This window comes from Uliginosibacterium sp. sgz301328, from assembly GCF_041807905.1.
GTDB lineage: Bacteria > Pseudomonadota > Gammaproteobacteria > Burkholderiales > Rhodocyclaceae > JBGVSA01.
In genome coordinates, this window is sequence record NZ_JBGVSA010000020.1 from 1 (window position 1) to 55,882 (window position 55,882).

Below are 55,882 nucleotides of genomic sequence, written 5' to 3' on the forward strand. Positions count from 1 at the left end.
CGTTTCGAGACCATTCAGCATGCCAGCCGCGTGATCGGCGACTGGATACGTTTTTACAACCACCAGCGTCCACACCAGGCGCTGGGAATGAAGACCCCGGCTGAAGCATTTGCATTAGCCGCATAACCTGAGCAGATTTCGCTGGGTCAATACAGAGTTGTTGAATAAACTTCAGTAGTCCAACACTAACGAAAAGGCTGAAGGGTCTCTCGGTGTCAACGATGGTGGCTCGGCCCAAGGTACCAATTCTGCATATCAACAGATCGCCAGCTTGTGGACTACAGCGCTTGTTGATCTCTGTGTGCTCTTCTTCTGAAATATATCTGCAGTCGTCAAACGACACTCTTTTGCCGTCAATATCTTTCACGGAAATGAAAGGAATTCCGGACTCGATGTAGCTTGGTGTGTGATGGGTTCCGTCTGTGATTTGAGTCGCTAAATTCCCGAGCTGCTCAAACAGCCAGTTGGTAGGTAGCGCAAACTTTTCCTTTTCAGCCGGAATTTTCTCAAGTGGCTTGTCCTTCTTGATCTTCCCTTCTTTCACCAGCTTCGCCTTTTCGGCGGCGATTTTCTTGAGGAGTTCGCTGGCAGGTTCGTCCTTGGGGTCTTGGGGGACGAGCTTGCCCATCACGGCGAGTTGCAGGATGGTTTGCTTGAGCTGGTCGATGCTCTCTTCGGTGATGAAGAGAGTGTCGAAGTGCTCGGCGATGCGCTGCCAGCTGCTGGCGAACTGCGCGTGGTCGGCGGCGCTGGTCAGGGCGTTCAACAAGGTTTCCACCAGCGTCTGATGAGCGCCGAGGCTGGCTTCGGTCTGTTGCTCCAGCTGGTCACACAGCGCCATCAGCTCGTCGACTTTAGCGACGATGCGGTGTTGTTCGGCGAGTGGTGGAAGCGGAACTGCTAACGACTGGATTTGAAGTCGAGAGACGTTCTTCATTGAGCTGCTGGTTCCGCCAGCAACCTGAAGGTAGTACCTGCGCGCACCAGAGCTGTTATTGAATAGCGACAGATATGGCGCACACACTTCTTGGCTGAATTTGAAGCGGATGATCTTGTCGCTCATCATCAACTTAGCCGGGGCGTCATCCTGAACAACGACTGAGCGCGCGACTAACTCGGCCGTATTTGCGCGGGAGATCAGGAAGTCTCCTGGTTTCACTTCGTATTCCGGAACCGGATCAAGATTGGCTGGCAGCGCCTTGTTCTCCGCCGCATTGAATACCCCCCAAGTTACGGCGCTTACTTTCAGCACGCCCCAATCGTTACCGACTCTGGGCACCTCTTCGCACTTTGGACTCCAGCCTGCTTCAGATTGAAGTGATACGTTGTCCAGACGGCACCACGCCCACCCAGAAGGCGACGGGAACACGGCTTCATCGTTGCCAACGGAGGGTATTGGCTTGTCCTTCTTGATCTTTCCCGCCTTCACCAGCTTCGCCTTCTCAGCTGCGATCTTCTTGAGCAGTTCGCTGGCGGGTTCGTCCGAGGGGTCTTGCGGCACCAGAAGGCCGCGCACGGCTAGCTCCAGAATCAGCTCGCGCAACTTCTTGATGCCGTAGAGCTCGACCTTGCTGGATGAGCCCCGGCCTGCAGTGGAGCGGCGCTTGATGGCGGCGGTCCACAGGTCGAGGTGCCGGGTGATGAGCCCTTCGACAGGCTCAGGGCGAACGGCAGTCTTCGACATCAGTGCCTCTCCGTCAGCGCAGCGGAGAGGATGCCCTTGAGCTGGTCGCGCAGGGACTGGATGTCTTGCTGCTGGGCTTGGTATTGCGCGAGCAGTTCAGCGGGATCGTGGCTGATCTGTTCGCCGACGTGGGGGTTCTTGATGTCGAGGTTGTAGTTGCGTGCGGCGATGTCTTCAAGGCTGACCTTCCAGGCCTGCGGCGTTTCCTTGCGGGCCTTGAAGCCATCGGCCTCATCGCCCCACCAGGCGCATTCGGTGGCGAACTCTTCGACCTGCATGGGGCGGGTCTTGTTGTAGCTGGTGACGCCCTCGGGGTAGGGGTGCTCGTAGAACCAGACTTCCCTGGTCGCGGGCCATTCGGCCTCGGGCTTCTTGGTGAAGAAGAGGATGTTGGTCTTGATGCCGGTGTAGGGGTTGAAGACGCCATTGGGCAGCCGCACGATGGTGTGCAGGTGGCATTGCTCCAGCAGCATCTGCTTGAGGCGGGTCTTCATGCCTTCGCCGAAGAGGAAGCCATCGGGCAGCACGACGGCGGCGCGGCCGTGGCTCTTGAGCAGCTTGACGACCAAGGCCATGAAAAGATCGGCTGTTTCGCGGGTGCGCAGGGTGGCGGGGAACTGGTTTTCGACGCCGTCTTCTTCCATGCCGCCGAAGGGCGGGTTGGTGATGATGACGTGCACGCGGTCGGCGTCGCCGTAGTCCTTGTAGGCACGACGGCTGAGCATGTTGTCGTGCTCGATCTGGGTGGGGGTGTCGATGCCGTGCAGGATCATGTTGGTGGTGCACAGCATGTGCGGCAGGGCTTTCTTCTCGACGCCGTGGATGCTGGCGACGAGCAGGGCTTCGTCGGCCGCGTTCTTCACGTACTTCTTCTTGTGATCGATGCTGCAGGCGAGGAAGCCGCCGGTGCCGCAGGCGGGGTCGAGCACGCTTTCGTCGAGCTTGGGGTCGACGCGGTCGACGATGAACTTGGTGACGGCGCGCGGGGTGTAGAACTCGCCGGCGTTGCCGGCGCTTTGCAGGTCTTTGAGGATCTGCTCGTAAATGCTGCCGAAGGTGTGGCGGTCTTGGGTGTTGTTGAAGTTGATCTCGCAGATCTTGTTGATGACCTGCCGCATGAGGGTGCCGGACTTCATGTAGTTATAGGCATCCTCAAACACGTTGCGGATGACCAGGGCGCGCTTGCCTTGGGGCCCGCTCACGGCGAGCTTGTACTTCAGCGTGTCGAAGAGCTCACTGACGAACTTGCTGAGTTCATCGCCCGTCATGCCCTCAGGATCGGCCGCCCAATTGCGCCAGCGCAGGTGCTCGGGCAAAGGGGATTTGTACGCGTCTTCAAGCAGCTCGATTTCGGCTTCGCGGTCATCGTAGATCTTGAGGAAGAACATCCAGACGAGCTGGCTGATGCGCTGGGCGTCGCCGTCGACGCCGACATCCTTGCGCATGATGTCCTGGATGGATTTGATGATGCCGCTGACATTGCTCATTGAAATTCCAGAATTACTTAGCTTGCTTTTTTGAAGAGTTCGGTTTCAAGCGCCTGCAGCGCTTCCTCGTATTGGCCTTTTCCGCCAAATACGCCGTTGATGATTTCGACGGGAGTGCCGAGCTGCCTGAAGGGGTCGAGCTTGAGGACGTTGTTGTTCTCGATGCTGGTGATGCCTTCGTCGGCGTATTTGTCGAGCAGCGCTTCGAGTACGGCACGGGCCTTGTCGCCGTACCGAGTGAAGTAGTTGCGTTTCTTGACGTTGTTGGCGCGCTCGCTGCGGGTGAGCGGCGGCTGGTCGAAGGCGATGTGACAGATGAGGTCGAAGTCGCCGTAGTCCTTGCCGACATCCTTAGCGAGCTTGGGTAGTTCGATACCGTATTCGGCCAGTGCTTCGATGATGGCAGCTTTCTTTTTGGCGCCGTTCCACTTCTGCAGGAAGTCGTCCAGCGAGGCGAATTCCTGGCGAATGCCTTTGCGGCTGTAGTCGCGATAGCTCTCGGTGACCATCTGACCGTCTTCGCCGAGGAACTCGACGCGCTCGGAGACGATGAAGACCGTGACGCCGCCGACATGGTACTTCTTGATACCGCCCTCGCCTTCGTCGTCACCCTCTCCATCGCCTTCACCATCGGGTTCGGGGTCTGGCGGAACGGGGTCGTCGTCGTTATCCGGCTCGTAAATGACGACCGGTTCGCCATCGAAATCGGGGTCCTTGAAAAGCTCGGTGGCTTTCTTGAAATCCATGATGGTGAAGAAGTATTTGTTCTGCGACTCCTCGATGCGTGTGCCGCGCCCCACGATCTGCTTGAAGGTGGTCATGGAGTTGATAGTCTTATCCAGCACGATGAGCTTGCATGTCTTGGCATCGACGCCGGTGGTGAGCAGCTCCGAGGTGGTGGCGATGACGGGGTATTTGCTCTCGGGGTCGATGAAGTTGTCCAGCTCGGCCTTGCCCTCAATGCTGTCACCGGTGATGCGCATGACGTACTTGCTGTTGTTTTTCGCGAGCTGGCCGGATGCATTGACGATGGCTTTGCGCATACGCTCGGCGTGGTCGATGTCTTCGCAGAAGATGATGGTTTTCTGGAAGGGGTCGGTCGCGTTCAACAGTTTCATCACACGCTCGGCGACGAGCTTGGTGCGCTGATTGAGAACCAGGATGCGATCCATGTCGATCTGGTTGTATTCGCGCTGCTCGATCTCGTTGCCGAGGTCGTCTTTCATGCCGGACGGCGGCGTCCAACCGTGGATGTCCTTATCGATGTCGATGCGCACAACCTTGTAGGGCGCGAGAAAGCCGTCCTGGACACCCTGCTTGAGTGAGTACGTATAGATCGGCTCGCCGAAGTAGGTGATGTTGGAGGCGTACTTGGTTTCCTTGGGTGTGGCGGTGAGGCCGAGCTGGATGGCGCCGTCAAAGTATTCGAGAATTTCTTTCCAGGCGGAATCGTCGTTGGCGCTACCGCGGTGACACTCGTCGATAACGATCAGATCGAAGAAGTCGCGCGAGACGGACTTGAAGATCTTGTCTTCTTCATCGGGGCCGGTGAGCGCCTGATACAGACCGAGATACACCTCGTAGGATGGGTCGATTTTGCGGTTGCGAATCTTGGTCATGACCGAGCCGAAGGGCTTGAAGTCATTTACCAACGTCTGGTCGGCGAGGATGTTGCGGTCGACGAGGAAGAGAATGCGGCGGGCCTTCTTGGCCTTCCACAGGCGGTAGATGATCTGAAAGGTGGTGTAGGTTTTGCCGGTGCCGGTTGCCATGACCAGCAGTAGGCGCTTTTGACCCTGAGCCACCTTTTCGATGACACGGTTGATGGCTTCGGCTTGGTAGTAGCGCGGTTCCTTGCCACTGCCGTCGTCGTAATACGGCTCAGTGACGAGCGCTTCCTCGGGTTCGGCGATGCCCCGGAAACGCTTGTAGCGCTCCCACAGTTCTTGCGGTGAGGGGAAGGTGTGCAGCCCGAATTCGGTTTCGGTGTCTTCGCCGTCTGCAGCAGTCTTGTTGTGGCTGGCGAAGCCATCACCATTCGAGCTGAAAGCGCAGGGCACGTCGAGCAGTTCGGCGTAACCCAGTGCTTGCTGCAGACCGTGGCTGACGCTGTGGTTGTTGTCTTTGGCCTCAATCACCGCGACCGGTACGCCCTTCTCTTTTTGCAGAACGTAGTCGGCGAATTTCTTTTTCTTCTTGTTGCGCGAGGACAGGTTTCCTCGCACGACGACAGGGCCCGGAGTGAGGGTGACTTCGCGACGAATCTGCGTCATCTCATCCCAACCAGCTTCAACAACGGCGGGCGTTATGAATTTCGCCGAGATGTCGGATTCGCTGAGTTCTTTCTTTTCCTTCGGGTCCATTACAGCCTCTGCTCCACGCCGGATGATGCCGTTTAATCAATTTCGTCCCTGTGCAACATCCGAAATGATAACTGCATCAAAGAAACCAAAATGCAGAAGGCCCCGACTGGGGCCCTCTGTTTCTGGATTTATTCACTATCCATGGCAGTAATTTTTCACTTACTTGGCACGGATTTCACTTTCTGTGTCATCCGACATCATCACACGTCGAGGTTCTTGGCATACAGCGCGTTCTGTTCGATGAACTCGCGGCGCGGTTCGACGTTGTCGCCCATGAGTGTTGTGAAGATCTCGTCGGCGGCAATGGCGTCGTCGATCTGGACTTTGAGCAGACGGCGTACGGCCGGGTCCATGGTGGTTTCCCACAACTGCTCGGGATTCATTTCTCCCAGACCTTTGTAGCGCTGCTTGGAGAGGCCGCGCTCGACCTCATTCAACATCCAGGTGATGCCTTCGGCGAAGGTCTTGATGACCATGCCCTTTTCACCACGGCGCATGGTGGCACCCGGGCCAATCAGACCACTGATGAGCTGCGAGGCACGGCGTATCTGCTGGTAGTCGCCGGAGATCAGGAAATCGTGTTCGATGTACGTGCGGCGCACATTGCCGTGATGCATGCGCTCGATCGACAGTTGCCAGGATTCCTTGACGTCGTCATAACGCGCATGAACCGTCACGCCGTTATCGAGCAGGGCCTGCAGGCGGGCAGCCGAAGCCTGTGCTGCGGCTTCGTCATTCACTGACAGTTCGACGTCCTGCTCCATGACGAGATGCAGCACATCCGGATCGATGTAGCTCGCCAGGCGCTGGATGACTGCTTCGGCCACGAGGTAGCCACGGGCCAGTTCCTGGAGCGCGTCTCCCGAGATGGGATCGGCGCCTTCGCGCGGCGTCAGCAGAGCTCCATCCAGGGCCAGACGCAGCAAGTGTGCGTTGAGTTCGGCGTCGTCCTTGATGTATTGCTCGTTCTTGCCGTGCTTGACCTTGTAGAGCGGGGGCTGGGCGATGTAGATATGACCACCGTCGACCAGTTCCGGCATCTGACGATAGAACAGCGTCAGCAGCAGGGTGCGGATGTGCGCGCCGTCCACGTCCGCGTCAGTCATGATGATGATGCGGTGATAGCGGAGCTTTTCAGGCTTGTAGTCGTCCTTGCCTATGCCAGTACCCAGTGCGGTGATGAGCGTGGCGATCTGTTCGGACGAGATCAGCTTGTCGAAGCGGGCACGCTCGACGTTGAGGACCTTGCCGCGCAACGGCAGGATGGCCTGGAACTTACGGTCGCGGCCCTGCTTGGCAGAGCCGCCGGCGGAGTCACCCTCGACGATGTAGAGTTCGCACAGCGAAGGATCTTTTTCCTGGCAATCGGCCAGCTTTCCGGGCAGGCCGACGCCATCCAGCACGCCTTTGCGGCGGGTCATTTCGCGTGCCTTGCGGGCGGCTTCGCGCGCGCGAGCGGCTTCGACGATCTTGCCGGTGATGGTCTTGGCGTCGTTGGGGCGTTCGAGCAGGAATTCCGCGAGTTTTTCCGCCACGACTTCTTCAACCGCCGGACGCGCTTCGGAAGACACGAGTTTCATCTTCGTCTGTGACGCGAACTTGGGGTCGGGCATCTTGACCGACAGTACGCACGCAAGACCTTCGCGCATGTCGTCGCCGCTGATGTCGACCTTGGCCTTCTTGGCGATCTCGTTTTCTTCGATGTACTTGTTGATGATGCGCGTCATCGCCGCGCGCAGGCCGGTCAGGTGCGTGCCACCGTCCGATTGCGGGATGTTGTTGGTGAAGCACAGCACCTGTTCCTGGTAGCTGTCGTTCCACTGCATGGCCACTTCGACCGTGACTTCGACTTCGTGCGCGTGACCGGTCGTGACCTTGGTGCTGCCGGACGAGTAGAACACGTTCGGATGTAGCACGGTCTTGCTGCGATTGATGTAGTCGACGAAGCCCTTCACGCCGCCGGAGAAGGCGAAGTCTTCTTCCTTGCCAGTGCGCTGATCCACCAGCCGGATGCGCACGCCGTTGTTCAGGAAGGACAGCTCGCGCAGGCGCTTGGCGAGGATTTCGTAATGGAATTCGACCTTGCCGAAGATTTCCTCGTCGGCAAGAAAGTGGACCTCGGTGCCGCGCTTCTCGGTATCGCCCAACACCTGAGGCGGAGAGACTTCGACGCCGTTCTGGACTTCGATGACGCGATTGACCGCGTTGCCGCGTGAGAACTCGAGCAGATACTTTTTGCCGTCGCGGCGGATGATCAATCGCAGCCATTGCGACAGTGCGTTGACGCAGGAGACGCCCACGCCGTGCAGGCCACCCGAGACCTTGTAGCTGTTCTGGTTGAACTTGCCACCCGCGTGGAGCACGCACATGACGATTTCGGCGGCGGAGCGCTTAGGCTCGTGCTTGTCGTCGAACTTGATGCCGACCGGAATGCCGCGACCGTTGTCGGTCACGGAAATCGAGTTGTCCGAATGGATGGTGACGACGATGTCGTCACAGTACCCCGCCAAGGCCTCGTCAATCGCGTTGTCGACGACTTCGAACACCATGTGGTGCAGGCCCGAACCGTCCGACGTGTCGCCAATGTACATCCCTGGCCGCTTGCGGACAGCTTCCAGCCCTTCGAGTTGCTGGATGGAGGATTCGTCGTATTCGTTGGTGGGGTGTGAGGTGGCTTGGTCGGACATAGGCACTCGGGGTCGCAAAGGGTACGTATACCACGAATATGGGGTCGATTCCAAACCTTGAAAGGCCGAAAACGCCCGTGCGAAGCCCGCCACGCCAGTGTCAGCGCGGGTGTGGCGGGGATTGCCGGAATGGGCTTCAGATGCGCATTGGCATCACGACTGCCTTGAACTGGTCGTTGCCAGGCAGCGTGAAGAGGGCGCTGGACATCGCTTCGTTGAGGTGGATTTCGACATCTTCATCGGCCGTATTGTTGAGCACGTCGAGAAGGTAGGTGACATTGAAACCAATCTCGAGGCCGTCGCCCTGATAGTCGACTTCGAGTTCTTCCTGTGCCTCTTCCTGCTCGGAGTTGGAGCTGATGACCTTCAGGCTGCCGGAAGACAGAACCAGGCGCAGACCACGGAACTTCTCGTTGGTCAGGATGGCAGCACGCTGCAGCGCCAACAGCAGGGGCAAGCGGCCGACCTTGATCAGTTTCGGATTGTTCGTTGGGACAACGCGTTCGTAATCCGGGAATTTTCCGTCGATGAGCTTGGTGATGAGCTCGATCGGACCGAAGCGGAAGCGCGCTTGGTTACCGACCAGCGTGATATCCACAGGGTCGTCCGAATCCGCGAGCTGGCGGGCAAGTTCGGTCACCGTCTTGCGAGGCAGGATCACCTCGGTATGTGCGAGCTCGGTTTCGAGTTCAGTGCTCGCCAGCGCCAGACGATGGCCGTCCGTGGCGACCATCCGCAGCGTCTTGCCGTCCCCGATCATGAGCAGACCGTTGAGGTAGTAGCGGATGTCCTGTGCCGCCATCGCGTATGCGACCTGGGCCAGTTGCTTGCGGAAGGTCTTCTGGCTGAGCGTGAAGCGGATGCCTTCGCCGTCCTGAAACTGCATGCGCGGATAGTCCGCGGCGGGCAAAGTTTGAAGGGCGAAGCGGCTCTTGCCCGCTTTCAGCGTCAGGCGCTTGTCGTCCAGCATCAGCGCGACTTCAGTCCCTTCGGGCAGCGCACGCAGGATGTCCTGCAGCTTGCGGGCTCCCACGGTGATGGCCGTGTCCTGGTCCCCATGGGCGCCGGAAGAGCTGGTGACGATCTGAATCTCGATATCGGTCGCCAGCAGCGTAAGGGTCTCGCCCTTTTTCTCGATCAGAACGTTGGACAGGATGGGCAACGTGTGACGTTTCTCGACGATCCCCGAGACGGACTGCAGCGGGGCCAACAGCGCGTCACGCGTAGTTGTTAACAGAAGCATTTATATAAACTCCTAGTAATGGTTAACGTCCGTCCGTGATTGTGGATAAGTCGATTTTATTTCGACTATTCAATTACTTGACTAGGTTGATCAGCTTGTGAGCAAGTCACATTCTACGTTGTGGGCGATTGGGGATCGTTTACGGAAGATGTCCCGAAATCCCTGTTGTGCACAAAGCGTACATATTACTTCCAGTCTGTTTCCCACAAGAGTTCCACCGACATGCTCATGGTCTTCGCCGGTCGACCTGTCGCAAAAGGCGCGATGGTTTTGTCCGCTAGTCCAGCGAATGTCATCGAACCGGCAGCTTTCCAGGGCTCAAAGGTCCCGTTGAACGGTGTCTTCGTTGTTGTTAACAGTCCTATATAACTTCAATAGAAATAATGGTTAACGACTGGCCTGTTCTGTGGAAAACCCTGTTTTTTATTTTTAAATCAAAGCGTTATGTATGTTGAACAGGTTGTGGAATGTCCTGCCTGAGCGTTGTGGGGAAGTGGGGATCGTTTGACGAAGGACCACCAACGACAGGCTTGTTCACATTCCGTCCCGAGCTTTCGCCGGTGGTTGTCTACATGGTTTTGCTCAACCCCGCAGCACCTGCGTCAGAACGTGAAGGTCGTGGTTGAGTTGTTGATCGTTCAGGCGCAGATCGGCGATCGTGCGACACGCATGCAGCACGGTCGTGTGGTCGCGGCCGCCGAACGCTTCGCCGATGGCAGGGAGCGAGGAGGGCGTCAGTTCCTTCGAAAGGTACATGGCAACCTGGCGCGGGCGGGCGATGTTACGGGTGCGCTTCTTGGAGAGCAGATCCGCGAGCTTGATCTTGTAGTAGTCGGCAACAGCCTTCTGAATGACCTCGAAGGTGAGTTGGCGATTGAATGCAGCCAACAGGTCGCGTAGTGCCTCGCGGGCCAGTTCGAGCGAAATATTGCGCCCATGAAAGCGCGCATACGCGACCACTTTCTTGAGCGCGCCTTCGAGTTCGCGAACATTGGAACGCAGGTGCTTGGCAATCAGGAAAGCGACATCGTCGGAAAGTTCGAGCCCGTCGACTTCCGCTTTCTTCTTGAGGATCGCTACGCGCATCTCAAGTTCGGGCGGCTCGATCTGGACCGTCAGACCCCAGTCGAAACGGGAGATGAGGCGATCTTCGAGGCCCTGGATATCCTTTGGATACGTGTCGCAGGTAATCACGATCTGCTTGCGTGCTTCGACCAGGGCGTTGAACGCATGGAAGAACTCTTCCTGCGTGCGTTCCTTGTTGCGGATGAACTGGATATCGTCGATGAGCAGCAGATCGAGCGAGCGGTAGTAGCGCTTGAAAGCGTCGAACCCCTTCTGTTGATAAGCGCGCACAACATCCGACACATAGTCTTCCGCGTGGACATAGCGAACGATGGCGCGGGGATTGTTGCGCAATACTTCGTTGCCGATGGCCTGGATAAGGTGGGTCTTACCGAGACCGACGCCGCCGTACACAAACAATGGGTTGTACGAAGTGCCCGGATTTTCGGCCACCTGCATCGCGGCTGCGCGTGCAAGATCGTTGGCGCGGCCGGTCACCAGCGTATTGAAGGTGAAGTCCCCGTTCAGTCGTGACTTGTCGCGGGCGGCGGGTGCCGGTGCCGTGATGGCCGGCGGCGTCGGTTCGGCGACGGCAAGTACTTGCTGAGGCGCCGCCGCGAGCGTCGGCGGAGCCGCGCGTACAGCGGCGGGCCGGGCGCCGTCGTTGGCGCTGGCCAGGCTCAGCGTGACGGGAACAGCGCGGCCGAAGTACTCTTCCGACAATTGTTCGATGCGGCGCAGATAGCGTTCGCGCACCCATTGCAGGACGAAACGGTTCGGGGCGACGAGCGCCAGTGAGGAAGCCTCCTCGTCGCTATTGGCTTCGAGCGCCCGGATCCAGGTATTGAATTGCTGCTGCGGCAATTCCTGTTCCAGACGGGCGAGGCAGGCGTTCCAGAATGCTTGGCTCACGGTAATTCACAAAATCCTGATGTTGACGGGTGCTCTGTCGGTCGGGTGTCGGTGGACAAATAGCCCCGCCTCGCCTGACGACGAACTGGTTCACGCTTGAAGCTTCACGGCTGTGCGAAGCTGCCGCGCAGCGGTCCCAGGAGATCCGCACGTCTGGGTGCCGTCGCCGTAGCGACGAATGGAACTCATTGATTTCTCAGGGAACCGGCGGACAGCGAGAGAACGCTCCCCCGCGCCGGGCGGGATGGAACGAGTCGGGCGTATGGCCTCCTAGGGGCTCATGTCCGCCGCGCGGCGCGAATGAGATATTACCCTCGCGGCCCGGATTTATCCACAGCCCTTCCCACAGGTTGTCCAGTTTTTTGTCTTGACAAACAGGGCGTTAGACGCTTTAATCGCGCGTTTCTCCGGAAGAAAGAAATTTCATCATGAAGCGTACCTATCAGCCCTCCGTCGTTCGTCGCAAGCGTACGCATGGTTTCCTCGTTCGCATGGCCACCAAGGGTGGTCGCAAGGTGATCGCTGCCCGCCGCGCGAAGGGCCGTCACCGCCTGGCCGTCTAAGACCGGCCCCGAGAGGCAGGTGGCGTACGCCACAGCGCTTAGCATCATGCAAGCTGCCTCCCAAAACGATGGATCGGCGGTCCGTCCGGCCTGCAAGGGCAAATACGGTTTTCCCCCGAGCTATCGTCTGCACAAAACGGATGAGTTCTCATCCGTTTTTGCTTTCCGCCGTACCATTCGCGGCGATTGCTTCGTCCTGCACTATCGGCCGAGCGATACGGGCCCGCGCCTGGGCGTGGTGGTGGCGAAGAAGCTTGCGCGCCACGCCGTCACACGCAATCTGCTCAAGCGCCTGTCGCGTGAACATTTTCGTCGCGTGCGAACGAGTTTGCCGTCGTGCGATCTGATTCTTCGCCTGTCACGTCCGGTGAAGGGCGTGAGCCGCGCACATCTGCGGCGGGACATCGCGGCCGTAATGGGCCGCCTGCCACGATGATCAAGCAATGGTTGTTGCTGCCGTTCCTCGCAGTGATCCGTTTCTACCGCTACGCGATCAGCCCGATGCTGGGCAATCGCTGTCGTTTCTATCCCAGTTGTTCCTGTTACGCCGAAGAGGCTTTGCGGCGACATGGATTGTTACGCGGCGGCGCGCTAGCGGCGTGGCGAATTTTGCGGTGCAATCCCTGGTCGGCCGGTGGCCCCGACCCGGTGCCCTGACCTTCTTCGAATTTTCATTGGTCTGAATCTCATGCAGATGGATTTCAAACGTCTACTCCTGTCAGTCGTGTTCGCGTTCTCGCTGTTCATGCTGTGGGAGAATTGGATGCGCTACACCAACCCGCCCAAGCCGGCGGTTCCGGTGGCGACGCAGGGCGTCAATCAAGGCGCTGGTGTGCCCACGCCGATGGCTTCGCCGAATGCGGCGGGCACGCCCGCAGCAGCGGCGGTCGCGGCGACGAGCAGCAGCGACTACAGTGCGTATCCGAAAGTGGTGGTGAAGACCGATACGGTCGTTGCCGAAGTGTCCGCGCTGGGCGGCGACATCTATCGCCTGGAACTTGAAAAGCATCGCGCGACGGGCGACCACACGAACAATTTCGTGCTGCTCGAGAACAAGGGTACACATACCTACCTGGCTCAGAGCGGTCTGCTCGGACCAGGATTGCCGACTCACAAGACGGTCTACGCGATCGAGCCGGGTGATTTCACGCTGGAAGAGGGCGAAGACAAGGTGGTGGTTCGCCTGAAGGCGCCGGTAGACGCCAATGGCGTGGCAGTCACCAAGGTGCTGACCTTCCATCGCGGTAGCTATCTGGTGGACGTCTCCTACGAGGTGATGAACCCCAGCGGCGAGCCGATCGATGCGACGGCGTACTTCCAACTCGTACGCGATGGCGCGCCGGCTGAGCATTCGGCCGGCTTGTTCGGTGGTGTGAGCACCTTCACCGGTCCGGCGTTCTTCACTCAGGACGGTAAGTTCCAGAAGGTGAAGTTCGCCGACATCGACAAGAAAGACGCGAAGTTCGTGAAATCGGCGAAGGACGGCTGGGTGGCGATGATCCAGCACTATTTCGTCAGCGCCTTCCTGCCGCAGGAGGGCGTTCAGCGCGATTTCTTCGTCGACAGCTTCAATGGTCTGTACTCGGCGGGCGTGAAGGTGCCCCTGACCGTGGAACCGGGCAAGACCGCTTCGGTCAATGTGCCGCTGTATGCGGGTCCACAAGAGCAGAACAATCTCAAGAAGATCGCCCCGGGGCTGGATGTCGTTGTCGACTACGGCTGGGTGACGATCATTGCCGCGCCGCTGTTCTGGCTGCTGTCGTTCATCCACAGCATCCTGGGCAATTGGGGGTGGTCGATCATCCTGGTGACCATCATCATCAAGGCAGTGTTCTTCCCGCTGTCGGCGGCGAGCTATCGTTCCATGGCCCGCATGAAGACGCTCATGCCGCGCATGAAGCAGATCCAGGAGCGCTACGCCAACGACAAGATGCGCATGAACCAGGAGATGATGAATCTCTACAAGACGGAAAAGGTCAATCCGATGGGAGGCTGCTTGCCCATCGTGATTCAGATTCCGGTGTTCATCGCGCTGTACTGGGTACTGCTGGGCGTTGTCGAAATGCGCCAGGCACCGTGGATTCTGTGGATTACCGATCTGTCGGCGCGTGACCCGTACTTCATCCTGCCGCTGATCATGGGCGCAACGATGTTCATTCAGCAACGCCTGAACCCGACGCCGCCGGATCCGATCCAGGCAAAGGTGATGATGGCGATGCCGATCGTCTTCACGTTCATGTTCCTGTGGTTCCCGGCGGGTCTCGTGCTGTACTGGTGCGTCAACAACTCGCTGTCGATCCTGCAGCAGTGGTACATCACGCGGTCGATCGAACGTGGCAAGCAAGCCGCAAACAGTTGATACCATCGCCGCCATCGCCACACCGCCCGGTCGTGGCGGTGTAGGCGTGATCCGGGTCTCCGGCAACCGCCTGGAGACCCTGGTCGAAGCCCTCATCGGGCGTCGGGTCAGGCCTCGCCAGGCGAGCCTGGCCCGTTTTCTTGATGCGGCAGGTGAAGCCATCGATGAAGGCCTGCTCCTGTATTTTTCCGCACCCCATTCCTATACGGGCGAAGATATCGTCGAGCTGCAGGGTCATGGCGGCCCAGTGGTCATGCAGATGCTTCTCGCGCGTTGTGTGGAACTCGGCGCGCGCCTGGCCGAGCCGGGCGAATTCACTCGGCGCGCTTTCCTGAATGACAAGCTGGATCTTGCGCAGGCAGAGGGCGTCATTGATCTGATCGACGCGGGTACTCAGGCAGCGGCCCGTTCGGCGTTGCGCTCATTGTCGGGTCGATTCTCCGAAGAGATCCATGCGTGGCGCGATCGCCTTGTCGACCTGCGCATGCTGGTCGAAGCCACGCTCGACTTCCCCGAAGAAGAGATCGACTTCCTCAAGAGTGCCCGTGCGCTGGAGCGCCTGGCCGTGTTGCGAGATGAACTGGATGCGGTGCTGGTGCGAGCGAAGCAGGGGAGTCTGCTGCGCGAGGGTATGCACGTCGTGCTGGCGGGTGAGCCCAACGTGGGCAAATCCAGTTTGCTGAACTGTCTGGCGGGCGACGATCGAGCGATCGTGACCGACGTGGCGGGCACGACCCGCGACGTGCTGCGTGAGCGAATCCAAATTGGCGGCATTCCGCTGCATGTCGTCGACACTGCTGGGCTGCGCGAGACCGAAGACACGGTGGAGCGCATCGGCATCGAGCGCACCTGGCGCGAAATCGAACGCGCAGACGTCATCGTACGGATGGTGGATGCAAGCGAGAGTGAGCGGGTTAACGATCCGATCGACGACCGATTGCCAAAGGACGTGCCCGTTGTCTGGGTCTACAACAAGGTAGACTTGGCCGGGCAGGCACCAGGGCGATTCGAGCTGGAAAACGGTGAGACCGCCATCCGCCTATCAGCACGGACGGGGGAAGCCGTCGATGTGCTGAAAGACGAGCTATTGCGCATCGTGGGCTGGGCGGATCAGGGCGAGAACGTCATTCTCGCGCGCGAACGTCATCTCGTGGCGCTGCGCGAAGCCCGTGAGCACGTCGAATTCGCTTCCCAACGGCTCAACGAACTCGAGTTGATGGCCGAGGAGCTTCGCCTTGCTCAGGAAGCCGTGAATCGAATTACCGGCGAGTTCGGCGCAGATGATTTGCTGGGCGTGATCTTCAGCCGTTTCTGCATCGGGAAGTAACGCTCAGGGGAACCTGCCGTACTCAATTTTCTTGGCTTTTTGCCGATCCAATATACTATACCCCAGTATAGTAAACGGAGCCGACGGCATGCCAAGTACCCCCGAAGAGAAGAAGCGCGTTCTGACGCGCGTGCGGCGCATGAGTGGCCAGTGTGCGGCGCTCGAACGTGCGCTCGAGGACGGAGCAGACTGTGCTGCCGTGCTGCAGCAGATCGCTGCCATCCGTGGTGCGGTGAACGGACTGATGAGCGAGGTGCTCGAAGGGCATTTGCGCGAACAGTTCGGCGACGGCGGGATCTCGGATCAGGAGCGGGAAGCGCGCGTCAGCGAAATGACCCTGCTTGTTCGTTCCTACCTCAAATAGCGCCAGTGCAATTTCCCCAATTTCCAGTCCCGCAGGAGAGAGAACATGAAATCACGCGCAGCCGTTGCCTTCGAGGCAGGCAAGCCCCTGGAGATCGTCGAACTGGATGTCGAGCCGCCACGGGCGGGCGAAGTCCTTGTGCGTATCACACACACCGGCGTGTGCCACACCGACGCATTCACGTTGTCGGGGGACGACCCGGAAGGCGTTTTCCCCGCCGTGCTCGGCCATGAGGGCGGCGGCATCGTAGTGGAGGTCGGTGACGGCGTGACCAGCGTTCAGCCGGGAGACCACGTGATTCCGCTCTACACGGCGGAGTGCCGCAAATGCAAATTCTGCCTGTCGGGCAAGACCAATCTCTGCCAGGCCGTGCGAGCTACGCAGGGCAAGGGACTGATGCCGGATGGAGCTACGCGGTTTTCGTACAACGGCAAGCCCATCTATCACTACATGGGCACGAGTACGTTCAGCGAGTACACGGTCGTCGCCGAAATTTCGCTTGCGAAGATCAACCCGGCGGCCGCGCTCGACAAGGTGTGCTTGCTCGGTTGCGGCGTGACGACGGGCATCGGGGCGGTACATAACACCGCCAAGGTGAAGGCCGGAGATACCGTGGCCGTGTTCGGGCTCGGTGGCATCGGGTTGGCGGTGATCCAGGGAGCAGTGCAAGCCAGGGCCGGGCGGATCATTGCGGTTGACGTGAATCCGTCCAAGTTCGAGCTGGCACGTGCAATGGGAGCCACCGAATGTGTGAATCCGAAAGATCACGACAAGCCCATCCAGGAAGTGATTGTCGCGATGACGGACGGTGGCGTGGATTTCAGTTTTGAATGCATCGGCAATGTCGACGTGATGCGCGCGGCGCTGGAGTGCTGTCACAAAGGGTGGGGTGAGAGCGTGATCATCGGCGTGGCGGGCGCGGGGCAAGAGATCCGCACTCGTCCGTTCCAACTCGTGACAGGGCGGGTGTGGCGTGGCTCCGCTTTCGGTGGTGTGAAGGGCCGTACGCAGTTGCCCGGGATGGTTGAACAGGCGATGCGAGGTGAGATCGATCTCGATCCGTTCATTACGCACACGCTTCCACTGGAGCGCATCAATGAAGCGTTCGATCTGATGCACAAGGGCGAGTCCATCCGCACTGTGATCCACTTTTGATCAGGAGCGGCAGATGAGGCGTGTTGAACGTCGGGCGTGCTTTGGCGGTTGGCAGGATGTGTATGAGCACGATTCGCAGACACTAGGGTGTTCCATGCGATTTGGGGTCTACCTGCCATCGCAGGCGGCCAAGCGCCGGTTGCCTGTGTTGTATTGGCTATCCGGCTTGACGTGTACAGAGCAGAACTTCATCACGAAAGCCGGCGCGCAACGCTACGCCGCTGAACAAGGTGTGATCCTGGTGGCGCCCGACACCAGTCCGCGTGGAGCGGATGTGCCCGATGATCCTGGATACGACCTGGGGCAGGGAGCCGGGTTCTATGTGAATGCGACCCAGGCGCCATGGGCACATCACTACCGCATGCATGAGTATATTGTTCACGAACTGCCGGCCCTGATCGAAGCGGAGTTGCCAGCAACGACGGTACGGGGAATCTGCGGACATTCGATGGGCGGACACGGCGCATTGGTTGCGGCGCTGCGCAATCCGAGCCGCTATCGGAGCGTGTCGGCGTTCGCCCCAATCGTGGCGCCGTCGGCGGTGCCGTGGGGAGAGAAGGCCCTCGGTGCTTACCTGGGCTCCGATCGTACACTGTGGGCTGACTGGGACGCGTGCGCTCTCATTGAGCGAGCTGCCGTAGTGCGGTTGCCGATCCTGGTTGATCAAGGCAGTGCAGATGAATTTCTGGAAACCCAATTGCAGCCACAGCGATTGGTCGACGCTGCGCGAAAGGTCGGCCATCCGTTGGTGTTCAGCATGCGCGAGGGCTATGACCATAGCTATTACTTCATTGCGTCGTTCATCGGGGAACACATTGAGTGGCACGCCCGGGCGTTCGAAAGGGCGTGAGCCATGGGTGGCCCCAATCGGATACAGTTAGCGGTGTGGTGCTGGCAATTGCCCTCTGAACGCTGACAGCCAAGGAGTCACGGAATGCCTGAATACGAGGACTACGAAGGTACGGCAGGAAAGATCGAGCTCGAGATCGAGCGCAAGCTGATGATTTTGGGGATGGATTGGCGTGACGAAGGGCAGATGCGAGATCTTGCTCGGCGCGCTCTGGAGTTCAATGCTGCGAAGGGTTTTCCAAAGGTGATGCCGGGAGATGGGCAGACACTTGCGAAGATCGAGTTGTTCGGGCTCGTGGGTCTGATGTTGAGAAATATGGAAGAGGGGGCGGACGCCGGCCGTGAGGTACATGGCCGTGACGCATGGAAGGCGGTGGCCCGAGCGCTTTGGAGCGAAAAGGAAGCGCAAGGCAAGTAGCAATGGCGGGTGCGCGTGGCACCTGTTTCACGTGGAACAATTCTGTGGAATTCTTGATTCTTGGGGCCGGCGCCTTTCTCGCCGGCCTCGTCGACGCCGTGGTCGGCGGCGGGGGGCTTATTCAATTGCCGCTCATGTTGGCGGTCCTTCCCCAAGTCCCTATTCCCATCATCTTCGGCACCAACAAGGTGTCGAGCATTGCCGGTACGGGTAGCGCCGCGTGGGCGTACAGCCGAAAGATCAGGCTGGACAAGAGGATTGCGCTACCCGCCGCGATTGCGGCCTTGGTCGGAGCGGCGACCGGTGCAAGCGTGGTGAGCTTCTTATCCAGCGAGGTACTCAAGCCGCTGGTGCTGGTGATGCTCGTTCTGGTCGGTGGCTATACGTTCTTGAAGCGAGATTTCGGGCGGGAGAAGCGTACGCCGGTCGTGATGAGGCACGTTGGATTGATTGCGGCCGGGGTTGGTCTTTCGATTGGCTTTTACGACGGATTCTTCGGTCCGGGCACGGGCAGCTTCTTGATCTTCGCGTTCGTCCGTCTTTTCGGTATGGACATGCTTCACGCCTCGGCAACCTCCAAGGTCGTGAACTTTGCGACCAATCTCTCGGCGATTGTCTACTTCTCGCTCCATGCGGGTGTGCTGTGGAAAGCCGGCTTGTTCATGGCGGTTGCGAACGTTGCAGGAGCGCAGGTCGGCACGAGACTGGCTTTGCGACACGGCAATGGGTTCGTGCGCTGGCTGCTGCTGGCAGTGGTGTCAGTACTTATCGTCAAACTTGGGCTTGATGTAGCCCGAGGGTGAATTTAGTCACCCAAAACGAAAGGGGAGTGTTCCACGTGGAACACTCCCCTTCTCTCTGTGGCGCTGGGTGTCAGCTCTTAATGATGCCCTTCGGCCGCAAAAATCTGTGCGACCGCGTTCACCACGGATGCGATACGACCCACATCCTTCAACTCGACGGTACCGAGCCCAACCTTTCGCAGGACGTCAGCGTGCGCCGCGATACAGAACTTGCACTTGCCGACGATGCTTGCTGACAGTGCCCACAGTTCAAACCGACGCTGATCGACGCCGCCGTGAGTGGAGTAGGCATTCATGCGCAGGCCCGCTTGCTGGGTCTTGAGATCGGCGTCGGCCGCCATATCGAGGTACGAGTACCAGGCGTTGGTCATGCCCATGATCGAGGCCGCTGTCTGCGCCGCCTGGACCTCTTCAGGAGCCAACAAGCCCGACTCACGGAAGATCTTCACTAGCGTCGTGTTCTTGGCCGCAAAGGCAGCGGCCAGCGCCGCACCTACGGCTTCGTTCGCCGGCAGCGAAGAGCGAGCGATAACGCCGTCAATGCTGAGACGAACGTCCTTCGCGTAATCGGGGATGAGTTCCTTGATGGCGTTGAGTGCTTCCATGTGTCGTGCTCCAAAATCTACTCAGGAATCCAGCACCCGATCAGAGTGCCGGTTCCTTGTTTCTTGTCGTCAGAAAAGCTGGGGCAGGGGGTGCGCCGTGGTAATTACAGCGTGTCGCCGCCAACTGCGCGGTTGCACGGGCATAGTTCGCCGGTTTGCAGCGCGTCGAGAACACGCAGCGCTTCGGAGGCGTTGCGGCCGACATCCAGCGTATTCACGGTCACGTGCTGAATGACGTTTTCCGGATCGACGATGAAGGTGGCACGCAGCGCTACGCCGGCTGCCTTGTCGCGAATGCCCAGTTGGTCGACCAACGAACCCGTCACGTCAGCAAAGCTCCAGTGACCCAACTTGGACAGGTCCTTGTGATCACGACGCCAGGCCAGCTTCACGAATTCGTTGTCGGTCGAACCACCCATCAGCACCGCGTCACGATCGGCGATATCGTTGGCCATCTTGTCGTACTCGACGATTTCTGTCGGGCAGACGAAGGTGAAATCCTTCGGGTAAAAGTAAATGACCTTCCACTTGCCCGGGAACGACTTCTCGGTGATGTTCTCGAAAGCGGACTGGCCGTTCTCTTCCGGCAGGTTGAAACCGGGCTTCACACCCACAACGTTGAAGGATTCAAGCTTGTCGCCAATGGTCTTCATCTCTCAGAGCTCCTGTGTTGAATTTCGGTCTTCGCCTGCATTGTTGCCAGGCACAGGTGCATTCTGCCGATAGATGACTAATCAATCTAATTGATTGCCGGAATGTATTCGATAGGTAAACGCAATTGAACGTGCCGATCGAAGCATGACGCGGGAAACGTCAAACGGAGACAACCATGACAACGGAGAGCGCTACCCCACTCGAGCCGATGGCCGTCGTCGTGATGGGGGTTGCCGGATGCGGAAAGTCGACAGTTGGGGAAGCCTGTGCGCGGCGGTTAGGCTGGCACTTGATAGAAGGGGATGAACATCATTCTTCCAGCGCCGTGGAGAAAATGCGCCACGGCATTCCTCTCACCGACGAAGACCGGGCAGGCTGGTTGGCTCGTCTGGGCAGTCTGTTGAGGCAGGAAGCGGCCCTTCATGAGGGCGCCGTATTGACGTGCTCAGCGCTCAAACGGCAGTACCGCGATGCGCTTCGCGCCGCCGTTCCGGAGCTTCGCTTCGTTTTCCTGGACATCGACCAGCAGACTGCGCAAGCGCGCGTTGCCGCGCGCCCCGAACATCTATTCCCCGCCAGTCTCGTCACCAGCCAGTTCGCCACACTCGAGTCGCCGATCGGGGAGCCAAACGTATTGCGAGTATCGGCCACCGATCCACTGGACGAGGTGGTCGCCACTGTTGTTGCATGGATGACTTCCTCCGATCGAAGCCCCAAGTGAAGGCCACAGTGGTGTGCCGCGATTTCCGATTGAATTCGAATGACGGATGAAAAGCAGCCCTTTCTGCACCGAACGACGGCCCCAAGGGCCTGAAAAGGTGTGAACTTATCTCGCAAGCCCATGTTTCGACTAGGATTTTTGTCTCTGTCGACGTATCATTACTGCCCCTCCCCGCACCACCCGGATCGTTTCCCCATGAAAGTCGCCAGTGTTTTTCCCGATCGTTTCGACGTCATCGTCGTCGGCGGCGGCCATGCCGGGACCGAAGCAGCCCTGGCGGCGGCGCGCGCAGGCGTCAAAACGCTCCTGCTCACCCATAACATCGAAACACTCGGCCAGATGAGCTGCAATCCGTCCATCGGCGGGATCGGCAAGGGACATCTGGTGAAGGAAGTCGATGCACTGGGCGGCGCCATGGCAGAGGCCACGGATGAAGGCGGCATTCAGTTTCGTACGCTCAATGCCAGCAAGGGGCCGGCGGTGCGCGCCACGCGCGCCCAGGCTGACCGCGTGTTGTACAAGGCGGCCGTCCGCCGTCGTCTCGAAAATCAGCCCAACCTCACGCTGTTCCAGCAGGCCGTCGACGACATCGTGCTCGAGGGCGACCGCGCCGTCGGCGTGGTCACGCAGATCGGTCTGCGCTTTGATGCGTCCGCCGTGGTGCTGACGGCGGGCACCTTCCTCAATGGGTTGGTGCACGTGGGTTTGCAGAATTACTCCGCCGGCCGGGCAGGGGATCCGCCTGCCATCTCGCTGTCGCATCGCTTGCGCGAAATGGCATTGCCGGTCGGCCGGCTGAAAACGGGGACACCGCCGCGCATCGACGGCAAGAGCATCGATTTCTCGGTGATGGAAGAGCAACCGGGCGACAACCCGGAACCGGTGTTCTCCTTCCTCGGTTCGCGCGCGCAGCATCCGCGCCAACTGCCGTGCTGGATTACGCGAACCAACGCTGCGACCCACGACATCATCCGCGCCAACCTGGACCGTTCGCCGATGTATTCGGGTGTCATCGAAGGGGTGGGGCCGCGCTATTGCCCTTCGATCGAAGACAAGATCCATCGTTTCGCGGACAAGGACAGCCACAACGTCTTCCTCGAACCAGAAGGCCTGGAGACGCACGAGTTCTATCCCAATGGCATTTCCACGTCGCTGCCCTTCGATGTGCAATTGCAGATCGTGCGCAGCATCCGCGGCATGGAAAACGCGCACATCCTGCGTCCAGGCTACGCGATCGAATACGACTACTTCGATCCGCGCAACCTCAAGAGCAGCCTCGAAACAAAGTCGATCCGGGGCCTGTTCTTCGCCGGGCAGATCAACGGCACCACCGGCTACGAAGAAGCTGCCGCGCAAGGTTTGCTGGCCGGCATCAATGCCGCGTTGCTCGTGCAAGGCAAAGACGCCTGGTGCCCACGCCGCGAAGAGGCGTACCTCGGCGTGCTGGTGGACGATCTCATCACACGCGGTGTCTCTGAACCGTATCGCATGTTCACCTCGCGCGCCGAATATCGCCTGAGCCTGCGCGAAGACAACGCCGACCTGCGCTTGACCGAAATCGGCCGCCAGCTTGGCCTGGTCAACGATGCGCGCTGGGATGCGTTCAGCCGCAAGCGCGAGGCCATCGAACGCGAGGCCGAACGCCTGAAGCAACTGTGGGCGCGCCCCGCGGCCCTCGGCGTGGAGGAGCAGGAGGCCATCTTCGGCAAGACGCTCGAACGCGAGTACAACTACTTCAATCTGCTGCGCCGCCCTGGTGTGAGCTATGAACAACTCATGAGCCTGACTGGCGCGCCGACCGATCCGCTGACGGACCCGCAGTCCATCGAGCAGGTTGAAATCCAGGCCAAGTACCAGGGTTACATCGATCGCCAGCAGGACGAAGTCGCACGCACCGCGCAGCAGGAAAATACGCGCCTGCCTGCCGATCTCGACTACGGCACTGTGCGTGGCCTGTCGCGCGAGGTGCAGCAGAAACTCACCCAACACCGGCCCGAAACCATCGGCCAGGCCTCGCGCATCCAGGGGATCACGCCGGCGGCGGTTTCGCTGCTGCTCATCTATCTGAAGAAGAACGAGCTGGCTGCACGTTCGACCTCGACCACGGGTGAGCACGCCGCATGAGCGCTGCGCACCGACTCGATGAGCGCATCGCCGCGCTCGGCCTCGACCTGTCGCGCGAAACCTGCGACAAGCTGCTTGCCTACGTGGCACTGATCCTCAAATGGAACAAGGTCTACAACCTGACTGCCATCCGCGATGAGGCGCAGGCCATCGACCTGCACATCGCCGATTCGCTCACGCTGTTGCCGCACGTCGATGTGGCACGGCTGGCGGACATCGGTGCCGGCGCCGGACTGCCGGGCCTGGTGTTGGCGATCTGCCGGCCGCAATTGCAGGTCGAGCTGGTCGATACCGTCGACAAAAAATGCGTGTTCATGCGCCAGGCCGCGGGCCAGCTCGGGCTTGCCAACGTGAAGGTGCATCACACGCGCGTCGAGAAGTGGCAGCCCGAGGCGCCTTTCGATGCCATTACTTCGCGCGCTTTTGCCGAACTGGCCGACTTCATTGCGTGGACCGAACATCTGCTCGCACCGCAGGGCAAATGGCTGGCCATGAAAGGCGTGTATCCTTCCGACGAAATCTCGCGCTTGCCGGGGGGCGTGCGCGTGGCCGAGAGCATCCCGCTGACCGTACCGGGCGTGGATGTGGAGCGGCACCTCATCGTCATTCGCAGGGACTGACATGGCTCGCATTTTCGCAGTCGCCAACCAGAAGGGTGGCGTAGGCAAGACGACCACCACCGTTAACCTTTCCGCAGCGTTGGCCGCTCATGGGCAGCGCGTCCTGCTGGTCGACCTCGATCCGCAAGGCAACGCCACCATGGGCTCGGGCGTCGACAAGCGCGCAGCACCGGCAACGGTGTATCACATGCTGGTCGGCCTCAATACGCTGCAGGAAGTCCGCCAGCGTTCCGAGTCGGGCGGCTACGATGTGTTGCCCTCCAATCGCGATCTGGCCGGCGCCGAAGTCGAAATGGTCGAGCTGGAAAACCGCGAGCGACGGCTCAAGGATGCGCTCGCGGCGGTCGACGACGAATATGACTTTGTCCTTATCGACTGCCCTCCGAGTCTGTCGATGCTCACGCTCAACGGCCTGTGCGGCGCGCATGGCGTGATCATCCCCATGCAATGCGAGTACTACGCGCTTGAAGGTCTCTCCGATCTGGTCAACACCATCAAGCAGGTGCACGCCAAGCTCAACCGCGATCTGAAGATCATCGGGCTGTTGCGCGTCATGTTCGATCCGCGCAGCACGCTGTCGCAGCAGGTTTCGGCGCAGCTCGAATCGCATTTCGGCGACAAGGTGTTCCGTGCCATCATTCCGCGCAACGTGCGTCTGGCCGAAGCGCCCAGCCACGGCATGCCCGGCGTGGTGTTCGACAAGGCCGCCAAGGGCTCGCAGGCTTATCTCGCCTTTGCCGAAGAAATGATCGGCCGCGTGGCCACGCTATAGCGCCGCGCTGCACAACCGGATCCCGCTCATGAGCACACCCAAGAAAAAAGGCCTCGGTCGCGGCCTCGAAGCCCTGTTGGGCGGCGACACCTTGCCGGCTGACGGTGGCAACCTGTCGACCCTGCCGGTCGACGCGCTGCAGCCAGGCAAGTATCAGCCTCGCACACGCATGGATGCTGGCAGTCTCGAGGAGCTGGCCGCATCGATCCGGGCGCAAGGTCTGATGCAACCGATCATCGTGCGGCCGGTCGGTGGCGGGCGCCACGAGATCATTGCCGGCGAGCGCCGCTGGCGCGCGTCGCAACTGGCCGAACTGGCCGAGGTGCCGGTCATCATCCGCGAGATTCCGGATGAAGCCGCGCTGGCGATGTCGCTGATCGAGAACATCCAGCGCGAAGACCTCAACCCGCTTGAAGAGGCCACTGGCATCCAGCGCCTCATCGACGAATTCGGCATGACGCACCAGCAGGCTGCCGACGCCGTGGGGCGCTCGCGGCCGGCGACGTCGAACCTGCTGCGCTTGCTGCAATTGCCCGAGCCGGTGCGTGAACTGCTCATGGCCGGCGATATCGAAATGGGTCATGCGCGCGCGCTGCTGGCACTGGCGGGTGCGGATCAGATCCTGGTGGCCAACCAGATCGTCGCCAAACGGCTTTCCGTGCGCGAAGCTGAAAAACTGGTCAACAGCCTGCTCAAGCCGAAGGACGAAAAATCCTTCAAGCGCCATGAAGCCAGCCGCGACGTTCTGCGCCTGGAGGAAGAACTCGCCGATCGCCTTGGCGCGACGGTCAAGATCAAGGCCAACAAAAAGGGGGCGGGTTCGGTGACCATCGAGTTCGGCAATCTCGACCAACTCGACGGCCTGCTCGAACGCATCCGCTGACTGACGCCATGGCGATGCCGCCGCTCCAGCGCCTGACGCACGGATTGCCTGCGCCGGGCACGGACGAAGACATCCTGCCGCTGTACGCTTCACAGGGCGTGCTCATCGAACGCATCGTCTCTCACCGCCACGCCAGCCCGCCCGGTTTCTGGTACGACCAGCCCCACGATGAATGGGTGACGCTCGTCCAGGGCCGTGCCGAACTGCAATTCGAAGAAGGATCCCAGCAGCTTGTGGCGGGCGATTCAGTGTTGATTCCTGCACATTGCAGGCATCGCGTGGCATCCACCGGGACTGACACGGTGTGGCTCGCCGTTCATCTGCCGGTCGTTGCGGACTGACGCCGCGCCAATCGCCATCGCCGCCACGCAGTAATATGGCCACTCCGTTTTGCCGGAGAAGCTGCCATGAAACGCCTGAATATCCTCCCATTGTTGTTCGTGCCAACCGTCGCATTGGCGGGCCTGCTGGATGCGATATCCAGCACCGACGCCACGGCCGGCTTGCGCGATACCTTGCTGCAAGGCGCATCCACCGCCGTCAGTACGCTCGGCGCGAAGGACGGCTTCCTTGCCAATCCGTCGGTGAAGATCCCGCTGCCCAGTGCTCTGAAGCGTGCCGAGCCCATGCTGCGCGCAATGGGCAAGGGGCCTGAGCTCGACGAACTTTCCGTGGCGATCAATCGCGCTGCCGAAAGTGCGGTGGCAGAAGCCAAGCCGTTGCTCACGGACGCCGTCAAGCAGATGACGGTGCAGGATGCCAAAGGCATTCTCACAGGCGGTGACGATTCAGTCACCCAGTACTTTCGCGGCAAGACTATGCAGCCATTGACGCAGAAATTTCTGCCCGTCGTCTCCAAGGCGACCGCGCGTGTAGGGCTGGCTGCCAAATACAACCAGCTCGCAGGGCAGGGCGCAGCGCTCGGACTGATCAAGCAGGAGGATGCGAGCGTCGAACAGTACGTGACCCGCAGCGCGCTGGACGCGCTCTACAAGAGCATCGCCGAGCAGGAACGCGCCATTCGTGCCAATCCTGCCCAGGCCGCCACGAATGCCGCGCGCAAGGTATTCGACGCTATGCGCTGAGCGCGATTGCTTTTGTAGGGAACGGTCCTGACTTTGGTCTGTCACAACACCGTCGAGTGAAGATGGCCGTTTGCATGCATCGCGCTCGACGTTTCATGTGGTCTAGGACAAAGGAGGACAACACATGCTAAGAAAAACCACCCGATTCATGGCACTCGTTGCTGCGGGACTGGCTTTTTCCGCTACTGCACTGGCTGCCGATGTACTGATCGAGGCGGAGAACTTCAATGCCCAGGGAGGCGGCAATGTCGCCAAGGTGACGGACCGTCCGGCTACGTCCGGTGGCGCGGCACTCATGAACTTCGACAACGAAGGGCACTGGCTGGAATGGAAGATCGACGTACCGGAAGATGGCAATTACGCCGTCACGCTGCGCTACGCCGGTGGTCGCAAGTGGAACGTATTCCGCGAAGTGCAGATCGACGGCAAAGTGCCGAACAGCGCGTTCGCCAAGGTGACGCTGCCGACTACGGGCGGCTTCGGGCGTGCGGAAGGTGAGTGGAAGGACATGGTCGTCGTCGGTTCCGACGGCAAGGCCGCGATGGTGGCGCTCACCAAGGGCACGCACGTGCTGCGCATCACCAATCTCGGCGGCGAAGGTGGCGCCAGCGGCTCGGCCAACCTCGACCTGATCAAGCTCAGTACGTTGTAGTGACGTACCCCTGCATTGGATCAGGTGACAGAAACGGGTGGTTCTCTTTTGAGACCACCCGTTTTTTCGATCCCTCGCCGTGTGACGAAGCGCGTCGTTGGCGGGCTGTATGACGTGGCTGCGGGCATCAGCGCCAGTCGCCGCGCAGTTCGCTCACCGCCGTCTGCAGCGCGGGCGGTGTGGCATCCTCCGGCGCGATGGGCGAGCCGACCACCAACTCGATGCGATTGAACAGGCCGCGACGGAAAGGCTTGCTCATCGCCGGGCCTCCTTTGCGTGAGAAGAAACTGTCCCACAGGCCGCGCAATGCCATCGGCACGACCGGGACCGGGCTGCGCGCGAGGATGCGCGACACGCCGCCCTTGAATGCCGTGATCTCACCGGAATCTGTGATGCGGCCTTCCGGAAATATCCCCACAACGTCACCGTCGGCCAGCGCGGCCGCGATTTCGTCATAGGCTTCCTTCAGCACCTCGCGGCTTTCCCGCGCAGGAGCAATCGGAATCGCACGGTTCTGCCGGAACACGAAGTTGAGAATCGGCAGGCGGAAGATGGCATGGTCCATGACAAAGCGCACGGGCCGGCGGCTTGCCGCGATGATGACGAGCGCATCGACGAAACTCACGTGGTTGCACACGATGAGCGCGGGCCCTTCGTGTGGAATCTGGTCGATTCCCTTCACGCGTACCCGATACATCACCCGGATCAGGAACCACACCACCAGCCGCATGAGGAATTCCGGCATCAGCATGTAGATGTAGAGCGCCACCGCGGCGTTGAGGACCGCCGCCAGCAGGAACAACTCTGTGATCGACAGGCCCAATTGCAGGCCGACGCCGGCCAGGAGGGCGGAGACCACCATGAAGCCTGCATTGATAACGTTGTTGGCGGCGACGATACGACTGCGCTCAGCGGGAGCCGAACGCTCCTGGATCATGGCGTAGAGCGGCACGGTGAAAAAGCCTCCGGATACGCCGAGCATCACCAGCGCGAAGATGATGTGCCAGCTTTCGGGCCGCGCCAGGAACGCGCTGAGCGTGATCGCCTGGGAGGCGGCAGCCGGGCTTGCCCACCATAGATCGATACCGAACAGCGTCAGGCCAATCGACCCCAGCGGGACGAGGCCGAGTTCGACGCGACGCCCCGAGAGGCGTTCGCACAGGAACGAACCTGCCGCAATGCCCACGATGAACGTACCCAGCAGCGCAGTGGCCATCAATTCATCGCCACCCAGCACGTCCTTCACGTACGGGGGGAATTGAGAGAGGAACAACGCGCCGAAGAACCAGAACCACGAAATGCCGAGCAGGGACAGGAACACCGTACGATTGCCACGCGCCAGGGCGATATTGCGAATGCTCTCGGACAGCGGATTCAGATTGACGCGCAGCTCGGGCGCCGCCGCGGGAGCGGCCGGAATTCTGCGGCTGGCGAGATAACCCACCACCGCTACGGCGATGCACGTGAGGCCGGCCAACAATGGGCCGCGATGTTCGATCGACATCAGCACGCCCGCGGCCACGGACCCCGCCAGGATTGCCACGAATGTGCCTGCCTCGATCCACGCGTTGCCGGCCACCAGTTCCTCGGGACGCAGGTGTTGCGGCAGTATCGAATATTTCAGCGGGCCGAACATCGTCGAGTGCACGCCCATCAGGAACAAGGCGCCAAGCAGCAACTCGACGTGCTGCGCGACGAATCCCGCGGTCACCAATACGGCGATGCCGATCTCGACCGCTTTGATGATTCTGATGAGAAAAGTCTTCTCATATTTGTCCGCCAACTGCCCCGCCGTGCCCGAGAACAGAAAGAAGGGCAACACGAACAAACCTGCCGCGAGCTGTACCATGACCGCCGGTGCCAGCCCCAATACGACGCTGCCATGGAATGTGATCAACAATACCAACGCATTCTTGAAAACGTTGTCGTTGAACGCTCCCATGAATTGTGTGACGAATAGCGGGCCGAAGCGGCGCTGGCTCAATAGACTCTTGGAGTCGTGCTTGTATACATTCATGCGTGATTATTTGTCTTAAACCAATATTGCGCCGCGGAATAGTTCTAAGCTGGACCGTTCGCAATGGTACAGGACACAAATGACGTCAGATTTTTCTAACGTATGATGTACGCACAGCCGATTTTCTGGCGACCTCCCAAATCACTCTGATACGCGATTCGGATACATGCTCCAAAGCAGGGCATTGTTCCCTGGGAGACCTGTCTGAACGTCGTTGTAGGTCGTGCGTAAGAAGTTTCGCGTCAATGTAACAATCATTGACGGGGCTCAGCTAAACCCCTAATATTCTGCGGTTTTTCGGACGGCATTCCGCCGCTTATCGTCGCTGCGCATGTACAAGGTTGTCCTGCTTCAGTTTGGGGCGGCTCTGGTGAGCGTCGCACTAGGCGCAATGTTCTTCGGCACGCGCGGCGCGATTTCAGCCCTTGTTGGCGGCTGTGCTTGCCTGATTCCGAGTCTGCTGTTTGCCTGGAGGCTATCGCGCACGGCGCGTACCCCGGGCGCCTCGCATGTCACCGCGTTTTTCGTGGGTGAGGCAATAAAGATCGCTTCGGCGATAGGAATACTTGCTGCAGCGCACGTCCTGTATCCCGGAGTGCACTGGGGTGCGGTGGTGATTGGTCTCGTGGTCACCCTGCAAGCGAATTTTTTTGGCTTATTGGTGAAATCCTGATATGGCAACCGGAACCGAGGCAGCGGCGGGTCACGCACCCACCGCCAGCGAATACATCGTTCACCACCTGACTTTCTGGAACACTTCCGGGCATCCCCAGAAGGCGATCGTCGACTTTGGCCTGCTCAATATCGACACGCTGTTCTACTCCATCCTCCTCGGCATCATCACCGTGTTCTGCTTGTGGCTGGCCGCGCGCCGCGCCACTTCGGGCGTTCCGGGTCGCTTCCAGGCCGCCGTCGAAATCCTCGTCGAAATGGTCGCCGATCAGGCCAAGGGCCTCATCCACAGCGCCGAGTCGCGCAAGTTCGTCGCACCGCTGGCACTGACCGTGTTCGTATGGATTTTCCTGATGAACGCCATGGACTTCCTGCCGCTCGACCTGCTGCCGCGTGCATGGCAGACGATCGTGGCCAGCGGCGGCGGTGACCCCGAGCACGCCTTCATGCGTGTCGTGCCGACCGCGGACCTGAACGCCACCTTTGGCCTGTCCGTCGGCGTGCTGCTGGTATGCCTGTTCTATAACGTCAAGATCAAGGGCGCCGGGGGCTGGGTGCACGAGCTGCTGTCCGCACCGTTCGGCGCCAAGTGGTACCTGGCTCCGTTCAACCTGCTCCTGAACATCATCGAATTCCTCGCCAAGACCGTCTCGCACGGCATGCGGCTGTGGGGCAACATGTTCGCCGGTGAACTGCTGTTCATGCTGATCGCGCTGATGGGCGCCGCCTTCACAGGCTGGCAGTTCGGCAGCATCGCGTTGTGGATCGGCCAGGTGCTGGCCGGCTCCGCATGGGCGATCTTCCACATCCTGATCGTCGCGCTGCAGGCATTCATCTTCATGATGCTGACCCTCGTGTACGTCGGACAAGCACACGAAGGCCATTGATCGGCCGTCAAAACAGATAAGCGTCCTCAACAGATTTTTTGCGTTTCACTCATTTAACTTTTACCAACTAGGAGTTGTCATGGAAAACGTTCTCGGCCTCGTCGCTCTGGCTTGCGGTCTGATCATCGGTCTGGGTGCAATCGGCGCTTGTATCGGTATTGCCCTGATGGGTGGCAAGTACCTGGAAGCTTCGGCACGTCAGCCCGAACTGATGAACGCCCTGCAGACCAAGATGTTCCTGCTGGCCGGTCTGATCGACGCCGCGTTCCTGATCGGTGTCGGTATCGCCATGCTCTTCGCCTTCGCCAACCCGTTCGTGATCGCAGGTTGATTCGGCCTCCCTCCAACTTGAAACGGGAGTAAAGCCGTGAATCTGAACGCAACGCTGTTTGCACAGCTGGTCGTTTTCCTCGTGCTCGTGTGGTTCACGATGAAGTTCGTGTGGCCGCCGATCACCAAGGCACTCGACGAGCGTGCCAAGAAAATCGCAGACGGGCTTGCGGCGGCAGATAAGGCAAAGACTGATCTGGCGAACGCCGAGAAGAAGGTCGTTGAAGAAATGCGTGTTGCACGCGAATCGCTCGGCGTCATGCGCGCCGGTGCCGAAAAGCAGGCCGCGCAGGTTCTCGAGGAAGCGCGTGCCGAAGCGGCCCGCATCGTTACCGCAGCTCGCCAGGCCGCCGAGGCCGAAGCAGGTGCTGCTGCGCAACGTGCCCGCGAAGAGCTGCGTGACCAGGTCGCTCAGCTGGCCGTGTCCGGCGCCGAGCGCATCCTGCGCCGCGAGATCAACGCCCAGGTCCATGCCGAACTGTTGGCCAACCTGAAACAGGAACTGAAATAAGCCATGGCTGAAAACGTCACCCTTGCACGTCCGTACGCCGAAGCCGCTTTCGCGCTCGCGCGCGACACCGGTTCGCTGGACGCGTGGGCTGCGGCGCTCGATCGCCTGGCCCTGGTGGCGCAAGATGCCAATGCACGTGACTGCATCGCCAACCCAGAGCTGACGTTCCAGCAAGTGACCCAGCTCATCGTTGGCTCTGCCGGTATCAATCTGTCGCCCGAGCAGCAGAATTTCGTGACGGTGCTGGTCGAAAATGACCGCGCCCAACTGCTGCCCGAGATCTGCGACCTGTTCCGTTCGCTCAAGAATCGCCAGGAAGGCGTCAAGGATGCCACCGTGTATTCCGCCTTTCCCATCGACGACGGCGCACTCTCGCGCTTGGTCGGCGACCTGGAAGGCCGTTTCGGCAAGCTGAGTGTCAAGGTCCAGATCGACCCCGACCTGATTGGCGGCGTCCGCGTTGCCATCGGCGATGAAGTCATTGATGCCTCCGTGCGCGGCAAGCTCGCTGCCATGGCCGCTGCCCTACAGAATTAGGAGCAATCCTCATGCAATTGAACCCCTCTGAAATCAGCGATCTCATCAAGAGTCGCATTCAGAACCTGCAACTGGCGGCCACGGCGCGCAATGAAGGTACGGTGGTGTCGGTGACCGACGGCATCGTGCGCATTCACGGCCTGACCGACGTCATGCAGGGCGAAATGCTGGAATTCGCCGGCAACACGTTCGGCCTGGCGCTGAACCTCGAGCGCGACTCCGTCGGCGCCGTGGTGCTGGGTGAATACGAACACATTTCCGAAGGCGACGTCGTCAAGTGCACGGGCCGCATTCTGGAAGTGCCGGTCGGCCCCGAACTGATTGGCCGCGTGGTCAACGCGCTGGGCCAGCCGATCGACGGCAAGGGCCCGATCAACGCCAAGGCGACCGACAAGATCGAAAAGGTCGCTCCGGGCGTGATCTGGCGTAAGTCGGTTTCGCAGCCGGTGCAGACCGGTCTGAAGTCGATCGACTCCATGGTCCCGGTTGGCCGTGGTCAGCGCGAGCTGATCATCGGTGACCGCCAGACTGGTAAGACGGCTGTTGCGGTTGATGCCATCATCAACCAAAAGGGCCAGAACATGATCTGTATCTACGTGGCGATCGGCCAGAAGGCTTCGACCATCGCCAACGTAGTGCGCAAGCTCGAAGAGCATGGCGCAATGGCTTACACCATCGTCGTGGCGGCTTCCGCATCCGAAGCGGCCGCGATGCAGTTCATCGCACCGTATGCCGGTTGCACGATGGGCGAGTATTTCCGCGATCGCGGCCAAGACGCACTGGCCATTTATGACGACTTGACCAAGCAAGCCTGGGCCTATCGTCAGATCTCGCTGCTGCTGCGTCGTCCGCCGGGTCGCGAAGCCTATCCGGGCGACGTGTTCTACCTGCACTCCCGTCTGCTCGAGCGCGCTGCGCGTGTGAATGAAGAGTACGTCGAGCGCTTCACCAACGGTGAAGTGAAGGGCAAGACCGGTTCGCTGACGGCGCTGCCCGTCATCGAAACGCAAGCTGGTGACGTGTCCGCTTTCGTGCCGACCAACGTGATCTCGATCACCGACGGCCAGATCTTCCTGGAATCCGACCTGTTCAACGCTGGTATCCGTCCTGCCATCAACGCCGGTATCTCGGTGTCGCGCGTGGGCGGTGCTGCCCAGACCAAGGTCATCAAGAAGCTCGGCGGCGGTGTGCGTCTGGCACTGGCCCAGTATCGCGAACTGGCTGCGTTCTCGCAGTTCGCCTCCGACCTCGACGAAGCGACCCGCAAGCAACTCGAACGCGGCCGCATGGTGACCGAGCTGATGAAGCAGGCGCAGTACTCGCCGCTGTCGGTGGCCAACATGGCGATCACGCTGTATGCCGCAGGCAAGGGCTACTTCGACGATATCGAAGTCAAGCGCGCACTGGCTTTCGAAGCCGGCCTGCAGCAGTTCGTCCAGGCCAAGTACGCCGCCCTGATCGAGAAGATCGAGTCTTCCAAGGACCTCGACGCGGACAGCGAAAAGCAGCTCGTCGCCGCTATCGAAGAGTTCAAGAAGACCTGGCACTGAGCGGGGGGCTGACACATGGCTAGCGGAAAAGAAATCCGTACCAAGATCAAGAGTGTCCAGAACACCCGCAAGATCACCAAGGCCATGGAAATGGTGGCCGCGTCCAAAATGCGCAAGGCGCAGGACCGGATGCGTGCCGCCCGTCCCTATGCTGAAAAGATCCGCCGCCTGGCAGCGAACCTGTCGCAAGCGAGCATCAGCGATTACAAGCATCCGTTCCTGGTTCACCGCGACAAGTTCGAGAACATCGGGCTGATCCTGGTGACCACCGACAAGGGCTTGTGTGGTGGCCTGAACACCAACGTGCTGCGTATGGCGACCAATGCCATGCGCGACTGGCAGGCGGGTGGCGTGCAACGCATCCCGGTGACCGCCATCGGCAACAAGGGCCTGGGCTTCATGCAACGCATGGGCGCGCGCATCGTGTCGCAGGTGACGCAGCTCGGCGACACACCGCACCTCGAAAAGCTGATTGGGCCGGTCAAGACCATGATCGACGCCTACCGCGAAGGCAAGGTGGACGCGGTCTACATCGCCTACACGCGCTTCATCAACACGATGAAGCAGGAGCCGGTGGTCGAGCAGTTGCTGCCGTTGTCAGGTGATCGCATCGGCGCGCCCGAAGGCGACTGGGATTACCTCTATGAGCCGGAGCCGCAACAGGTCATCGACGATCTGCTGCTGCGCTACCTCGAGGCGATCGTGTACCAGGCGCTGGTCGAGAACATGGCGTCCGAGCAGAGCGCGCGCATGGTCGCGATGAAGTCGGCGTCCGATAACGCCGGCAACGTCATCAAGGAATTGCAGCTGGTCTACAACAAGACCCGCCAGGCCGCGATTACCAAGGAAATTTCGGAAATCGTCGGCGGCGCCGCCGCGGTGTGAGTATTTGCGCGCAGCCGGCTGGTCCGGCTGTCGCCACTAGGCTTTCTATATTTGGGGATATGACTATGAGTCAAGGATCCGTTGTTCAATGCATCGGCGCCGTGGTGGACATCCAGTTTCCGCGCGACGCCATGCCCAAGGTTTACGAAGCGCTGCACCTGGACGCTTCGGAAGAAAACGCGCTGGTCGAGAAGGGTCTGACCTTCGAAGTTCAGCAGCAGCTTGGTGACGGCATCGTCCGTACCATCGCCATGGGCTCCTCCGACGGCGTGCGTCGCGGCATGAAGGTCAATGCCTCGGGTGCTGCCATCTCCGTGCCGGTCGGCCATGGCACGCTGGGCCGCATCATGGACGTTCTCGGTCGCCCGATCGACGAAGTCGGTCCGATCGAATGCGAAGAAAAACGTGGCATTCACCAGGAAGCCCCGAAGTTCGACGAACTGTCGCCTTCTGTGGAACTGCTCGAAACCGGCATCAAGGTTATCGACCTGATCTGCCCGTTCGCAAAGGGTGGCAAGGTGGGTCTGTTCGGCGGCGCTGGCGTGGGCAAGACCGTGAACATGCTTGAGCTGATCAATAACATCGCCAAGCAGCACTCGGGTCTGTCAGTGTTCGCCGGCGTGGGTGAGCGTACTCGCGAAGGCAACGACTTCTACCACGAAATGGCAGAAGCCGGCGTCATCAAGCTGGACAACCTGGGCGAGTCGAAGGTGGCCATGGTGTTCGGTCAGATGAACGAGCCCCCGGGCAACCGTCTGCGCGTGGCACTGACCGGCCTGACAATGGCCGAGAAGTTCCGCGATGAAGGCCGCGACATCCTGTTCTTCGTGGATAACATCTACCGCTACACCCTGGCCGGTACCGAAGTGTCCGCACTGCTGGGCCGTATGCCTTCGGCCGTGGGCTATCAGCCGACGCTGGCTGAAGAAATGGGCAAGCTGCAGGAGCGCATCACCTCGACCAAGGTCGGTTCGATCACCTCGATCCAGGCCGTGTATGTTCCCGCGGATGACTTGACCGACCCGTCTCCGGCCACGACCTTCCTGCACCTGGACTCCACCGTCGTGCTGTCGCGTGACATCGCCGCGCTGGGTATCTACCCGGCCGTGGATCCGCTCGACTCCACCAGCCGCCAGCTCGATCCGCTGGTCGTGGGTGAAGAGCACTACAACGTCGCCCGCTCGGTGCAGGCCACGCTGCAGCGCTACAAGGAACTGCGTGACATCATCGCGATTCTGGGCATGGACGAACTGTCGCCGGAAGACAAGCTGGCCGTGGCGCGGGCTCGCAAGATCCAGCGCTTCCTGTCGCAGCCCTTCCACGTGGCCGAAGTGTTCACCGGTTCGCCGGGCAAGTACGTGACGCTCAAGGACACCATCGCCGGCTTCAAGGCGATCGTCGCGGGCGATTACGACCATCTGCCGGAACAGGCGTTCTACATGGTTGGCGGCATCGAAGAAGCCGTCGAAAAGGCCAAGACGCTGCAGTGATGACGGTACGCGCCTCGCACGGTTAGCCGGGGCGGGGCGCGGACACGGAGGGAACACACATGGCAATGACCGTACATGTAGACGTCGTCAGCGCGGAAGAGCAGGTCTTCTCCGGGCTGGCCGAAATCGTCTCCTTGCCGGGCGAAGCGGGCGACCTGGGCATCCTGCCCGGCCACACGCCGCTGCTCACGCGCATCAAACCGGGCGCGGTCCGCATCAAGCTGCCGCATCAGGAAGCCGAGGAAGTGATCTTCGTCGCCGGGGGCCTGCTCGAAGTGCAGCCGAACCTGGTGACCGTGCTGGCCGACACCGCGATCCGCGGTACCGACCTGGACGAAGCCAAGGCGCTGGAACACAAGCGTCGCGCCGAAGAAGCATTGGCGGCCAAGAGCGAGCAGATCGACTACGCCAAGGCGCAAGCCGAACTGAGCGAAGCGGTGGGCCAACTGGCAACCATCGAACGCCTCAAGAAGCGCGGGCACTGAGTACGCGCCGGCCATCCCTGCAAGAAAAATGGCCAGGCACAAAAGAGAAGGGCGCTCCGATGGGCGCCCTTTTTGTTTGTTCGCGCGCGCGCTCCGGGCACGCTGGAGTAGCCACTAAAACTTGTCTGCCCGGCCGCCAGCCAGCCGCTCGATGCGCTTCTCCAGCCGGGCCAGATCGTCGCGCGCCCGAGCCATATCGTCCTGCAGCGATTCCAGTTCGCCGCGTTTGACGACCAGTCCGGCCTCTTCCGACACGTACTCATAGAGATTCGCCCCCAGATTGCGAGCCGTGTCCTGCGCTGTACTGGCGGCGCCTGCCAGGGCGCGCTCGACGCGGTTGGCGACGATATCGCCCGTGATTGGACTGAGCAGGGCACCGACGTCCGGTCGCAGGTGCTTGAGCAATAGAGCGATCGTCTCGGCGAGACGTGCATCGCCGCTGACGCGCGCATGCCGAGCGAGCGCATCGGGCCCATCGAAGGCATGTGCAAGGGCCGACGCTGGTACTTCAATAGAGACTGTCGGATCGCCCGCATTGTGATCGACCTCCAGCAATGCCGTGTCGGTCACCCGGAAACGAAGCCTGATCGGCCCGAGTCCGAGCAGTCCGGTTTCATCCGCATGTTCGCGGAGCGCGTCGCGCGCCCACGTCTCTCGTTCGATCATGCGATTGAGTCCGCCGATGATGAACGCGCTGCCGAACATATGTGTGCCTCGTGAAGTAACCGTATCAGGCCGCTAGTCTGATCGACGCGACAAGCTACGTCGAGCGTTGTGCCGCCCCCAAAAGAAAACGCCCCGCATCAGCGGGGCGTTGCTCATCAGAAGCGGGGGTCTGCTTCAGGCCGCTTGCTGGATACCCGAGAGTACCCAACCGCCATTGCCTTCGACCGGCTTGGTCAGGTGCCAGATTTCATCGAAAGCCTCGGGCGAGGCGCCGGACTCCTCCCGCACCATTCCGTGGTAGCGCACGCTGGCAATATAGCGACGGTTCTCTTCGGCGACTTCCAGCACCTCGGCGTTGAGCACCACCACGTCGGTTTTCTGCACCGTGCAGCCACGTTCATCGATGGCCAGCTTGATCTCGGCGAACATCTCGGGCGAGGTGAATTCGCGGATATCCTCAAGGTTGCAGTTGTCATTGGCAGCCTGCAGCCGAATAAAGTTCACTTTGGCTTGACGAGCGAAGCCTTCAGCGTCGAAACCCGCCGGGAAGCGATCATCCACAGACGCGCCACCCTGCTGCTGGAAAGTCTCGAACCGTGCCGGCTGAGCTTCGGCGCCATACTGGCTGCGCTCGAACGCGTTGGCGCTGTTGCGGCTGCCCGCACCGGCATAGGCCGGCTGAGCCTGACGCGAACCGCCCATGAGGCGCCGGATCAGTGCGAACACCACGACGGCAGCCAGCACGGCCAGGATGATGCCGGCGAACTCAGCACCGATGCCGAAATGCGACAGCAATGCCGCCAGCCCAATACCCGCCGCGAGACCGGCGAGCGGGCCGGCAAAACGGCGCCAGCCACTTTGCGCCGGTGGTTGCGCTTGTGCGGTGGCGGGACGCGCTGCCGGCGTGGCCTGTTGCGGTGCTGCGCTCGGCGGGGTGGCCTGGCGTGCAGGCGGGGTGGTCGACCTCTGCATGCCGAACGAGCGACCGCCGCCAATGCGCCTGGCCTCGGCGAAATCAACCATGACGGTGGCGGAGCCTGCCACCAGCATCAACGACAACATCAGGCGCTTCCACATTGCATTTCTCTCCACGTTCTTTTTTGCGAGGCCGATCGGGCCTCTGGCGCGGACCACCAAATTGGGTCGCGACCAAATTAGATGATGTTTGTACGAATGGGTTCAAGGTCCCACGCAAAAAAATCCATCAACTACACTCCGTATCCGTTTGATTATTCGGCAACAAACGAATCGGCCATCTTATGGCCGTTCAGGCCGTCGCCGGGCGCGGGGCCATGCGTGCTTCGCGAATCGGCAGATTGCACAGCGCCGCAATCGCGGCCAGACCGATGTCGATCCACCACATCACCTGATAATTGCCCAGTCGTGTGAAGGCGAGACCACCCAGCCAGGCGCCCAGAAAGCCCCCGGTCTGGTGGCTCAGCAGAGTGAGACCGAACAAGGTGCCCAAGTAACGGTGGCCGAACAGTTTGCCCACTACCGACGCCGTCGGCGGCACTGTGGCAAGCCATGTAAAGCCGAGCCCCGCAGCAAACAGATAGAACGTCATCGCGGTCCGCGGCGCCGCCAGGTACGCGAGGATCAACAACGAACGCGATCCATACATCCAGAACAGCACGTACTTGCTGCGAAAGCGCTGTACCCACCATCCGGCGGCGAGGCTCCCCACAACGTTGGCCAAACCAATGATCGCCAGCGACCAACTGGCCACGCCTGCAGGAAGTCCACACAGTTGGACTTCGCCCGGCAGGTGAGTCACCAGGAACGCGATATGAAACCCGCAGGTAAAGAAGCCGGCGTGCAACAGCAAATAGCTGCGGTCGCCCAATGCACTGCGCACCGTCGCCCCCAGCCCGGGGCCTTCGTGTGCGACCTGTGTCGCATGGAAGTCCGCCGGCCGGCGCAGCGAGCGCGCCATTGGCAGCGCCACCAGCGACACCACCGCCAGCGACCACAAGGCGCCCATCCAGCCGATGCCCTGGATCAGTTTTTGCAGCACTGGAGCGAAGACGAATTGACCGAAAGAGCCGCCAGCGTTGATCACGCCCGAGGCCATGCCGCGACGCTCCGGCGGAATGCGCTGCGCCACCGCGCCGATGAGCACCGAAAAACTGCCGGCGCCAGCGCCAGCGGCCGATAGCACACCGAGTGTCATCGTCAGCCCGAAAGTGCTGCTCATGAACGGCGTCAGCGCGCTGCCCAGTGCCAACAGCACAATGCCCGCTGCGATCACCCGTCCCGGCCCGTAGCGGTCGGCCACCGCGCCGGCAATGGGCTGGATCGCGCCCCATACGAACTGGCCGATGGCGAGCGCGAAGCTGATGCTGGCAATGCCAAGGCCGGTTGCCGTGTTGAGAGGAGAGACGAACAACCCGGTCGATTGGCGGGCGCCCATGGTCACCATCAGCGTGGCCGCGGCCAGCAGTGTGATGACCCAATACGTGGGCAGGCGATTGTTATTCATGTTGGGGGGCCTTGAGGAGCGTTGGGGAAGGCGCAGGACCGCCATTGTAGGATGGCCCGCGCCCTGCGGCAGCATACGAGAATGGATCACTCCATGCGACTTACCCTCACGCGCTTCATCCTTCTGGTCATGGTCATCGCGCTCGGCTGGTCGGTGTGGCCCTACCTTCGCCATACCATCGACGTCGTCCACTTGCTGCGCGCCGATATGCCGGTGCCTTTGCCCGTGCCGGTCCAGGGCGTGCGTGCAAGGCAGATTGCCGATACCTGGGGCGGCCCGCGTTCGGGCGGGCGCAGACATGAAGGCAGCGACATATTCGCCAAGTGCGGCACCCCGGTGTTGGCAGCCACGCGTGGTCTGGTCCTGCGCGTGGGCGAGAACCGACTTGGGGGCAACATCATTGTCGTCCTCGGCCCCGGTGGCTACTGGCACTACTACGCGCACCTTGCGGCCTATGCGGATGTCAAGCGGGGAGACTGGATAGAAGCGGGGCGCGTGATCGGTTACGTCGGCGACACCGGCAACGCCAAAGGTACCCCGTGCCATCTTCATTACGGGATTTACACCAAAAGCGGCGCGGTGAACCCGTGGCCGTTCTTCGTCGGGCGATAGCGCGGCGCCGGATCCGTACTGGATGTGCGCAGCGGGCGTTGGCGCGTTCCGCGCCGGTGGCGGCGCGGAACCGCCGATGAGGCAGGATTACAGCTTGTAGCCGCGATGCAGCGCCACCGCGCCCGCTGCGAGATTGAAGTACTCGGTGCGTTCGAAACCGACGGTATCCATCATCTGCCGCAGTGTTTCCTGGTCGGGATGCATGCGGATCGATTCGGCGAGGTACTGGTAGCTTGCCGAATCGTTGGCGACCTTCTGGCCCAGCCAGGGCAGCACCTTGAACGAATACAGATCGTAGGCGGATGCGAGCGGCTTCCAGATGCGTGAGAACTCCAGCACAAGCAGACGGCCGCCCGGTCTGAGTACGCGGCGCATCTCGGCCAGTGCTGCGTCCTTGTGCGTCATGTTGCGCAGGCCGAACGCCACCGTGACGAGATCGAAATAGTCGTCCGGGAACGGCAGCTTTTCGGCATCGCATTGCGCTACCGGCAGCAGATGGCCTTTGTCGACGACGCGATCGCGCCCGACCGACAACATGGCGTGGTTGATGTCAGTGAGCCAAACCTGGCCGGTGTCGCCGACGCGTTTTGCGAACGCGAGCGAAAGGTCCGCCGTGCCGCCCGCCACATCCAGCACCTTCTCGCCGCGCTTTACGTTGGCGATCTGGATCGTGAATGCCTTCCACAACCGGTGCATGCCGCCGGACATGAGGTCATTCATGATGTCGTACTTGGTTGCCACCGACGAAAACACGCCAGCCACGCGGCGGGCCTTGTCCTTCTCATCGACGGTTTCGAAGCCGAAGTGGGTCTTGTCGTTCATGGTATGTTCCAGGCTCTCAGTGTTTGCAGCCGCGGTGATGTGTGTGTCCGGCGATGGGCGCGGCGCCAGGCTCGCGGCTGCCACCGGCCTCTTCGAGCCGGCGCAGGTATTCGGCCCATAGCGCCTCATGCTGGCGTGCGAGCAGATGCAGGTAGTCCCACGAATAAATGCCCGATTCGTGGCCGTCCGAGAAGGTCAGCCTGACGGCATAGTTGCCCACCGGCTCGATACCGATGACCGCTACCTCGCGCTTGCCTGTCTGCAGCACCTCCTGACCGACGCCGTGGCCACGTACTTCAGCGGACGGCGAGTACACGCGCAGGAATTCAAACGGCAGGCGCGCCTGCACGCCATCCTCGAAGCGCAGTTCGAGCACGCGCGAACGCTGATGCAGTGTGATGTCGGTCGGCAGGGGCGTATCGGGCGTCAGGCCGGGCATGGTGGGGTATGAATCAGAACAAGGCGTGATGATACCGCGCCCCGGATGGGCCCGCGCAGATGCCGGAGTGGCGGCGCGGGTTGCGAGTATCCTTGCGGGTGCGCCACGCCCCCGGCCGCCACACGACAAGGAGACTACCCATGAGCTCGCAAGACATCACCGTTCCCGCTTCCGCCGTCATCCTGCCGCAATTGCGCTGCAAGACAGGCGAAAGTCCCGTCTGGTCGGTGCGCGAGCAGTGCTTCTATTGGGTGGATATTCCGGGCCGCATGCTTCATCGCTATGCGCCGTCGGACGGCGCGCTGCAAAGCTGGGCCACGCCCGAGAGCTTCGGCTGCATCGCCCTGCGAGCCGCGCCGAAGGCCCTCATCGCCGCGTGCGAGACCGCCATTTTCAAGGTTGATCTGGGCGATGACGGCCACCTGACCACCACGCCCTTCGCGCGGTACTCTCTGCCCGTTTCGCCGATGCGCTACAACGATGGTCGTTGCGATCGCCAGGGCCGCTTCTGGACCAGCACCTTGCACACGGCTGCACAGCGCCAGCCTGCGGGGGAACTGCTGCGCGTCGACCCCGACGGCCAGGTGCACCGTTCCGGCATCGACGGCCTGTACGTGGCCAACGGGATCGCCTTCAGCCCAGACGGTCGCACCATGTATTGTTCCGACACCGGCGCAAACGTGCGTCTGATCTGGGCCTTCGATTACGACATCGACAGCGGCACGCCGAGCAAGCGCCGTCTGTTCGTGGACATGAATCAGCACATCGGACGCCCGGACGGCGCGTCGGTGGACGCCGATGGCTGCTACTGGATCAGCGCCATGGATGGTGGCGCGCTGTTGCGCTTCACGCCAGCCGGCAAGCTCGACCGCACCGTGCACCTGCCGATCAATACGCCGACCATGCCATGTTTCGGTGGTGCCGATCTGGGCTCGCTGCTGGTGACCACGGCGTTCCGCGACAACCCGGACGATGCAGAGGCTGGCCGTACATTGCTGCTCACGCCGGGCGTGCGCGGATTGGCCGACGCCGAGTTCGCCGGCTGAGGGTTCACTCCACCAGCGTCTTGAACATCACCAGCGCGTCGACGTAGCCGAGGCGCTGGTGCCGGTAGGCGCCGGGCAGGCGCCCGACAATCTCGAAGCCCATCTTTTTCCACAGCTTCACGGCCACCTCGTTGGTTGCCACGACGAAGTTGAACTGCATCGCGCGAAAGCCCATCAATACCGCCTGCGTCTGCGAGTGCTCGCACATCTGCGGCGCAATGCCACGCCCTCGCGCTGCGCTCGATACAACGTATCCACAATTGCAGACGTGGTCGCCCAGGGCCGCCTGGTTCGGCTTGATGTAGTAGGTGCCGAGCAACGTGCCGTCGCCATCGCATGCGACGAATGTCGAGCGGGGCAGTTCGATCCACGCCTTGTGGATTTCGTCTGCCGTGCTGTCTGGGGCGAAAGTGTAAGTGTCGCCAGCGGCGAAAGTCGCCTGCAGCATCGGCCACAGTGCGGGCCAATCGGATTCCTGGTAGGGGCGGATGCTGATCATGGTGTTTCGTTCTTCTCGGATACGGCTGCAGGCGTGTCTGGGATGGCGGTCCGTCGGCTGATCTAGGGTGCCGCACAGGCTGCCAACACTGCGCAGCACACCAGCACGATCGGGCGCATGAGGCGCTACTCCGTCGCCAGCGTGTCGCGCGCGAACGACCACGTGCGGCTGATGACGAGGATGTCGGTGTCCTTGCGGATATCGGGCGGGAAGGCGGCGAAGGGCGAGGCGAGCTGGATGATGCGCAGCGCGCTCTCATCGAGTTCTTTCTTGCCCGAGCTGCGAGTGACCATCGCGTTCTGCACGGTGCCGTCGGATTTGATTTCGACCGTCACCAGCAGATTGCCGTACAGGCGGTTGCCGTTCTTGCCGACCGGATAGTTCAGCGTACCGATGCGCTGAATACGCGTGCGCCATTCTTCGATGTACTGCGCGAATCGGTATTCCTGCGTGCGCGCGCCGATGAACGTCTTGCGCGGCCGTTGCGCGTAGGCCTGTTGCAGGCGATCGACGATCGCTTCCTGCCGGGCAATGGCGCGAGCCTGCTCCTTGAAATCGATACCATTGACGTCCGGCGTGGGGGGCTGCGCGGTGTCTGGTTGCGGTGCGGCGGGCGTTTCGGGAGCCGCCGGCACCGCGGCCTTACCCTTGGCCTGCGTCATCAATTGCTTCTGCAGGGTTTCGAGCTGCTGCTGGCGCCGACGTGCCTCGACCAGCGCGTCGCCCGCGCGATCGGTGTTCTCGGGCGGCAGTGGCGAGGTCGTCCGTACTTTCTGGTCGACCGTTCCGCCACCGCTCAGATTGGCCTGCGCCAGCGCCTGAGCCTCTTTGGGCGCCTCGGCGTGCTTGGCGTTGACCAGCACGATTTCCAGCCCCCGGTCCTGCTGGCGGTTCAGGGTGATCTCGGGGACCTTGAAGTGCAGTGCGCCCAGCGCGATATGGATGACCGCCGAAGCCACTGCGCCGATGCCCAGCGCGTGCAGCACCCACCAATGGCGGACTGGCTTGATCGTGCCGGTGGCGGAGGGGGGCAGGGCGGCGGACATGGCGGGCATTTTACGATGCGGCGGCCGACGCTTCTTCGCCGCTCGTCCCGGCGGGCTCCGGCTGGTCGGTCTGCGTTGCAGCCTCGGTCGGCTCCGGCGGCAGTACCAGATCCGCCTCGTCGATTTCTTCGCCGGGCTCGGCACTGTCCAAGGGCGGCAGGATGGCGACGAACTTGCATCGCAGCTCCGCAGCCATCATGTCGTACGACTCGATCGACAATTGCACGCGCGTGCCCGGATGCACGTTCGACAATGAGTGCACCTTGAAGATGTACGGTACGTCCTCCAGGCGCACGATGTTCTCGCGCACCACGCGGGCCGAGACCTCCTTCACACCCTGCTGACGCAGCCAGCGCAGGCACCAGTAGCGCTCCATTCCGCGCTGGAAGTCGGCGTAGGCGGTATAGGTCAGGTCGAAGTCGTTCATGGCGGCAGCCAGATCGACCGAGCCCTTGGGGAATGGCGCCGGCTCGCCCCGCGCCCAGGCGATGAGCTGCCACTGGTTGGCCAGGTCGACGTAGCGGCGCAATGGGCTGGTGGACCACGCGTAGCAATCCACGCCGAGCCCTTCATGCGGCGCCGCAGACGTGGTCATGCGCACCCGGCCCTGCGCCTGCGCGCGGTAGATGGCCGGGTAGCCCGCCTCGCTGAGCTGCTTGCCCCAGGTGCTGTTGGCCAGGATCATCAGTTCGCTCACCAGCTTGTCCAGTGGCGAACCGCGCTTGCGGCGCTCGATGCGAACGCTGCCGGGACCGTCCTGCGTCTGCACGTCCCAATCGACGTAGAAGTTGTAATCGTGCGTGTTCTGATTGGCCGACGGTTTGCCACGGCCGGCTTCGAGCACGCAGGCGAACTCCCACAACAGGGTCAGCTCGCGCTTCCAGGGATAGTCGGGGCCTTCTTCGCCGATGGTGTTCTCGTTGAACATCGGCTCGATGTCGTGGTGGCGCAGGTTGGCGACCACCGGCACGCGCTCCACGCGCGATTCGATCGAGCCCGTGGTGTAGTCGCGATTGACGTCGACGTACATCGACAGCGCCGGGCGCGCCTGGCCTTCGCCCAGTGTGAAGGTGTCGACCACGGCGTCCGGCAGCATCGTCAGCTTGTTGCCGGGCATGTAGACCGTCGACAGACGTTGGCGTGCAATGGCGTCGAGCGGTGTGCCGCGCGCAATGCCCAGCGCCGGCGCCGCGATATGGATGCCGATCCGCCAGCCGCCTTCCGCACGCGGCGTGATCGACAACGCATCGTCGATTTCGGTCGTGGTGGCGTCGTCGATGGAAAATGCCTGTACGTCTGCGAGCGGCAGGTCTTCGGGCGGAGCGGGCAGATCGACGGGCGGGAAGTCGGTTCCGTCCGGGAACTGCTCGAACAGAAAGCGTCCGTACAGATAGTCGTAGCTCGATTTGATGGCGCCGGCCTCGAGCAGCAGCCTGGCGGGCGTCCGGCCGCTTTCGGCACATGCGGCCTCCAGCGCCTTGGCTTCGAGCCGGTTGCGGTCGGGTTTGTAGAGAAGCTGCGGCACGATGGCGACGAATTCGGCCGGCAACTGGCCCGCGACGAGTTCCGTCTTCATGCGATCGACGGCCTCTTGCTGAAGGCGTTTTTTCTCTTGCCCAGCCAGCGCGGCCTTCAGAATGTCCGCAGGCGCCTTGCGGAAGCGTCCGCGCCCCTTGCGGTGAAAATGGACCGGTGAGCCGAACAGGCCGACCAGGATGGCGGTGGCTTCGACCGCGCTTGGCGCGTGGCCGTAGTAATCGGCTGCAAAGTCAGCGAAGGCAAATTCGTCATCGCTGCACATTTCCCACAGGAATTCGGTTTCCAGGCCGGCGGCTTCTGCCTCGGCACGCGGCAACAGTTCCCCCGCGGCCGGTGCGGTAAAGCGCAGCAGCACGGCGGTGGACTTCAACTTGACGCGCTTGCCGGTCGCCGTTTCGACCTGCAGAGAGCTGTCATTGTCTGCGAGGACGGTGCCGGTCTTGAACGACCCGTCCTCTTCGAACAACACATTCATGTGGGAGAAACTTTCGTTATCAGTGCATGGCGCGCCGGCGGGCGAGCGTCGGCGCGGGGAGAGCCGGCCATTATACCGGCGGCCGGCTACGCCGAATGTCCCAGGTAAACAGCGCCAGTCCTGCCCAGATGAAGGCAAAGCTCATCAGTTGCGACGCGCCAAACGGCTCACGAAACACCAGCACGGCAATGAGGAATACCAGCGTCGGCGAGGCGTATTGCAGCAGCCCCAGCACCGACAGCGGCAACCGTCGCGCACCCTCTGAGAACAGGGCCAGCGGCACGGCCGTGATGAGCCCCGCCAGTGGCAGCATCGGCCACCATGCTGGCGATACCTGGGCGGCGACCAAGGCACCAGTACTCGCCAGCCAACCGAGAAATACCAGCGCCACCGGCAGCGCAATCAGCGTTTCGATGAACAGGCCATTGGTGGCGTCGATCGGTGCGCGCTTGCGCAACAGACCGTAGAACGCAAACGTAATCGCCAGCGTGAGCGCCACCCAAGGCAGCGAACCCAACGAGACGATCCGCCAGACGACGCCGATCGCCGCCAGTGCGACGGCGACTTTCTGTGCGGTGCGCAGGCGTTCATGCAGGAAGATCGCGCCGAGTGCCACGTTGAGCAGCGGGTTGATGAAGTAACCGAGGCTCGCATCGACTGCGTGGCCAGTCATCACTGCCCACACGTAAACCAGCCAGTTCGCGGTCGCCAGCAGCGCCGTCAGGCACAACAAGGCCAGCAGACGCGGTTCGCGCAGCACGCGTGCGGCTTCGCCCAGGCCCTGGCGGAACCAGATCCACGGCGCCAGCAGTAAAGCCGACCACAGCACACGGTGGGCGACGACCTCGAATGCGCCGAAATGCATCATCGCCTTGAAGAACAACGGCGACAGGCCCCAGATGGTGAAGGCGATCAGCGCGCTGATGACGCCGCGACGGTCGATGGTCTGGTTCATGGTCGCGCCTCTGGCAGCAGGCCGGCAAAGCGCAGGATGTCGTCCAGATATTCGTCCCAGCGGGTGAAACTGTGATCGCCGCCTTCCAGCACGGTCTGCCGCGCGCCGGTGTAGCGCTGCACGGCCAGTCGGTAGTCGAGCAGTTCATCGCCCTGTTCGACCATCAGCCAGTAACGCGCGGGGTCGGCAAGGCGTTCCACGTCGAGTTCGCGCATCTGGTCGAGGTGCTCGCGGCGCACGTCGAACTCCTCGCCGGTATAGATCATCGTCTGGCGGCCAAGGAAAGGCTCCAGCGTGACATGCGATATGACGCTCGGATTGACCAGCACGGCTTTCAGACCGTAGCGCTCGGCCAGTGCGGTGGCGTAGTGACCGCCCAGCGAACTGCCGACCAGCGTCGGTGCGACAGCGCAGGCTTCGATCACGCGCGAGACCTGAGCGATGGCATCCCGGGGAACCAGCGCGAGCTGCTCGCCCCAGAAAGCATCGGCCAGACCCTGCGCAGCCATGTGTGCCCGCAGCGATTGCGATTTGTGCGACTGCGGACCAGAGCGGAATCCATGAAGGTAGATCAGCATGTTGGAATCACGGCGTATTGACGAAAAGGGGCGCCACGCGCCCCGGGGACTGCGGTGTTTCTTGGGCGATCCGCTCAGTGATCGACCCACTGGACCAGATCGAATTGCCACGTTACCAGCACGATCAGGCCGAAGGCGATGCGATACCAGGCAAAGATCGTGAAGTCATGCGACGAGATGTAGCGCAGCAGCCAGCGCACGCAGATGAAGGCCGAGACGAATGCCGTCACCAGCCCGACGATCCACATGTCCAGATCGCTCATCGACAGCAATGCGCGATCCTTGTAGAGCGAATACAGCGAGGCGAGGATCAGTGTCGGGATTGCAAGGAAGAACGAAAACTCCGTCGCGGCCTTGCGCGACAGGCCGAACAGCAGGCCGCCGATGATGGTCGAGCCGGAGCGCGACGTGCCGGGAATCAGCGCGAAGACCTGGGCGCAACCAACCTTGAACGCATCCAGCGGGGTCATGTCGTCGACGGTCTGTACGCGGACTGTGTGCTGGCGCCGTTCAGCCCAGAAGATGATCAGGGCGCCGACGATGAACGCCGTGGCGACCACCGGGGCATTGAAGAGATGCTCCTTGATGGCATGGCTGAACAGAAAGCCCAGCGCTGCCGCCGGCACGAATGCGATGGCGACGTTCGTGATCAATCGTTGCGAAGCGCGGTCGGAAAAGGCACCGGCAAACACGCGGCCGAGCCGCGCGCGGTATTCCCAGATCACCGCGATGATCGCGCCAGCCTGGATGACGATCTCGAACAGCTTGCCGCGGTCATCGTTGAAGTTGAGCAGGGCACCGGCAAGAATGAGGTGGCCGGTTGAAGAAATGGGAAGGAACTCGGTGAAGCCTTCGACCAGACCGAGAATGGCCGCTTTCAACAGCAGGATGATGTCCATGGATGTCTTTTTTGGGCGGGTTGTTGTCGGGGGGAACGCCCGATTATGCCATCGCTCCGTGACGGCTCCGTCTGACGGCGTCAGTCTTTGCCCGCGCGCATGCGGGCCGACAGCACTTCACGCCGAGGCCCGCGCCCTGCACCATGTACGGCGTTGACGTTCATTGGTCCTGCGATGCATCTGCGTTTCAAGTTCGCCTTGTTTGCCATTCTGCCGCTGTTGCTGGCAATCACCGCCATCGCGGCCGTCGTGCGCATCCAGGCAGAATCACTGGCCGAAGCCGAGGCACGCGTGGTCGAACCCGTCCTGCTGTCGGCGCGCAAGGCCGAGCTCACCCACTACGTCAGCCTGGCGTTGCTGGCGATCGAACCGATGCGCAAGCGGGGCGACGAGGCGGCCGCCCGTGAGGCGCTGGCTACATTGGCCCGCATGGAATTTGGCGAGGACGGCTATTACTTCGTCTACGACAGCAAAGGGCGCAACCTCATGCATCCGCGCCAGCCGGAACTCGTGGGGCAGAATCTGTGGAACATGCACGACGCCAACGGTGTGCCGGTGATCCAGAACCTCATCACGGCGGCGTCACACGGAGGCGGTTTCGTCGAATACCTCTGGCCGCGCCCGACCATGAAGCGGCAGGAGCGCAAGCTGGGCTACGTCGTGACCGTGCCCGAATGGAATTGGGTGCTGGGTACCGGCATCTACATGAATGACCTGGAAGACGCACGCAAACGCATCGACGAGGAAGCGACCCGTGCCATTCGGCGCACCATGACCATCATCGTTGTGATTGCCGTCTTTGCAACGCTGATGGTTGCGACCGCTGGCTACGCGGTGAACCTCACGGAGCGCCGCGACGCCGAAGCCAAGATGCGCGCACTGGCGCATCAGGTGGTGGCCTCACAGGAAAAAGAGCGCGCCCGCGTGGCGCGCGAATTGCACGATGGCGTGAGTCAGTGGCTGGTGTCGGTGAAGTTCATGCTCGAATCCGCGCTGTCGCGGCTGCGTAGCGAGGCCGGTGGTGCGGATGCCCCGCTGGAGCGCGGCGTCAGCGGCGTCAATGACGTGCTGCGCGAGATCCGCCGTATTTCGCACGGGCTGCGGCCCGCGATGCTCGACGACCTCGGGCTGGTACCGGCGCTGTCGCAGGTGCTCAACGAGTTTTCCCGGCGAACGGGGGTGGCGACGCATCTTGAAGCGCCCGAAACACTGATCATTCCGGATGCCGTCGCCACCGCTCTGTTTCGCGTGACGCAGGAAGCCCTGACCAATGCCGAGCGCCACGCCGGAGCTACGCGCATCGACGTGAGTCTGCGCGCGCATCGCAATCTGGTGCTGTCGGTGAGCGACAATGGACAGGGTTTCGACGTCGACCGGGTATCGGCGACCACGCGTGAAGGACTGGGCTTGTCCAGCATGCGCGAGCGTGTCGAAACGCTCGGGGGTTTCTTCAGCTTGCAGTCTGGCCCGTCTGGGACCACCATCGTCGCCACGCTGCCTGCTGCTTCGTTGCGCGCCTGATCTACCACATTGACCTCATCATGAACGCCGGACGCATTCGCTTGTTGCTCATCGACGATCACCCGCTGGTTCGTGACGGGGTGCGCGCGCGGCTCGAAACCGTGACGCACTTCGAGATCGTCGGCGAGGCGGGCGACGCCACCGAGGCGCTGGCGCTCGTGGCGCGCGTCAGCCCCGATCTGGTGCTCATGGATATCAACATGCGCGGCGCCAACGGCATCGACCTGACGCGGCAATTGCTCGCGCAATCGCCACAGACGCGCGTGGTGATGCTCACCATGCACGATCAACCGCAATACGTGATCGAGGCTTTTCGCGCCGGCGCACGCGGCTACGTGCTCAAGGACAGCCCGGCGCAGGAAATCATCACCGCCATCGAAAGTGTCATGGTCGGGCGGCGCTACTACTCTCCTGGCGTGGCCGATGCCCTGGCGCAGGCGGCGGCGCCGGCGCCCGATCTGACGCAGCGCGAGCGCGACATTCTTGCGCTGCTGGCCGACGGCCTGTCGAACAAGGAAATCGCCGCGCGCCTGTCGCTGTCGGTGCGCACCGTCGAGACGCATCGCCTGAACATCAAGCGCAAACTTGATCTCGAAGGGCCGGCATCACTGGTAAAGTTCGCAGTCGAACGCAAATGGAGCGGGTTCTGACCCACCGCTTGTCGCCACTTTGATGGCGCCGTCCCGCTGGCGGCGTCGCGAGCCTTTCCTGCGCCGGCCATGATCACGCTGCAATCGATTCACCGCTATCCCGTCAAATCCACGCGCGGCGAAACGCTCGCATCAGCCGAGGTGACGCGCTCGGGCATCCTGCTCGATCGCCGCTGGATGATCGCCGAGACCACCGATCAATTCGCCAACCGCATGGTCACTGGCCGCAATGATCCGAAGGTGGTGCGCATCGAGGCGCGGGTGGCCGACGGTCATCTGAATCTTTCCGCGCCCGGCATGAGTTCGCTCGCCGTCGAACGGGCAAGCTTGGCGCAGTCTGCGTCCGCCTCGGTGTGGCGCGACGAATTCACCGCATGGACAGGTTCGCTTGCCGCCGATGCGTGGTTGTCGGAGTACGTGGGGCGCGCGGTGCGCCTGATGGATGTCGGCGAGCAGAGCGCGCGCCACGTGCGGAATCGTCCTGATGTGCCCTTGTCGTTCGCCGACGGATTCCCGCTGCTGCTCATCAACACCAGCTCAGTCGACGCCCTGTCCGAATGGGTTGGGCGGGCGATGCCATTCACGCGCTTCCGCCCCAACCTGCTCGTGACCGGGGCCGAGGCGTTTGCCGAAGATGGCTGGAAGCGGCTGCGCATCGGCGAAGTCGAATTCACCATGGCAAAGCGCTGCTCACGCTGCGTATTCACGACCGTCGACCCGGAGACGGGTGAGAAATCCGCCGATCAACAGCCGCTGCGGGCGCTGACCGAACATCGCAGAAGCGACGATGGCGTCATGTTCGGCGTCAATCTCATCGCCGAGAACACGGGCTCCATTGCTGCGGGCGCGACAGTCGAGATCATCGAATGACGCCGGCCGCTGGCACCGGCGATCTTGTCGCGCGCCTGATGGCGGCGCAGCCGCCGCGCGTGGTGCTCGATACCAACGTCATCATGGCCTTGTGGCACTTCGAAGATCCGCGCCTCGTCGGATTGCGTGCGTGGCTCGAAGCGCGGCAGGCGGCATTGCTGACGCGCGCCGAATGCCTCGACGAACTGCGCCGTGTGCTGGCCTACCCGCAATTCGGCATCGCGCCCGAGCAGCAGGTGCAGATCGCGGATACGTATACCTCGCGTGCCGAATGCGTGCCCGCCCAGACCGACGAGCAAATCGCGGTGGCGGCGAGTCTGCCGCAATGCAAAGACCGCGATGACCAGAAATTCCTCACGCTGGCGCTCGACGGCGGGGCCCACGCACTGCTGACGCGCGACAAGCTCCTGTTGGGACTGGCGCGCCGCGCGCCGTACCGCGACCATTTCTTCATTGCCACGCCTGAGCGCGTGCAGGCGGCAGTCGCGCCCACGACCTAAGCCGGGCCCCGTCCGTACGCCCGGCAATGACCCCCATGCGGCAAGAAGCGCCTGGCTGATCTATCTTGATAGGGCATTGGAATATCCCATTCCAATCTCTAGGAGCCGTTCATGGATACGACCACCTGGGCAACCGACTTTCATCACCTGATCCTCGCCAATCTCGTCCCCTTCGGCTCGCGCCTGATCGGCGCCATCGTCCTGTGGATCATAGGTGGTTGGGTCATCAATTTCGTCCGGCACCTGTTCGGACGGACCATGCGCATGCGCGGGCTCGACGCCACGCTGACCGAGTATCTCGAATCGGCCATGGCGATCCTGCTGCGCATTCTGTTGGTCATCGCCATTCTCAGCCTGTTCGGCATCGAGACGGCTTCGTTCGCTGCCATACTGGCCGCCGCCGGCGTGGCCATCGGCATGGCGTGGTCGGGGCTGCTGGCCAATTTTGCGGCGGGGATATTCCTGATCCTGTTGCGGCCGTTGAAGGTGGGAGACTTCATCACCGCCGCCGGCGTGACGGGTACGGTGCGCGAGATCGGTATGTTCGCCACCGTCGTCGACCAACCGGACAACGTCCGCACCGTGATCGGCAACAACAAGCTGTTTGCCGACAACATCGTCAACTACAGCACCAACGCCTACCGACGTGTGGATCTCAATGCGCAACTGGCGCACGACGTCGATGTGGCAGCGGCAATCGCCCTGTTGCGGACGCGTGTCGCCCAGATCCCGAATGTGCTGGCCGAACCGGCGCCGGACATCGACGTACTGGAATTCAACCCGGCCGGTACCAAGCTGGTCGTGCGCCCCTACACCAGCAACGACAACTACTGGCAGGTCTTCTTCGATACCAACCGCGCCATCATGGAAGTCAGCGGCCAGGCGGGCTGGCCGATTCCGGCACCGCGGCAGGTGTTGTTGCAGAAGTCCTGATCGGCGGTGACGGCTGCACGGATGGGCGTCAGGCCGCCCGGACGAGGGGGCGCTCGTCCGTGGAGCCGGCAGTAAAGCCGGCCTTTTCCACGGCCAGGACACTCAAGCGTTCGACGGCATGCGCCAGCGTACCGTCGACCTGACCGAGTTCGAGCTCGAAATCCTCCGGCTTGAGGTTCAGGCTCAGCAACGGGGCGAGCGCTTGCGGCCGGAACCAGAACATCGAGCCGGCGACAAAATCAAAGTCGAACGCCCCGATTCGATTGCTCTCGCCCAGGCGCGGCAGCAATGACGACAGCCACCAGTGGTTGAGGACATGTCGGTCGGGGTCGGCGAGCGAAATGCGCGACCAGGCCGGGCACATCAGACCAAGACTGTCGTCACAGCGGAAGCGGGCCGTGACGCGAGCGGCGACGGACGGGTCGAGCAGCGCCGAGTAAAGATCGTTGCGCCATTGCGCGCCATTGGCCAGTTGCAGCGATTTCTTGCCGTGGAGCTTGCAGACTGCCACGTACCGACGCGAGAGCAACTCGGGCAACAGGTGCAACATCGGCAAGATGTCGCGCCCGCGATTGGGCAAGGTCACGATATAGGCGTGCGGGAGCCGTTCGCGGATGCGGGTGAGTTCTTCGATGCTCACGTCTGGCCGCACACTGAGGAAGACATCCGCCCGCACACCGCTCGCCTCGATCGCATCGACAACGTCATCGAGCAGATCGACGTAGTACAGGTGCACCAGCATGGCGATATCGGATCGCTGCACGAACGCGTCGCGACTGGCGGCCAGCATGCGATCCACGTCGGGACTTGCGACGAGGTGCCCGCGCATGACGTTGGCCGTCGCATGCAGATAGGCGTAACCAAAACGGCGGTCGGGTTCGAGGTGTGCGCCTTCGGCCCATTCGTTCCAGGCATTGACGAAGACGAGTCGTTCGTCGCCCTGTGCGCGTTCGACCGTGCGCCGACACACGAAGGACAGCCACTTGGCATAGGACTCGGGCGTGGCATGGTGGAAGCAGTGGCCGCGGCCCGGCCGGCGAGCCTCGTTGTCCCAGCTCGGTACAACCGTCTTGTGCAGGACGAAGTCGGGTTCGGGCTTTTCGCAATAGCCCTTGGCGAGATCGCGGTAGTCGTAGACCTTGCCGTCGAACCCGGCGTTGAGCAGCGATACGCGATCGTTGATGGTGCCGACGGCAACCTGATGGGGAGGGAATTCGACGGCGGCGTCGCATCCGTACGGGCGGGGATCGCTGACTTCGAACGATTGCGCGGCCACGAGATAGATTTCGCCCAATCCCTTCTGTCGGCAGTGCTCGCGCCAGCGGGTAGTCGTTGCCATCGGGTCTGGCAGCAGCGAGATGCGGTAGACGATCAGTACGGCTCGTCCGTTGACACGCAGGTATCGTGCGTCGGAGAACATGGACGAGACGTCCGCGATGAAGCGCTCGTCCGATTCCGGGGTGTGCTCCTGAGAGATGAGCAGTTCGTTCTCGGAGCCGTCCCAGCGACGTGACCAGTTCTCGTTGGCCCAGCATACGCAGAAGGGCAGGTCGAGTTCCGGATGGGCGAGGTACTGGTCTAGCGGCCGTTCGAGCAGCCGGCGTCCGCCGAACCAGTAGTAGTGGAAACAGAACGCGCCGACGCCGTATTGCCTTGCGAGTTCAACCTGCCGTCGCATCACATCGATCACGCGCAAGTCGTAAAAGCCCAGTTCCGCAGGCAGGTGCGGCTGATAGTGTCCTTCGAACTGCGGCACTGCCTTGGAGACGTTCGTCCATTCGGTGAACCCGCGGCCCCACCATTGGTCGTTCTCGGGAATCGGATGAAACTGCGGAAGGTAGAAAGCGACCAGCCGGAGATCGAATTCGGCGTTGGCCAGCGAGTCCGTGGCGAGCGGCACGTATTCGAGGTCGACGCCCTTGACGCCCGCCGCTCGTGTAAACAGGCTGGCGTACATGCGCCCGTACCGGTCCGTGGAGGACGACACCACGCGTGCGTCGCACGGAGGAATCAGCCTCGTGGCCGGCCCGACCTCGCGAGCCCGCCATGCCTGATAAGCCGGAAGACGCCCGAAGATAACGTTCGCGCGACGCAGGATGGCGTTGCGCAGGCGACGCCGGAAATCCGGTGTCAGCGGCAGCAGATTGAACGTGCCGCGCAGCACGCGTACAACGGCTCGCGGGATGGCGCGCCATGCCCGGCGCGCGGCGCGCAAGGGACGCGTAATGCGCCAGCTCGTCGAGGCGACCAACTCGGAAATCTGCGCATCGCGTGCGGCTATGTGCCTTTCCAGCTCGGTATGCTGCCCAAGGAGAGTGGCGATCTGGCTTTGCTGATCGATCTGTATGCCGTCGCGCACCGCGATTTCCGCTTCGAGCGACGCGGCTTGCTCCTGGCGCAGTTCGCACAAGGCGCTTCTTGCCGCGATTTCGCGCTCGAGTTCGGCGCGGTGATCGGCCATCGCTGCCACGGTGCGCGTGATGGCCGCGACGGCGCTCGGCAACTCTCCGATATGGACGGGCGCTCCGGTGGATACCGCGACACAGGCATCCAGGGCCTGCCCAAGATGCTCGAAGGTTCGCAGAACGTTG

55 protein-coding genes and 1 pseudogene (1 of these 56 cut by a window edge) are annotated in these 55,882 nt (G+C 61.6%); 35 read left to right on the plus strand and 21 right to left on the minus strand.

Going from position 1 to position 55,882, the window contains the following annotated elements:
* The first annotated feature begins 30 nt into the window (after positions 1-30).
* Positions 31-126, plus strand: coding sequence for an integrase core domain-containing protein (locus tag ACDA63_RS14830; RefSeq protein ID WP_373664122.1), 96 nt, complete (start codon positions 31-33; stop codon positions 124-126).
* Between the two features lie 730 nt (positions 127-856).
* Here the strand turns inward: ACDA63_RS14830 and ACDA63_RS14835 are convergent.
* The 6 genes and pseudogenes from ACDA63_RS14835 to dnaA all read right to left on the minus strand — a co-directional run.
* Positions 857-1,684: pseudogene (locus tag ACDA63_RS14835) on the minus strand (hypothetical protein); the annotation flags it as partial.
* Positions 1,684-3,171 (minus strand): N-6 DNA methylase, encoded by a 1,488-nt coding sequence (locus ACDA63_RS14840; protein WP_373664050.1) that lies wholly within the window; start codon positions 3,169-3,171, stop codon positions 1,684-1,686. The pseudogene ACDA63_RS14835 and the gene ACDA63_RS14840, both read right to left, overlap by 1 nt.
* A gap of 17 nt (positions 3,172-3,188) precedes the next feature.
* Positions 3,189-5,534: an EcoAI/FtnUII family type I restriction enzme subunit R gene (hsdR, locus tag ACDA63_RS14845; RefSeq protein ID WP_373664051.1), complete on the minus strand. Its 2,346-nt coding sequence runs from the start codon at positions 5,532-5,534 to the stop codon at positions 3,189-3,191.
* A gap of 200 nt (positions 5,535-5,734) precedes the next feature.
* Entirely contained in the window at positions 5,735-8,221 is a 2,487-nt protein-coding gene (gyrB, locus tag ACDA63_RS14850) for a DNA topoisomerase (ATP-hydrolyzing) subunit B (protein ID WP_373664052.1), read from the minus strand.
* A 136-nt stretch (positions 8,222-8,357) separates the two neighbouring features.
* Complete coding sequence (gene dnaN, locus ACDA63_RS14855) at positions 8,358-9,464, minus strand: DNA polymerase III subunit beta (protein WP_373664053.1); 1,107 nt, start codon at positions 9,462-9,464, stop codon at positions 8,358-8,360.
* 582 nt (positions 9,465-10,046) lie between these two features.
* A complete protein-coding gene (gene dnaA, locus ACDA63_RS14860) occupies positions 10,047-11,441 on the minus strand; it encodes a chromosomal replication initiator protein DnaA (protein WP_373664054.1) in 1,395 nt (464 codons plus the stop codon).
* A gap of 428 nt (positions 11,442-11,869) precedes the next feature.
* Between dnaA and rpmH the strand changes: the two genes are divergently transcribed.
* The 10 genes from rpmH (at position 11,870) to ACDA63_RS14910 (ending at position 19,279) form a co-directional block, all read left to right on the plus strand.
* Positions 11,870-12,004, plus strand: a complete 135-nt coding sequence (rpmH, locus tag ACDA63_RS14865; protein ID WP_018604832.1) for a 50S ribosomal protein L34 — start codon at positions 11,870-11,872, stop codon at positions 12,002-12,004.
* A gap of 46 nt (positions 12,005-12,050) precedes the next feature.
* Positions 12,051-12,440, plus strand: a complete 390-nt coding sequence (gene rnpA, locus ACDA63_RS14870) for a ribonuclease P protein component (RefSeq protein WP_373664055.1) — start codon at positions 12,051-12,053, stop codon at positions 12,438-12,440.
* The gene (yidD, locus tag ACDA63_RS14875) at positions 12,437-12,661 is read left to right on the plus strand and encodes a membrane protein insertion efficiency factor YidD (protein ID WP_373664056.1); all 225 of its coding nucleotides are present in this window, start codon (positions 12,437-12,439) and stop codon (positions 12,659-12,661) included. The genes rnpA and yidD overlap by 4 nt, the downstream gene beginning before the upstream one ends.
* A gap of 37 nt (positions 12,662-12,698) precedes the next feature.
* A complete protein-coding gene (gene yidC / locus ACDA63_RS14880; protein WP_373664057.1) occupies positions 12,699-14,363 on the plus strand; it encodes a membrane protein insertase YidC in 1,665 nt (554 codons plus the stop codon).
* Positions 14,338-15,690, plus strand: a complete 1,353-nt coding sequence (gene mnmE, locus ACDA63_RS14885; protein WP_373664058.1) for a tRNA uridine-5-carboxymethylaminomethyl(34) synthesis GTPase MnmE — start codon at positions 14,338-14,340, stop codon at positions 15,688-15,690. The genes yidC and mnmE overlap by 26 nt, the downstream gene beginning before the upstream one ends.
* A gap of 88 nt (positions 15,691-15,778) precedes the next feature.
* Positions 15,779-16,054: a formaldehyde-responsive transcriptional repressor FrmR gene (gene frmR, locus ACDA63_RS14890; protein ID WP_373664059.1), complete on the plus strand. Its 276-nt coding sequence runs from the start codon at positions 15,779-15,781 to the stop codon at positions 16,052-16,054.
* A 45-nt stretch (positions 16,055-16,099) separates the two neighbouring features.
* Positions 16,100-17,209: an S-(hydroxymethyl)glutathione dehydrogenase/class III alcohol dehydrogenase gene (locus ACDA63_RS14895; protein WP_373664060.1), complete on the plus strand. Its 1,110-nt coding sequence runs from the start codon at positions 16,100-16,102 to the stop codon at positions 17,207-17,209.
* 13 nt (positions 17,210-17,222) lie between these two features.
* The gene (fghA, locus tag ACDA63_RS14900) at positions 17,223-18,059 is read left to right on the plus strand and encodes an S-formylglutathione hydrolase (RefSeq protein ID WP_373664061.1); all 837 of its coding nucleotides are present in this window, start codon (positions 17,223-17,225) and stop codon (positions 18,057-18,059) included.
* A gap of 84 nt (positions 18,060-18,143) precedes the next feature.
* Positions 18,144-18,476: a hypothetical protein gene (locus tag ACDA63_RS14905; protein ID WP_373664062.1), complete on the plus strand. Its 333-nt coding sequence runs from the start codon at positions 18,144-18,146 to the stop codon at positions 18,474-18,476.
* A gap of 44 nt (positions 18,477-18,520) precedes the next feature.
* Positions 18,521-19,279, plus strand: coding sequence for a sulfite exporter TauE/SafE family protein (locus ACDA63_RS14910; protein WP_373664063.1), 759 nt, complete (start codon positions 18,521-18,523; stop codon positions 19,277-19,279).
* A gap of 77 nt (positions 19,280-19,356) precedes the next feature.
* Here ACDA63_RS14910 and ACDA63_RS14915 read toward each other — a convergent pair whose 3' ends face one another.
* Complete coding sequence (locus tag ACDA63_RS14915; RefSeq protein WP_373664064.1) at positions 19,357-19,884, minus strand: carboxymuconolactone decarboxylase family protein; 528 nt, start codon at positions 19,882-19,884, stop codon at positions 19,357-19,359.
* Between the two features lie 104 nt (positions 19,885-19,988).
* Positions 19,989-20,537 (minus strand): peroxiredoxin, encoded by a 549-nt coding sequence (locus ACDA63_RS14920; RefSeq protein ID WP_373664065.1) that lies wholly within the window; start codon positions 20,535-20,537, stop codon positions 19,989-19,991.
* A gap of 176 nt (positions 20,538-20,713) precedes the next feature.
* On the opposite strand from ACDA63_RS14920, the gene ACDA63_RS14925 reads away from it, so the two are divergent.
* From ACDA63_RS14925 to ACDA63_RS14960, 8 genes are all read left to right on the plus strand, one after another.
* Positions 20,714-21,259 (plus strand): gluconokinase, encoded by a 546-nt coding sequence (locus tag ACDA63_RS14925; RefSeq protein WP_373664066.1) that lies wholly within the window; start codon positions 20,714-20,716, stop codon positions 21,257-21,259.
* A gap of 195 nt (positions 21,260-21,454) precedes the next feature.
* Complete coding sequence (gene mnmG, locus ACDA63_RS14930; protein WP_373664067.1) at positions 21,455-23,383, plus strand: tRNA uridine-5-carboxymethylaminomethyl(34) synthesis enzyme MnmG; 1,929 nt, start codon at positions 21,455-21,457, stop codon at positions 23,381-23,383.
* Complete coding sequence (rsmG, locus tag ACDA63_RS14935) at positions 23,380-24,003, plus strand: 16S rRNA (guanine(527)-N(7))-methyltransferase RsmG (RefSeq protein WP_373664068.1); 624 nt, start codon at positions 23,380-23,382, stop codon at positions 24,001-24,003. The genes mnmG and rsmG overlap by 4 nt, the downstream gene beginning before the upstream one ends.
* Before the next feature lies 1 nt (position 24,004).
* A complete protein-coding gene (locus tag ACDA63_RS14940) occupies positions 24,005-24,775 on the plus strand; it encodes a ParA family protein (protein WP_373664069.1) in 771 nt (256 codons plus the stop codon).
* Between the two features lie 28 nt (positions 24,776-24,803).
* A complete protein-coding gene (locus ACDA63_RS14945; RefSeq protein ID WP_373664070.1) occupies positions 24,804-25,658 on the plus strand; it encodes a ParB/RepB/Spo0J family partition protein in 855 nt (284 codons plus the stop codon).
* 8 nt (positions 25,659-25,666) lie between these two features.
* A complete protein-coding gene (locus ACDA63_RS14950) occupies positions 25,667-25,999 on the plus strand; it encodes a cupin domain-containing protein (protein ID WP_373664071.1) in 333 nt (110 codons plus the stop codon).
* A gap of 66 nt (positions 26,000-26,065) precedes the next feature.
* Entirely contained in the window at positions 26,066-26,743 is a 678-nt protein-coding gene (locus ACDA63_RS14955) for a DUF4197 domain-containing protein (RefSeq protein ID WP_373664072.1), read from the plus strand.
* Between the two features lie 124 nt (positions 26,744-26,867).
* On the plus strand, positions 26,868-27,395 hold the full coding sequence (locus ACDA63_RS14960; protein WP_373664073.1) for a carbohydrate-binding protein: 528 nt from the start codon (positions 26,868-26,870) through the stop codon (positions 27,393-27,395).
* A 127-nt stretch (positions 27,396-27,522) separates the two neighbouring features.
* On the opposite strand, the gene ACDA63_RS14965 is transcribed toward ACDA63_RS14960, so the two are convergent.
* Positions 27,523-29,412, minus strand: a complete 1,890-nt coding sequence (locus ACDA63_RS14965) for an MFS transporter (RefSeq protein WP_373664074.1) — start codon at positions 29,410-29,412, stop codon at positions 27,523-27,525.
* A 331-nt stretch (positions 29,413-29,743) separates the two neighbouring features.
* Between ACDA63_RS14965 and ACDA63_RS14970 the strand changes: the two genes are divergently transcribed.
* The 9 genes from ACDA63_RS14970 to ACDA63_RS15010 all read left to right on the plus strand — a co-directional run bounded on the left by ACDA63_RS14970 (position 29,744) and on the right by ACDA63_RS15010 (position 36,759).
* Entirely contained in the window at positions 29,744-30,085 is a 342-nt protein-coding gene (locus ACDA63_RS14970; RefSeq protein ID WP_373664075.1) for an ATP synthase subunit I, read from the plus strand.
* Position 30,086: 1 nt separating this feature from the next.
* Positions 30,087-30,971, plus strand: coding sequence for a F0F1 ATP synthase subunit A (gene atpB, locus ACDA63_RS14975; RefSeq protein ID WP_373664076.1), 885 nt, complete (start codon positions 30,087-30,089; stop codon positions 30,969-30,971).
* Between the two features lie 79 nt (positions 30,972-31,050).
* Positions 31,051-31,302 carry a F0F1 ATP synthase subunit C gene (gene atpE / locus ACDA63_RS14980; RefSeq protein ID WP_373664077.1) on the plus strand — a complete coding sequence of 84 codons (252 nt, stop codon included), beginning with the start codon at positions 31,051-31,053 and terminating at the stop codon, positions 31,300-31,302.
* Between the two features lie 36 nt (positions 31,303-31,338).
* Entirely contained in the window at positions 31,339-31,812 is a 474-nt protein-coding gene (locus ACDA63_RS14985) for a F0F1 ATP synthase subunit B (RefSeq protein WP_373664078.1), read from the plus strand.
* A gap of 3 nt (positions 31,813-31,815) precedes the next feature.
* Positions 31,816-32,349, plus strand: a complete 534-nt coding sequence (locus ACDA63_RS14990) for a F0F1 ATP synthase subunit delta (RefSeq protein ID WP_373664079.1) — start codon at positions 31,816-31,818, stop codon at positions 32,347-32,349.
* Between the two features lie 11 nt (positions 32,350-32,360).
* A complete protein-coding gene (atpA, locus tag ACDA63_RS14995; RefSeq protein WP_373664080.1) occupies positions 32,361-33,899 on the plus strand; it encodes a F0F1 ATP synthase subunit alpha in 1,539 nt (512 codons plus the stop codon).
* Positions 33,900-33,914: 15 nt separating this feature from the next.
* Complete coding sequence (gene atpG / locus ACDA63_RS15000) at positions 33,915-34,784, plus strand: F0F1 ATP synthase subunit gamma (RefSeq protein WP_373664081.1); 870 nt, start codon at positions 33,915-33,917, stop codon at positions 34,782-34,784.
* Between the two features lie 65 nt (positions 34,785-34,849).
* A complete protein-coding gene (gene atpD, locus ACDA63_RS15005) occupies positions 34,850-36,274 on the plus strand; it encodes a F0F1 ATP synthase subunit beta (RefSeq protein WP_373664082.1) in 1,425 nt (474 codons plus the stop codon).
* Positions 36,275-36,333: 59 nt separating this feature from the next.
* Positions 36,334-36,759, plus strand: coding sequence for a F0F1 ATP synthase subunit epsilon (locus tag ACDA63_RS15010; RefSeq protein ID WP_373664083.1), 426 nt, complete (start codon positions 36,334-36,336; stop codon positions 36,757-36,759).
* Positions 36,760-36,873: 114 nt separating this feature from the next.
* Here the strand turns inward: ACDA63_RS15010 and ACDA63_RS15015 are convergent, their stop codons facing one another.
* From ACDA63_RS15015 to ACDA63_RS15025, 3 genes are all read right to left on the minus strand, one after another.
* Positions 36,874-37,464, minus strand: coding sequence for an SCP2 domain-containing protein (locus ACDA63_RS15015; RefSeq protein ID WP_373664084.1), 591 nt, complete (start codon positions 37,462-37,464; stop codon positions 36,874-36,876).
* A 135-nt stretch (positions 37,465-37,599) separates the two neighbouring features.
* Positions 37,600-38,502 (minus strand): Tim44 domain-containing protein, encoded by a 903-nt coding sequence (locus ACDA63_RS15020; protein WP_373664085.1) that lies wholly within the window; start codon positions 38,500-38,502, stop codon positions 37,600-37,602.
* A gap of 190 nt (positions 38,503-38,692) precedes the next feature.
* Positions 38,693-39,907, minus strand: a complete 1,215-nt coding sequence (locus tag ACDA63_RS15025) for an MFS transporter (RefSeq protein WP_373664086.1) — start codon at positions 39,905-39,907, stop codon at positions 38,693-38,695.
* A 93-nt stretch (positions 39,908-40,000) separates the two neighbouring features.
* Here ACDA63_RS15025 and ACDA63_RS15030 point away from each other — a divergent pair, with 93 nt between their 5' ends.
* A complete protein-coding gene (locus ACDA63_RS15030; protein ID WP_373664087.1) occupies positions 40,001-40,519 on the plus strand; it encodes a M23 family metallopeptidase in 519 nt (172 codons plus the stop codon).
* An 87-nt stretch (positions 40,520-40,606) separates the two neighbouring features.
* Here ACDA63_RS15030 and ubiE read toward each other — a convergent pair whose 3' ends face one another.
* Positions 40,607-41,341, minus strand: coding sequence for a bifunctional demethylmenaquinone methyltransferase/2-methoxy-6-polyprenyl-1,4-benzoquinol methylase UbiE (ubiE, locus tag ACDA63_RS15035; protein ID WP_373664088.1), 735 nt, complete (start codon positions 41,339-41,341; stop codon positions 40,607-40,609).
* Positions 41,342-41,357: 16 nt separating this feature from the next.
* A complete protein-coding gene (locus ACDA63_RS15040) occupies positions 41,358-41,780 on the minus strand; it encodes a gamma-butyrobetaine hydroxylase-like domain-containing protein (protein ID WP_373664089.1) in 423 nt (140 codons plus the stop codon).
* A gap of 140 nt (positions 41,781-41,920) precedes the next feature.
* Between ACDA63_RS15040 and ACDA63_RS15045 the strand changes: the two genes are divergently transcribed.
* Positions 41,921-42,826 carry an SMP-30/gluconolactonase/LRE family protein gene (locus ACDA63_RS15045; protein ID WP_373664090.1) on the plus strand — a complete coding sequence of 302 codons (906 nt, stop codon included), beginning with the start codon at positions 41,921-41,923 and terminating at the stop codon, positions 42,824-42,826.
* 4 nt (positions 42,827-42,830) lie between these two features.
* Here ACDA63_RS15045 and ACDA63_RS15050 read toward each other — a convergent pair whose 3' ends face one another.
* The 6 genes from ACDA63_RS15050 to ACDA63_RS15075 all read right to left on the minus strand — a co-directional run bounded on the left by ACDA63_RS15050 (position 42,831) and on the right by ACDA63_RS15075 (position 48,817).
* A complete protein-coding gene (locus tag ACDA63_RS15050) occupies positions 42,831-43,325 on the minus strand; it encodes an N-acetyltransferase family protein (protein WP_373664091.1) in 495 nt (164 codons plus the stop codon).
* 125 nt (positions 43,326-43,450) lie between these two features.
* Entirely contained in the window at positions 43,451-44,380 is a 930-nt protein-coding gene (locus tag ACDA63_RS15055) for an energy transducer TonB (protein ID WP_373664092.1), read from the minus strand.
* 1 nt (position 44,381) lies between these two features.
* On the minus strand, positions 44,382-46,385 hold the full coding sequence (locus tag ACDA63_RS15060) for a ribonuclease catalytic domain-containing protein (RefSeq protein WP_373664093.1): 2,004 nt from the start codon (positions 46,383-46,385) through the stop codon (positions 44,382-44,384).
* Positions 46,386-46,455: 70 nt separating this feature from the next.
* Positions 46,456-47,340, minus strand: a complete 885-nt coding sequence (rarD, locus tag ACDA63_RS15065; RefSeq protein WP_373664094.1) for an EamA family transporter RarD — start codon at positions 47,338-47,340, stop codon at positions 46,456-46,458.
* Entirely contained in the window at positions 47,337-47,918 is a 582-nt protein-coding gene (locus tag ACDA63_RS15070; protein WP_373664095.1) for a YqiA/YcfP family alpha/beta fold hydrolase, read from the minus strand. Before ACDA63_RS15070 ends, rarD begins: the two co-directional genes overlap by 4 nt.
* A 74-nt stretch (positions 47,919-47,992) precedes the next feature.
* On the minus strand, positions 47,993-48,817 hold the full coding sequence (locus ACDA63_RS15075) for an undecaprenyl-diphosphate phosphatase (RefSeq protein ID WP_373664096.1): 825 nt from the start codon (positions 48,815-48,817) through the stop codon (positions 47,993-47,995).
* 174 nt (positions 48,818-48,991) lie between these two features.
* Here ACDA63_RS15075 and ACDA63_RS15080 point away from each other — a divergent pair, with 174 nt between their 5' ends.
* The 5 genes from ACDA63_RS15080 (at position 48,992) to ACDA63_RS15100 (ending at position 53,291) form a co-directional block, all read left to right on the plus strand.
* On the plus strand, positions 48,992-50,338 hold the full coding sequence (locus tag ACDA63_RS15080) for a cache domain-containing protein (protein ID WP_373664097.1): 1,347 nt from the start codon (positions 48,992-48,994) through the stop codon (positions 50,336-50,338).
* A 20-nt stretch (positions 50,339-50,358) separates the two neighbouring features.
* Positions 50,359-50,988, plus strand: coding sequence for a response regulator (locus tag ACDA63_RS15085; RefSeq protein WP_373664098.1), 630 nt, complete (start codon positions 50,359-50,361; stop codon positions 50,986-50,988).
* 69 nt (positions 50,989-51,057) lie between these two features.
* Positions 51,058-51,858, plus strand: a complete 801-nt coding sequence (locus ACDA63_RS15090; RefSeq protein WP_373664099.1) for an MOSC domain-containing protein — start codon at positions 51,058-51,060, stop codon at positions 51,856-51,858.
* The gene (locus ACDA63_RS15095; RefSeq protein ID WP_373664101.1) at positions 51,855-52,358 is read left to right on the plus strand and encodes a putative toxin-antitoxin system toxin component, PIN family; all 504 of its coding nucleotides are present in this window, start codon (positions 51,855-51,857) and stop codon (positions 52,356-52,358) included. Before ACDA63_RS15090 ends, ACDA63_RS15095 begins: the two co-directional genes overlap by 4 nt.
* Positions 52,359-52,469: 111 nt before the next feature.
* Positions 52,470-53,291, plus strand: coding sequence for a mechanosensitive ion channel family protein (locus ACDA63_RS15100; protein ID WP_373664102.1), 822 nt, complete (start codon positions 52,470-52,472; stop codon positions 53,289-53,291).
* 28 nt (positions 53,292-53,319) lie between these two features.
* Here the strand turns inward: ACDA63_RS15100 and ACDA63_RS15105 are convergent, their stop codons facing one another.
* Positions 53,320-55,882, minus strand: partial view of a glycoside hydrolase family 99-like domain-containing protein gene (locus tag ACDA63_RS15105; RefSeq protein WP_373664103.1) — the 3' portion only. It continues 647 nt past the right edge of the window; the window shows 2,563 of its 3,210 coding nt (coding positions 648-3,210); the start codon falls outside the window, past its right edge — the gene reads right to left on this strand; the stop codon is at positions 53,320-53,322.

What these genes read in the sequence shown, in the direction of transcription:
- ACDA63_RS14970 (WP_373664075.1), top strand. Translation starts at nt 29,744, where the DNA reads ATGTACAAGGTTGTCCTGCTTCAGTTTGGGGCGGCTCTGGTGAGCGTC.
- ACDA63_RS14895 (WP_373664060.1), top strand. Translation starts at nt 16,100, where the DNA reads ATGAAATCACGCGCAGCCGTTGCCTTCGAGGCAGGCAAGCCCCTGGAG.
- ACDA63_RS14945 (WP_373664070.1), top strand. Translation starts at nt 24,804, where the DNA reads ATGAGCACACCCAAGAAAAAAGGCCTCGGTCGCGGCCTCGAAGCCCTG.
- ACDA63_RS14990 (WP_373664079.1), top strand. Translation starts at nt 31,816, where the DNA reads ATGGCTGAAAACGTCACCCTTGCACGTCCGTACGCCGAAGCCGCTTTC.
- hsdR (WP_373664051.1), bottom strand. Translation starts at nt 5,534, where the DNA reads ATGGACCCGAAGGAAAAGAAAGAACTCAGCGAATCCGACATCTCGGCG.
- atpA (WP_373664080.1), top strand. Translation starts at nt 32,361, where the DNA reads ATGCAATTGAACCCCTCTGAAATCAGCGATCTCATCAAGAGTCGCATT.
- ACDA63_RS15080 (WP_373664097.1), top strand. Translation starts at nt 48,992, where the DNA reads ATGCATCTGCGTTTCAAGTTCGCCTTGTTTGCCATTCTGCCGCTGTTG.
- ACDA63_RS14950 (WP_373664071.1), top strand. Translation starts at nt 25,667, where the DNA reads ATGGCGATGCCGCCGCTCCAGCGCCTGACGCACGGATTGCCTGCGCCG.
- ACDA63_RS14925 (WP_373664066.1), top strand. Translation starts at nt 20,714, where the DNA reads ATGACAACGGAGAGCGCTACCCCACTCGAGCCGATGGCCGTCGTCGTG.
- ACDA63_RS15020 (WP_373664085.1), bottom strand. Translation starts at nt 38,502, where the DNA reads ATGTGGAAGCGCCTGATGTTGTCGTTGATGCTGGTGGCAGGCTCCGCC.
- ACDA63_RS15100 (WP_373664102.1), top strand. Translation starts at nt 52,470, where the DNA reads ATGGATACGACCACCTGGGCAACCGACTTTCATCACCTGATCCTCGCC.
- frmR (WP_373664059.1), top strand. Translation starts at nt 15,779, where the DNA reads ATGCCAAGTACCCCCGAAGAGAAGAAGCGCGTTCTGACGCGCGTGCGG.
- ACDA63_RS15015 (WP_373664084.1), bottom strand. Translation starts at nt 37,464, where the DNA reads ATGTTCGGCAGCGCGTTCATCATCGGCGGACTCAATCGCATGATCGAA.
- yidC (WP_373664057.1), top strand. Translation starts at nt 12,699, where the DNA reads ATGGATTTCAAACGTCTACTCCTGTCAGTCGTGTTCGCGTTCTCGCTG.
- ACDA63_RS15030 (WP_373664087.1), top strand. Translation starts at nt 40,001, where the DNA reads ATGCGACTTACCCTCACGCGCTTCATCCTTCTGGTCATGGTCATCGCG.
- ACDA63_RS14960 (WP_373664073.1), top strand. Translation starts at nt 26,868, where the DNA reads ATGCTAAGAAAAACCACCCGATTCATGGCACTCGTTGCTGCGGGACTG.
- ACDA63_RS15085 (WP_373664098.1), top strand. Translation starts at nt 50,359, where the DNA reads ATGAACGCCGGACGCATTCGCTTGTTGCTCATCGACGATCACCCGCTG.
- gyrB (WP_373664052.1), bottom strand. Translation starts at nt 8,221, where the DNA reads ATGTCCGACCAAGCCACCTCACACCCCACCAACGAATACGACGAATCC.
- ACDA63_RS15055 (WP_373664092.1), bottom strand. Translation starts at nt 44,380, where the DNA reads ATGCCCGCCATGTCCGCCGCCCTGCCCCCCTCCGCCACCGGCACGATC.
- fghA (WP_373664061.1), top strand. Translation starts at nt 17,223, where the DNA reads ATGAGGCGTGTTGAACGTCGGGCGTGCTTTGGCGGTTGGCAGGATGTG.
- ubiE (WP_373664088.1), bottom strand. Translation starts at nt 41,341, where the DNA reads ATGAACGACAAGACCCACTTCGGCTTCGAAACCGTCGATGAGAAGGAC.
- atpB (WP_373664076.1), top strand. Translation starts at nt 30,087, where the DNA reads ATGGCAACCGGAACCGAGGCAGCGGCGGGTCACGCACCCACCGCCAGC.
- ACDA63_RS15095 (WP_373664101.1), top strand. Translation starts at nt 51,855, where the DNA reads ATGACGCCGGCCGCTGGCACCGGCGATCTTGTCGCGCGCCTGATGGCG.
- ACDA63_RS14840 (WP_373664050.1), bottom strand. Translation starts at nt 3,171, where the DNA reads ATGAGCAATGTCAGCGGCATCATCAAATCCATCCAGGACATCATGCGC.
- mnmG (WP_373664067.1), top strand. Translation starts at nt 21,455, where the DNA reads ATGAAAGTCGCCAGTGTTTTTCCCGATCGTTTCGACGTCATCGTCGTC.
- dnaN (WP_373664053.1), bottom strand. Translation starts at nt 9,464, where the DNA reads ATGCTTCTGTTAACAACTACGCGTGACGCGCTGTTGGCCCCGCTGCAG.
- atpD (WP_373664082.1), top strand. Translation starts at nt 34,850, where the DNA reads ATGAGTCAAGGATCCGTTGTTCAATGCATCGGCGCCGTGGTGGACATC.
- ACDA63_RS15025 (WP_373664086.1), bottom strand. Translation starts at nt 39,907, where the DNA reads ATGAATAACAATCGCCTGCCCACGTATTGGGTCATCACACTGCTGGCC.
- rpmH (WP_018604832.1), top strand. Translation starts at nt 11,870, where the DNA reads ATGAAGCGTACCTATCAGCCCTCCGTCGTTCGTCGCAAGCGTACGCAT.
- rnpA (WP_373664055.1), top strand. Translation starts at nt 12,051, where the DNA reads ATGCAAGCTGCCTCCCAAAACGATGGATCGGCGGTCCGTCCGGCCTGC.
- ACDA63_RS14940 (WP_373664069.1), top strand. Translation starts at nt 24,005, where the DNA reads ATGGCTCGCATTTTCGCAGTCGCCAACCAGAAGGGTGGCGTAGGCAAG.
- ACDA63_RS14965 (WP_373664074.1), bottom strand. Translation starts at nt 29,412, where the DNA reads ATGAATGTATACAAGCACGACTCCAAGAGTCTATTGAGCCAGCGCCGC.
- atpE (WP_373664077.1), top strand. Translation starts at nt 31,051, where the DNA reads ATGGAAAACGTTCTCGGCCTCGTCGCTCTGGCTTGCGGTCTGATCATC.
- yidD (WP_373664056.1), top strand. Translation starts at nt 12,437, where the DNA reads ATGATCAAGCAATGGTTGTTGCTGCCGTTCCTCGCAGTGATCCGTTTC.
- ACDA63_RS15075 (WP_373664096.1), bottom strand. Translation starts at nt 48,817, where the DNA reads ATGGACATCATCCTGCTGTTGAAAGCGGCCATTCTCGGTCTGGTCGAA.
- ACDA63_RS14905 (WP_373664062.1), top strand. Translation starts at nt 18,144, where the DNA reads ATGCCTGAATACGAGGACTACGAAGGTACGGCAGGAAAGATCGAGCTC.
- rarD (WP_373664094.1), bottom strand. Translation starts at nt 47,340, where the DNA reads ATGAACCAGACCATCGACCGTCGCGGCGTCATCAGCGCGCTGATCGCC.
- ACDA63_RS15090 (WP_373664099.1), top strand. Translation starts at nt 51,058, where the DNA reads ATGATCACGCTGCAATCGATTCACCGCTATCCCGTCAAATCCACGCGC.
- ACDA63_RS15045 (WP_373664090.1), top strand. Translation starts at nt 41,921, where the DNA reads ATGAGCTCGCAAGACATCACCGTTCCCGCTTCCGCCGTCATCCTGCCG.
- atpG (WP_373664081.1), top strand. Translation starts at nt 33,915, where the DNA reads ATGGCTAGCGGAAAAGAAATCCGTACCAAGATCAAGAGTGTCCAGAAC.
- ACDA63_RS15040 (WP_373664089.1), bottom strand. Translation starts at nt 41,780, where the DNA reads ATGCCCGGCCTGACGCCCGATACGCCCCTGCCGACCGACATCACACTG.
- ACDA63_RS14915 (WP_373664064.1), bottom strand. Translation starts at nt 19,884, where the DNA reads ATGGAAGCACTCAACGCCATCAAGGAACTCATCCCCGATTACGCGAAG.
- ACDA63_RS15050 (WP_373664091.1), bottom strand. Translation starts at nt 43,325, where the DNA reads ATGATCAGCATCCGCCCCTACCAGGAATCCGATTGGCCCGCACTGTGG.
- rsmG (WP_373664068.1), top strand. Translation starts at nt 23,380, where the DNA reads ATGAGCGCTGCGCACCGACTCGATGAGCGCATCGCCGCGCTCGGCCTC.
- ACDA63_RS15060 (WP_373664093.1), bottom strand. Translation starts at nt 46,385, where the DNA reads ATGAATGTGTTGTTCGAAGAGGACGGGTCGTTCAAGACCGGCACCGTC.
- ACDA63_RS14955 (WP_373664072.1), top strand. Translation starts at nt 26,066, where the DNA reads ATGAAACGCCTGAATATCCTCCCATTGTTGTTCGTGCCAACCGTCGCA.
- ACDA63_RS15070 (WP_373664095.1), bottom strand. Translation starts at nt 47,918, where the DNA reads ATGCTGATCTACCTTCATGGATTCCGCTCTGGTCCGCAGTCGCACAAA.
- ACDA63_RS15010 (WP_373664083.1), top strand. Translation starts at nt 36,334, where the DNA reads ATGGCAATGACCGTACATGTAGACGTCGTCAGCGCGGAAGAGCAGGTC.
- ACDA63_RS14920 (WP_373664065.1), bottom strand. Translation starts at nt 20,537, where the DNA reads ATGAAGACCATTGGCGACAAGCTTGAATCCTTCAACGTTGTGGGTGTG.